The following is a 57,671-nucleotide window of genomic DNA, read 5'->3' on the forward strand; positions in this document are numbered from 1 at the left end:
TCGATTATCACTGCCATTTGAGCCCGAAGGAGATTCTGGAGAACAAAAGCTTTAAAAACCTGACCGAAGCCTGGCTGTACGGAGATCACTACAAATGGAGAATGATGCGAGCGTACGGGGTGGAGGAGAGGTTCATTACGGGGGACGCGGATGATTACGATAAATTTCTGGCCTGGGCGCGGACGGTTCCCTGTATGATCGGTAACCCCCTGTATGCCTGGACTCATCTGGAACTGCAGCGGTTCTTCGGTGTCCATGAACTGCTGAATGAGGAATCCGCTCCTGCGATTTGGGAAAAGGTCAACCGCCAGCTGCAAGGGGAAGGCTTCGGCGCGCGCGATCTGATCACCAAGTCCAAAGTGGAAGTTGTATGCACGACCGACGATCCTTGCGACTCTCTGGAATACCACTTGGCTATTCAGGAGCTTCAGGGTTTCCAGACAAAGGTGCTGCCAAGCTTTCGGCCGGATAAAGGGCTTGAGATCGGCAGAAGCACCTTTGTTCCCTGGGTGCGGAAGTTGGGTGAGGTGTCCGAGCTGGCCATTTCCGATTACGGACAATTTTTGAAAGCGCTTGAGAAGCGGGCCCGCTATTTCCACGATACCGGCTGCCGCGTTTCTGACCATGCGCTGGATACGGTTGTATTTGCAGAGACGACGCTGGAAGAAGTCTCCGGCATTTTTGCAAAAGCGATATCTGGTGAAAAAGTGACGGAGGATGAGGAGGCAAAGTACAAAACCTACACGCTGGTGTTCCTGGGCAAGCTGTATGCCGAGCTGGATTGGGCGATGCAGCATCATATTCACGCCCTCCGCAACAACAATACGGCCGCCTTCCGCAAGCTGGGGCCGGATACGGGATACGATGCGGTGAATGACGGGCCGATCGCCAATGCTCTTGTGGGGCTGCTTGACTCCATTGAACAGGAGGGCGGGCTGCCGCGAACCATTTTATACTCACTGAATCCGAATGATTATCATGTGCTTGCAAGTCTTGCAGGCAGCTTCCAGTCCGGCGGGGTACGGGGCAAAATCCAGTTCGGCACCGCCTGGTGGTTCAATGATCATAAGGAAGGCATACTGGAGCAGATGAAGGTGCTTTCCAATTTGGGGATGCTGTCATGCTTTATTGGGATGCTCACCGATTCCCGCAGCTTTTTGTCTTATACAAGACATGAATATTTCCGCAGACTGCTGTGTGATCTGGTGGGTACCTGGGTGGAAGAAGGGGAAGCGCCCATGGATGAAGCACTGCTGGGTCGTCTGATCCAGGGTATCTGTTACGACAACGCTGCCGCATATTTTAAATTTCCCGCAACGGCAGTGCTGAAGCGCTAAGACCTGACTGGAGGGGAACGATGAGCATTTTAAACAGACAGGGAAGGCAGGAAAGAACGAATTATCCGGTAAAGATCGTCCAGTTTGGAGATGGGAACTTCATGCGGGCGTTTGCGGATTGGCAGATTCATTTGATGAACAGCAAGCTGGGCTGGAATACAGGGGTGGCGGTGCTGCAGAATCGGCCGGGGGGCGTCTCGGCAGAGCAACTGCATAACCAGAACGGGCTGTTCACTGTCTGTGTGGAAGGCTTCCGGGACGGTCAGGCGGTAAGGGAGTACACCCTTGTGGAGTCGGTAGTTCAGGGGATTAATCCTTATACAAACTATGAGGCCTATGCCGAACTGGCGCTTCTTCCTGATCTGCGGTTTATTTTGTCCAATACGACGGAAGCAGGCATTATGTACGCGGAGGAAGACAGGCTGGAGGACCAGCCGCAGGGCAGCTTTCCCGGGAAATTAACAGCACTGCTGTACCGGAGATATCAGCATTTCAACGGAGATCCGGCGAAGGGACTCATTATCTTACCTTGTGAGCTGATTGAACGCAATGGAGAGACGCTGAGGGACATTGTACTGCGGCATGCTGAAAAGTGGGGGCTGGAGCAGCAATTTATACAGTGGCTTCTTGAACATAATTTATTTTGCAGCAGTCTTGTCGATCGGATTGTGTCAGGCTATCCCGAAGGGCGGGCGGCTGCAATGGAAGCTGAGCTGGGTTATCATGACCCTTTTCTTACGGTGGCGGAGCCTTATCATTTATGGGTTATCGAAGGGCCGGATTGGCTGCGTGCCGAGTTTCCGGCTTATGAGGCAGGGCTCAATGTGATCATAACCGATGACTTAAGCCCTTATCGGACCCGGAAGGTGCGCATTCTGAACGGCGCCCACACAGCGCTGACGCCGGTTGCCTATTTGATCGGACTGAATACGGTTGAGGAAGCCGTAACTCATGAAATAAGCGGCGCATTTGTGGAAGTGCTGGTCCGCGGGGAGATCATACCGGTTCTGGACATCGACGAGCAGGAACTGCAGCATTATGCGGATTCGGTGCTGGAGCGGTTCAGGAATCCTTACCTCCGGCATCAGCTGCTGAGCATTGCGCTGAACTCGTGGTCCAAGTTCGATGCCAGACTGAAGCCGACCTTGTTGAGCTTTGTACAGCAGCAGGAACGGCTGCCGGACAGAATGGTGTTCGCGCTCGCTGCGCTGATCGTTATGTATAAGGGAGTTCGCGGCTCGGAACGGATTGATCTGTCCGATGAACCCGCCATTCTTGAGCTTTTCCGGCAGGAGTGGGCGCAGTATGATGGAACGCGCGCAGCGGCTGGCCGTCTCGTGAGCCGTATTCTGCAGGATACCCGGGTATGCGGCGGTGAGCTGGGGATGGTGGCAGGGCTTGCGGAGCGGACGGCAGAGTATGTCCATGAGATTGAAAGCTCCGGCATGTTCCAGGCTGTGGTCAAATTTTTCGGGCTCTCGGACCGTCTAATCTCCACACAGGAAGGAGAATGATGAAATGCTGGAAGTGATTCGTATCAATGAACGAGATAATGTGGCGGTGGCCTTGCGTGATTTCAGCCGGGATGAATCCGTTCGGATTGCGGAAAAGGAAATCAAGCTTGCGGATGATATCCCGCGCGGGCACAAAATTGCGCTATCTGCCATTCAGGCAGGGGAGAATGTGCTTAAATACGGTTATCCGATCGGCCATGCCATAGAGGAGATTGCCCCCGGCTGTCATGTGCATACCCATAATACAAAAACCAATTTGACGGGTATGGAGCAGTACCGTTATGAACCGAAGCCTGTGGAGAATGATTACAAGAATGAGCATTTGACCTTCGAGGGTTATGTCCGGAAAAATGGCAGCGTTGGTATCCGGAATGAATTGTGGATCGTGCCGACGGTAGGCTGTGTAAACGGAGTGGCTGAGATGATCATGAACCGCTTCAAGGAAGAAGCGGGGTCCATTGCGCCTTTTGAACAGACGCTTGTACTCAAGCATAACTACGGCTGCTCCCAACTAGGTGACGATCATGTCATGACACGTACGATCCTGGCGGATGCCGTCAAGCATCCGAACGCCGGCGGAGTGCTGGTGCTGGGACTTGGCTGCGAGAATAACAGCATGAATGAATTTCGGGAAGCCATCGGGGATTATGACGAGCAGCGGGTAAAATTTCTGCTGTCCCAGGAAGTAGGAGACGAAGTGGAGGCCGGTGTAAAGCTGCTGCATGAGATTCACCGCAATGCCCAGGGGGACCGCAGGGAGACGGTTCCGCTGTCCGAACTGAGCATCGGCTTGAAATGCGGGGGCTCTGACGGTCTGTCGGGCATTACAGCCAATCCGCTGGTAGGCAGGCTGTCCGACTTTATGGCGGCCCAGGGCGGAACGACCGTGCTGACAGAGGTGCCGGAAATGTTCGGTGCTGAACGGATATTGATGGAACGGGCTGCGGATGAGCAGGTATTTGAAAAGATCGTAGACCTCATTAATAATTTCAAACAGTATTTTCTCGACTATAATCAGCCTGTGTACGAAAATCCCTCACCCGGTAACAAGGCCGGAGGTATTACCACACTGGAGGATAAGTCGCTCGGCTGTACGCAGAAATCCGGCATTTCTATGGTGAATGATGTGATTCATTACGGAGAAAGGCTGCAGACGAAAGGACTCAATCTGCTGAGCGCGCCAGGCAATGATCTGGTGGCCTCCTCGGCACTGGCGGCAGCAGGCTGTCAGCTTGTTATTTTCACGACAGGGCGCGGGACTCCGTTCGGTTCCTTCGTGCCGACGATGAAGGTATCCACCAATAGCCCGCTGCATCAGGCAAAGCCGCATTGGATTGATTTTAACGCAGGCGTGCTGCTGGAGGGAACAAGCATGGAAGAGACTGTGCGCGCTCTGATCCGTTATATCATCGAGGTGGCAAGCGGCAAGCTTGTCAACAATGAAAAGAACCAGTTCAGGGAGCTGGCGATCTTTAAAAATGGAGTAACCTTATAAGCAAGTGATACCCAATTGATCATAAAACGGCTTGCGGTCTAACCTACCGGAGTCGATAGGACAGACGCACTCAATTTTTCCTTGATTGCGTCTGTTTTTTTGTTGATTGCAGCCTGTATTTGTAACAGTGTGCGTATATTAAATGAACTGTATTATTTTCATGATATATATCACATGCAATTGGTGTTAAAGCAATTACAATGTAAAATGTTCACGTTAACAAAAATATGTGAAATACACGGAAAGGGATGAACAGGAAATGGTCAAACCGTTTTTGGACGAAAATTTTTTGCTTGGCAATGACACGGCGGTGAAGCTCTATCATCAGTATGCGAAGGACATGCCGATCATGGATTATCACTGCCACTTGAGCCCCAAGGAGATTTATGAGAATAAGACGTTCAGCAACATTACGGAGGCATGGCTGTACGGGGACCACTACAAGTGGAGGCTGATGCGCGCGGGCGGAGTGGACGAAGAGCTGATCACCGGCGGAGCCAGCGATTATGATAAATTTCTGGCTTGGGCACGGACAGTTCCCACGCTGATCGGCAACCCGCTGTACCACTGGACACACTTGGAGCTGCAGCGCTTCTTCGGCGTTTACGAACTGCTGAATGAGAAGAATGCGCCCGCGATTTGGGAGAAGGTCAACAGTCTGCTGCAGGGAAGCGGCTTTGGAGCACGCGATCTGATTGCCAGGTTCGACGTAAAAGTGGTATGCACAACGGACGATCCGACCGATGATTTGCTTTACCATGCCAAGATTGCGGAGCTTCAGAATTTCAGTACGGCTGTACTTCCCAGCTTCCGGCCAGACAAAGGGATTGAAATCAACCGTGATACGTTCCGGCCATGGGTTAAGAAGCTGGGGGAAGTAAGCGGACAAAATACAGCGACATATGAGGGTTTTCTGAAAGCGCTTGAAAGTCGTGTGGAGTATTTCCATTCCGTTGGCGGCCGGGTATCTGATCATGCGCTTGATACGGTGATGTATGCCCAAACGACGCTTGAAGAGGCGGCGGAAATTTACGAAAAGGCTTTAGAGCAGGGGCAGGTCGCCAGGCACGAAGAAGCCAAATTCAAAACCTATACGCTGGTATTTCTGGGCAAGCTGTATGCGGAGCGCGGCTGGGCGATGCAGTACCATATTCATGCCTTGCGCAACAACAACAGCGCTATGTTCCGTCTGCTCGGCCCAGATACAGGGTACGATGCGGTCAATGAAGGGGAGATTGCCCGTCCGCTGCAAGGACTGTTGGATGATCTGGAAATGGCAGGGACATTGCCGCGAACCGTTCTATATTCCCTGAATCCCAATGACTATCCTGTACTTGCCACACTTGCGGGTAGCTTCCAGGGTAAAGGTATACCCGGTAAAATTCAATTTGGCACCTCCTGGTGGTTCAACGACCATATTGACGGCATTCTGGAGCAGATGAAGATGCTGGCAAATGTTGGCGTACTGTCGCGCTTTATCGGCATGCTGACCGATTCCCGCAGCTTCCTGTCCTATACAAGACATGAGTATTTCCGCCGTATTTTATGCAATCTGATCGGGACCTGGGCGGAAAACGGGGAAGCTCCGCACGATCTGGAGCTGCTTGGCGGCATTGTGCAGGATATTTGTTATAACAATGCGGAACAATATTTCGCTTTTCCAATGGGAGATTGATGTTTAATTTGTGAAAATAATCACTAAAAGAAAATATCGAACAAAGTCAGTGATGAAAGACATTTGAGCAATTAAGGGGTGGGTTGCATGGGAGCGCCAACGCTGAACAGCACGATCAGCACCGTTAGCGGCACAAGCCAGCGTATTCAGTTAAAAGAGAAAATTTCGTATGGATTAGGGGATTTCGGGAACGGATTTATGTTTGATTTGGGGCAGCTCTATCTGCTCAAGTTTTTTACGGATGTGGCGGGCATTTCCGCCGCGGCGGCAGCCGGTATATTCCTGGTCAGCAAATTGTTTGCGGCGGTATGCGATCCGATTGTCGGCTCGTCGATTGACTACCGCAAAAATATCGGCAAGCGGGGGAAATTCAGGCCATATTTGATTTACGGCAGCATTGTGCTGGCCATTTTGACCGTGTTTACGTTTATATCGCCCAATCTTTCGCCGTCCGCCAAGCTGATCTACGCTTATGCCTCTTATATGATTTGGGGGATCGGTTATTCCTTCGTCAACATTCCTTACGGTTCGCTTGGCGCAGCCATCACGCAGGATACGGTTGAACGCGCTTCCCTGTCCTCGTTCCGGCAGGCAGGCTCGCTTGGCGCCTTGTTCGTTACGAGTGTTGTCGTGATGCCGCTCATACTTCTCTTCCCGAACAGCCATGTGGGCTATCCGGTGGTGATGGGCATCATGTCACTGATCGGTGTCATCTCCTTTATTTTCTGCTATCGCGGCACCACGGAACGAATCATCAACCAATCGGGTCCCAAAGAGAAGCTGTCGGTCGGGGTCGTCGTCAAAACGTTTCTCGGCAACAAACCGCTGCTTGTACTGGTATTGATGACGATTTTCACGATTTCAGCTTACAACATTAAGTCAGCCATGCTGGTTTATTTTGCCGAATACAATCTGGGGCATGTTGAATTGATGGCATACATGAACTTTATCATTATCGGTTCTTCTTTTTTCGGCGTGCTGTTCCTGCCCAAGCTGGTTAAAACCTTCGGCAAACGGAATACGGCGCTGCTGGGCATGCTGGTGAGCGTCATTGCGGACACGCTTAACTTCCTGCTGCCGTCCAATGTGGTTCTGTTCACGATACTGGCCAGCGTGTCATTTATCGGCATCAGCATTCCGAACGGAGTCACCTGGGCTTTCGTATCCGATATCATCGATTTTGGCGAATGGAAATCCGGCGAACGCAAGGAAGGCACGACCTATTCGCTGTTTAATTTCTCCCGCAAACTGGCGCAATCACTATCCGGCTTCCTGTCCGGGATCGGTTTGGCGCTGGTCGGATATCAACCGAATGTTGCGCAGACGCACGGCACCCTGATTGGCATTAAAGCCTTGTTGTGCTTGTATCCTGCCGTTGCGCTGGCCATCGCCATGCTGGTGATCGGACTGATGTATAAGCTGACGGACAGCAAGCACGAGGAGATTGTGCAGGAGCTGCAGGCACGCAATTCATAAGCAATGATATGTGATCTTTATCATGTATGTTAACGTGTGCATTAAGTTAAAATCACAGCGAAAAGAAAATAAGGGAGGACACCCCTTTATGAAAAGGTTAAACAGGGATATTTATAAAACGGAAGCTTATACCGAAAAAGTGCTGCAATTCGGCGAAGGAAATTTTCTGCGCGCTTTTATGGATTGGCAAATTGACGTTATGAACAAAAAAGCAGGTTGGGACGCCGGAGTTGTCGTTGTGCAGCCGCTTCCGCAAGGAATGGCCGGCATGCTGAACGAGCAGGACGGGTTGTATACGGTGTACCTTGAAGGGATTAAGCATGGAGAGGCGCGAAAAGAGCACACGGTTGTCGAATGTGTGACGCGTGTCATTAACCCGTATGAAAGCTACAGCGAATACGAGGCCCTTGTCCGGCAGCCGGAACTGCGCTTCATCGTATCCAACACGACGGAGGCCGGCATTGCCTTTGTGCCGGAGGACCGGCTGGAGGATGCGCCGCAGAGCAGCTTTCCCGGCAAGCTGACTGCGTTTCTGTACCGCCGTTATCAGTATTTCAAGGGCGATCCGGGGAAAGGATTCATCATCATCCCCTGTGAGCTGATTGACCGCAATGGCGAGGAATTGAAAAAAATCGTCCTGCAATATACGAAGCTGTGGAATCTGGAAAGCGGTTTTTCCGTCTGGCTGGAGGAGGCCAACACCTTCTGCTGCAGCCTGGTGGACCGGATTGTGCCGGGATATCCGCGAGACCGGATGGAGGAAATTACAGCGGAGCTTGGTTACGAGGACCGTTTGGTTGTGGTGGGCGAGCAGTTTCATTTATGGGTCATCGAAGGTCCCCAATCCGTCAAGGATGAGCTGCCTGTAGAGCAGGCTGGTTTGAATGTGCTTGTCGTTGACGACATGACCCCTTACCGGACGAGAAAAGTAAGAATTTTGAATGGGGCGCATACCGCCCTGACCCCGGTAGCCTATATGTATGGTCTGGAGACGGTGAAGGAGGCGGTCGAGCATAAAACCGTGGGCCTTTTCGTGGATGCTCTGATTCGGGAGGAAATCATTCCCACGCTGGATTTGCCTGAATCTGATCTCCATTCATTCGCTGCAGCGGTGATGGAACGGTTCAAAAATCCGTTTGTGCGGCATTACGTGATGAGCATCGCCCTGAACTCGGTTTCCAAATTTAAAACGAGAGATTTGCCTACACTGCTGCGTTATGCTGATCAACAAGGCAAGCTTCCGGAAAAAATGGTGTTTTCGCTGGCGGCGCTGATTTCTTTCTACAAAGGAAAAAGAGGCGCAGAAACCATTATGCTGGCCGATGACGCTGACGTGCTCGACTGGTTCCGGGAGCAATGGGCGGTGTGCGATGGCACGGAAGCAGGTGTTCGCCGGCTGGTGGAACAAGTGCTTGGCAACACAGCGTTCTGGGGCAAGGATCTGAACGGTGTGTCCGGATTGACGGACCTGACGGCAGGTTTTGTTGGGCAGATTGAGAAAGAAGGCATGAAGGAAGCATTGGACCGCTTGATAAGCAACAGCGTGCGGGCCAGTTAAATGTCGGAGGTAACGAAGATGATCGAAAGCATCAGAATCAATGAGCAAGATAATGTGGCAGTGGCTTTACGTGATTATAAAAAAGATGAGACGCTCCGCATCGGGGACTGCGAGATTGTGCTGCGTGAGGACGTGGCAAGAGGCCATAAAATCGCGCTGTTCGATATTGCCGCAGGCGGCAATGTGCTGAAATACGGTTATCCGATTGGCCATGCGATCAAGCCCATTCAAGCGGGTGAACATGTGCATACGCATAATGTGAAGACGAATTTGACGGGAGTGGAAGAGTATCGTTATAAGCCGCGTTTGCTTCCGAATCCTTACAGGCAAGAGAACCGAACCTTCAAGGGTTTCAGAAGAAAGGACGGCAGTGTCGGCATTCGCAATGAGCTGTGGATTGTGCCGACGGTTGGCTGTGTCAACGGCATTGCAGAAATGATCCTGAATCGTTATCAAAAGGAAGTCAGCGGCATGGGGCCGTTTGAGAACACTCTGGTGTTGAAGCATAATTACGGATGCTCGCAGCTGGGAGGCGATCATGCGAATACAAGGGTGATTTTGGCCGACGCAGTGAAGCATCCAAACGCCGGCGGCGTACTGGTGCTGGGGCTGGGGTGCGAGAACAACACCATGAATGAATTTAAGGAGGCGCTCGGCGATTATGATACCAACAGGGTGAAATTTCTGGTATCACAGGAAGTATCCGATGAAGTGGAAGAAGGCGTGCGCCTGTTGAAGGAGCTGCATGCTACGGCGCAGGAAGACCGCCGGGAAAACGTACCGCTGTCGGAACTGAAGATCGGCCTGAAATGCGGCGGTTCGGACGGTTTGTCAGGCATTACGGCCAACCCGCTGCTGGGGCGGCTGTCCGATTATATGGCTGCACAGGGCGGAACCACCGTGCTGACAGAGGTGCCGGAAATGTTCGGCGCGGAAACGATTCTGATGGAACGTGCGGCCAATGAAGAGGTGTTTGCAAAAATTGTACGTCTCATCAACGATTTCAAGCAGTATTTTCTCGACTACAAGCAGCCGGTGTATGAAAATCCTTCGCCAGGCAATAAAGCAGGAGGCATTACGACCCTGGAGGACAAATCACTGGGCTGTACACAGAAATCGGGTCTGTCGCCCGTCAATGGCGTGCTGCAATACGGTGAGCGTCTGCAAACAAACGGCCTTAATTTGCTAAGCGCGCCCGGCAATGATCTCGTTGCCTCTTCGGCGCTGGCCGCGACGGGCTGCCAGCTTGTCATATTTACGACAGGCAGGGGGACACCGTTCGGCTCCTTTGTACCGACCATGAAAGTCTCCACTAATACGCCGCTTTACCGATCGAAGCCGCACTGGATTGATTACAATGCAGGCTCGCTTGTGGAGGACGTCACTCCCGAAGAAGGACTGCAGAATTTTATCCAATATATTATCGAAGTGGCAAACGGCAAATGGGTTAATAACGAAAAAAACAATTTCCGGGAGCTTGCCATCTTCAAAAACGGTGTGACTTTGTGACAAGAACCCCGTGACTTTGCAGCTTTATCCCCTGAAAACGCAATGGGTTAGTCAGCTATATCCAGCGAGTTTTCAGGGGATTATGTTTCTATTCCCCTCGAAATGCTTTTTCCAATTCCGCAAGGTTAAACTTTTTCATTTTCAGGAACGCCTGCGTGACACGCTCGCGCTGCTCTGGCGTACCCTTGGTCATCATTTCGTCCAGCAGAGCCGGGGAGATTTGCCAAGAGAGACCGTATTGGTCTTTGAGCCAGCCGCATTGCTCCGCTTCAGGGACGGCAGAAAGCTTGTCCCAGTAGTAGTCAATCTCCTCCTGTGTCTCGCAATTGATCAGCAGGGAAATCGCCTCGTTGAAGCTGAACGGGTGTTCCAGAGCGCTATCCATTGCCGTAAACCAGGTGTTTGCCAGCATAAAATCACTAAACATCACAGTTCCTTCCCGGTTCGGCTCCTGACCGGGGCCATACCGAACGAGCGCGCCCGGTGTAGCATTTGGGAAAACGGAAAGATAGAACTCACGCGCCTCTTCCGCCCTGCCGCAATTTTCACCCACAAACAATAAAGAGGGGATGATCTCCGGACGCGGCTCTCCATCCGGATTCGTCAGCATGAGCTGCCATGTGACGCCATACTTGTCCTGAACCCAGCCATACCATTCACTGAACGGGTACTTGTCCAAGGGCATCAACGCGGTGCCGCCATCGGATAATTTGCTCCATGCCTCGTCAAGCATTTGGCGAGCGTTCTCCTCGCGGGACGGATCAAAATTGACCATAAACGAAATGGATGGATTGAACTTAAAGTGCGGTCCGGCAGAGATGGCCATAAACGGATGTCCCCAGACGGTAAAAGAAACGAGGTCGCTATCACCCGAAGGCGTATCGTGTAGAGTCACCGCGCTCGTTATTTTGGAGTCCGGGAAAACAGAGCAATAGAACTCCGCTGCTTCCTTCGCTTCTTTATCGAACCATAGGTGCGGCGTGATAGGGGAGTGAGACGAAACGTTTTTGGCTTCACTCACGACATCTTCCTCCTTTGATGTTTAGATTAAACTTCAAGCCCATTAAAATTTTCTGAGATACTTGGTCAATGCTCTCTTCTCTGATAGTATAAACTGATTACGCCGTTACTGAATGTTTTACTGCTTGTTAATTCAAGAGGTGATGTTTGGATAGGAGAGTCAAATAGTTTTTCTCCTTGGGAAGCGATTACAGGATGAACAAAAATCCAAAGATCGTCGTAAAGTCCATACTGAATAAAAAACTGCCACATCCTTAATCCGCTTTCGACCGAAATTGTTCCAACGGTATTCTTCAGCTTTTGCATTTCCAGGACGAACGATTCCTGATCCTTGACCGTGACTTGCTCCGAATTTCTCCAAACGAGCTCTCTTGCAGCGCGGGAAATCACGATTTTCGGGATATCGTTAATTTTCTTTGCGATTGAGCGCTCGATTGCCGAGGAAGACGATTGCTCCGCATTTTGCCAGTACTCGGCCAACTGCGAATATGTATTTCCGCCAACGACGATCCGCTCTATCCCGTTATAATAATCCAGATACTCTTCAAGCATTTCATCGCTCATCGTGAACCATTGATCTTCATTGGTGACAATGCCGTCCAGAGACATGTGCATGGTCAACACCGCTTTTCCCATTGTGCCGCCTCCCATTTCATTATTTTAATTAGAAATTCGAGGATAATATATCATGCTGTACTTCGGTAATCAAACTCGTGAATACATCAATCAATACGTTTATCTTAAACAGGGAGTGTAGACATGGAATGTATCATTTTTGTCGGGATTCAAGCAGCGGGAAAATCGACTTTTTATAAAGAGAAGTTTTTCCAAACACATATGCGAATCAATCTGGATATGCTCAGAACAAGGAACAGGGAGAAGATTTATCTGGAGGCGTCTTGCATTGCTAAGCAGCCATTTGTGGTTGATAATACAAATCCGACGGCTGAAGACCGGAGAAAGTATATTGAGCTGGCCCAAAAATATCATTTCAAAGTGGTCGGTTATTACTTCGAGCCGGATTATGAGTTGTCCCATGCAAGAAATGAGAAGCGGGAGGGAAAGGAGAAGGTTCGGGAGGTCGGGATATTAAGCACCTTGAAAAAGCTGGAACGCCCTTCATACGCTGAGGGCTTTGACGAGTTATACATCGTTAAATCGACAGACGGGGAATTTACGGTTAAAGAAATGGAGGGATAGATCCTATTGATAAATAAGAAGCTTGACGGAGGCTATCCTCGATGAAGATGGCGAGCCATATTTCATGCTGATTCATCAGGCTCGTACGGCAGACGGCGTGCCCGAGAAGGTTAAAGAGCTGCTGGAGAAATACTCCATGGAGATTTTCGTCGAGCAAATGCGTCCTTTATTCATAGAGGGGCAGCGTGCTGGCGAGATTGCGGCAGACGACCCTGACGAGCTGATCGCCTGTTATTTGTCGGTTCTTAACGGCCTCATGATCTTGAATGTGCAGGAGCTTGGAGGTTATCAGGTTCCCCAGGTTGCTCCCAATATGCCTCGAAATGCCCCCCACCTGAAAAATGAGCACCGAATCAAAAATTTGAACCCTAGGATTTGAAGAAAGCAGCACTTAAAATAGAAATGTAAGTGCTTACAAATAGAGAAGGGAGGTCATGACACATGGGTCCCGAATTTAAGGCTGCAGGTACGGCACAGGACGGTACTGCAGAGCCGGGAGCACTCGTTCAGCGAAAGAGGGGAGCGGCCTTCCTGTTTCGGAAGCTGTATGAACAGAGATATCTGCAGGTGATGGCGCTGCTGGGGCTGATCTGGATGATCATTTTCAACTATTTTCCCATGTACGGAATTGTGATCGCTTTCAAGGATTTCGATATTATCAGCACGATTCAGGATGCGCCCTGGGCGGGTCTGGAGCATTTCAAGGCCTTTCTGGAGGACGATAATTTCTGGAATGTCGTAAACAACACGCTCGGCATCAGTCTGCTCAAGCTGATCATCGGATTTCCGCTGCCGATCCTGTTCGCCCTCTTCCTGAATGAAGTCCGTTCCATGCGCTTTAAGAAGTCCATCCAGACGATCTCGTACCTGCCGCACTTTCTGTCATGGGTCATCCTTGGCGGCATTCTCGCCACCTGGCTGTCGGAAACCGGACTTGTGAACGAGCTGCTGCTTGGCCTGGGGTGGATCGACAAACCGATCACTTATCTGGCAGAGCCTGACTACTTCTGGGGAATTGTCATTGCTTCGGATATCTGGAAGGAGCTCGGGTGGTCGGCCATTATTTATCTGGCTGCCATGGCGGGAGTTTCTCCGGATCTGTATGAGGCCTCGACGATAGACGGTGCAGGGCGGTTTCAGAAAATGTGGTATGTTACGCTGCCGTCCATTAAAGGCACGATCTCCATCCTGTTCATCCTTGCGGTCAGCGGCATTTTAAACTCGAATTTTGACCAGATCCTCGTACTGCGCAATTCACTGAATGAGAGCGCGAGCAGTGTAATCGACGTGTATGTGTATCAGGTCGGCATTCAGCAGGGCCGGTTCTCCTACTCGACTGCTGTAGGCTTGCTCAAGGCGGTTGTTGCACTCATTCTGCTGCTGCTGGCCAACAGCGTTACCAAACGGCTCAACAATACATCGCTGTTCTGAAAGGGGGGAGAATACATGTCGTTTCTGCGGCGCAAGACGGCGGGAGAGGCCGTATTTGATGCAGTTAACAATGTGATGATGCTGATCATCTGTTTTGTAACCCTGTACCCGATCTGGTACGTGCTGGTGCACTCCTTTAATGACGGGGCGGATGCCATGCAGGGGGGCATTTTCTGGGTGCCGAGAGTGTTCAGTCTGGACAACTACCGGGCGGTATTTGCCAGCAGCGGCATTATGACCGCTATGGGGGTTACGGTGGCAAAGACGCTGGTCGGCACGGTGGTGCATGTCTTTTTTACGGCTATGGTGGCTTATGCCTACTCCCGGCGCGAGTTGATTGGGCGCAAGTTTTACATGATTGTGGGGACCATTACGCTGTTTTTTGGCGGCGGGCTCATTCCGACGTACCTGCTGATCAGGGACCTCGGGCTGCTGGACAGCTTCTGGGTGTATATCATTCCGGCGATGTTCAGCTTTTTTGACCTGATTATTTTTGTCTCCTTCTTTCGCGAGCTGCCTGACGCCTTGGAGGAGGCGGCAAAGATGGACGGGGCCAATGATTTCAAAATTTTTTACAGCATTGTGCTGCCCTGCTCCATGCCGGTGGTGGCCACCATTGCTCTGTTTCATGGTGTGTATCAATGGAATGATTATTTTACAGGCATGATTTATGTCAACGATACGAATCTTCAGCCAATTCAGACGTTTCTGTACCGGGTTGTGGCCCAATCCAGCTCCAACCAGATGATGGCGGCGGCTCCCGGCGTTACGGCACAGACGGTGACTTCACAGTCAATTAAGCTGGCGACCATGGTCGTGACAACACTGCCGATCGTGCTGGCGTATCCTTTTTTGCAGAAGTATTTCGTGAAAGGCCTGATGATCGGTTCGATCAAAGGATAAGCAGATCAAAAGGGGGAATTCGATGTTCACACGCAAATGGCAGGCAGGCATTCTGGCATTAATCACGGTGTTCATGTTAACAGCATGTACATCCAGAGGAGGGGGCAGTTCCGCACCGGCAGCGCTGGATGAACCCAAAACACCGGCGACGGCCGACGAGCCGGGCTGGAAGGCGGATAAGGAGCCGATTACATTCGACTGGTATTTGAACTTCTCCTGGTTTCCCAATAAGTGGGGAGTGGATGCCACCTCCCAGTACGTGACGAAGAAAACGGGGGTCAACATTAATTTCATCGTGCCGGCCGGCAACGAAAACGAGAAGCTCAACACCATGATTGCCTCCGGTAAATTGCCGGACTTTATCACTCTCGGCTGGACCGAGGATGCGGTCAAAAAAATGATAGAAGGTAAAATGGTGCTGCCGCTTAATGAGCTGGCGGAAAAATACGACCCGTATTTCATGAAGGTGGCGGACCCGGCCAAGGTTTCATGGTACCAGCAGCCGGACGGCAACATTTACGGTTATCCAAATGCATCATCCTCACCGCAGGATTATAAAAAGTATGGCCAGAACTTTGTATCCAACCAAACGTTTATGGTGCGTAAGGACATCTATGAAGCCCTTGGCAAGCCGGATATGAGAACGCCGGAGGGTTTTCTGAAAGCGCTTCAGGACGCAAAGCAGAAGTTTCCTGAGGTCAACGGGCAGCCGCTGATTCCGCTTGGACTCCATGAATTCACGGATGTTGGCAACTACTCCCTTAAAGAATACCTGCAGAATTTTCTTGCAGTCCCTTATGAAAAGGACGGCCAGCTCTATGACAGGATGACCGATCCGGAGTATGTCGGATGGTTGAAAACGCTGCGCAAGGCCAACGAAATGGGCTTGCTGGCCAAAGACGTCTTTATCGACAAGCGTCCGCAGATGGAGGAGAAAATCGCTCAAGGCCGTTATTTCGCCATGCTGTATCAGCGCTCCGATATGGGTAACCAGCAGATCACCCGCTACGTCAATGACCCGGATTCCGTATATATTGCGGTGGACGGACCGGCCAACAGCAAGCTTGACCCTCCGACGCTGGCAGGTCCAGGCATTTCGGGCTGGACACTGACGCTCATCTCCAAAGATGTGAAGGGCAAGGAGCGGGCAATCGAATTCCTTACGTATCTGATCAGCGAGGAGGGCAACAAGGATCTGTATATGGGCGAAGAAGGCGTAACCTGGGACATGGTGGATGGCAAGGAAACGTTCAAGCCTGAGGTGCTGGACCTGCTGAACAAGGACCGGACGGCATTTGATAAAAAATACGGCGCTTCCTTTACCTTCTGGATGCTGATGGATACGAATATGAATTTGAAGTGGGCACCGCCGAGCGCCGAGCCCGCGAAACAGCCGGAGGATTGGACAAAAGGCAAAACGTACGGCTTCTCGCAGTATGATAATACCATTCCTACCGGAACTTCCGCAGAAGGCATCGCCAACAGCAAAATCAACCAGGCCTGGGGCAGAACATTGCCGAAGCTGCTGCTGGCTGCATCAGACAGCGAGTTTGATCAATTGTTTGAGAAGTTTCTGAAGGACCGCGACGAGGCGGGCTACGATAAAGTGAAAGCCTATCAGGAAAAGGCCTTCGCGGAAAATCAGAAAAAGATCGAGGCTTTTGCGCAATAATCGCATAAATGAGGACGTGCAGCCTGTTGTTTCATATAGAGCCGTGCACCTTTTCGAAAAATCCCGCAAACTGCCGGGATTTTTCGAGTTGGTATGAGAGGGATACGCCTGCTCCTGCTCTGCCTGGGCTATTTCATAATTAAATGCCGGAAGTGATGTCATGCGTGCTGTCATACGGAAATGGATTGGAAAACTTATCATGAGCGCGGGCGGATTGCCGTTGCAGATCAAGCTGATCGCTGCATATATCGGTGTCATACTGGTTCCCGTCGTGCTTTTCTCCATATACACCTTTCAGCAGCTGTATGATAATACGCTGCTGGATATGACGAGAAAGAACGAGTTTGCGCTGGACAGCGAGCTGAAGGATATGAGGAACAACATGGAGATTATGGAGCGGACGGCGCAGCTTGCCGTCTCGGACCGCGCGGTACTCAATTATTTAACGAGCAGCAGGGAGCCGGAGACGGAAGAATTGGTTAATTTTAATATGAATGTTTTTCCCAATTTGCAGCATTTGCTGTACAGCAACCCGAAAGTGACAAATATCCGGCTGTTCACGGACAATCCTCATGCCAAGGAAATATGGCCGGTGATTTTCCGGGAGAGCCGAATCTATGACAAGGATTGGCTGCCCAAGGTCCGTGCGCGGAACGGAATGACATGGTGGGAGATATACAAGGGCCCTGAGGATATTTTGCGGACCGGGGAGACCGGCAGTCTGGTTCAGACAGCTTATATTTCTTTGTTCAGAGAAATACAGGCCGCGGAAGGAGTGAAGGGCGGTATCGTGCAGATCGATATGGAGCTGGAGGATTTTCTGCCCAAAACCTTCGGCAGCCTGCAGGATGGGGACTCCCAAATGCTGCTCTTCAGCCGCGATGGGGAGGCCTACTTCCGTTCGGACAGCAGGCTGCCCGGCAGCATCACGACAGCGGCGATCAGGGAACAGCTGCGGATGCACGGAAAGGATGAGCAGGGAAGCATTCGCTTTTCCATCAAGGGCGAGCCGTATCTCGGATTGTACAGAACGGTCGACGGGCCAGATGCTTATCTGGTCAATGTCGTGTCACTGGAGCCGGTCTTGTCCGACATTCGCGGCAGGCGCAATCAGCTCGTCGTTATCGTTGTTGTGCTGATTGCCTTCATGTCGCTGATTTCATACGGTCTGCATGCGCTTATTTTAAGGCAGCTCACCACGCTTCGCGATTCCATGAAGCAGGTGCATGAAGGAAATTTTGCGGTGCGTATTCCGGTCTATGGCCAGGGTGAAATCGCCGAGCTGGCGCACCACTTCCGCAGGATGCTGGGCAAGATCAAAGAGCTGATTGCCGAGGCTGTCGAGAAACAGGCGGCAGCCAAAGAAGCTGAGCTCAATTCGCTCAAAAATCAGATCGACTCGCATTTTCTGTATAATACGCTGGAAAATTTGAAGATGATGGCTGAGGTGGAAGGCCAATATCCGCTGTCGGATGCGCTGACCTCCCTGGGCTCCATGATGCGCTACAGCTTTCAATGGACAGCCGATTTCGTCACCCTGGACGATGAAATCCGTCATATCCGCAATTACATGGCACTGATGAACATCCGGTATGATGACAGGTTGAAGCTGGAAGTGAACGTTCATCCTGGGCTGCTTGCCCGCTGCGTGCTCAAGATGTCGCTGCAGCCGATCGTGGAGAATGCGGTCAAGCATGGCTGGCAGCCCGAGCATGCCGGGGAAAAGCAATTTACGGTTCGTATTCAGGCGAGCGAGCGTAACGGGAACCTGCATATTCTGATCTCAGATAACGGGCAGGGGATGCCTGAATGGAAAGTGAATGAAGTGAATGCGGCGCTTCGAATTGGAGAAGAGGAGTGTGAGCGGCCGCTGGACGCTGCCAGCCGATCATCGAATCATGGCATCGGCCTGCAGAATGTGCAGAAAAGAATCCGCATCCACTGCGGGGAAAGCTACGGCATTCATGTTGACAGCGGGCAGGGGAGATCAACCACCGTGCATATGGTGCTCCCTCGGAGCCTGTCCGCCAAGGGAGGTGATCAGGATAATCAGGCTGCTGATTGCGGATGATGAGAAAAATATCAGGCTTGGGTTAAAGGCCATGGTCGAGCGGGAATTCCCCGGGGACTTCGAATGTTATACAGCCGAGGACGGGCGTCAGGCATGGAATCAGGCCAATGCGCAGCGTATGGATATCGTCATTACGGATATCCGGATGCCGCATATGGATGGCATTCAATTGATGCGCCAGCTGCGCGATTTGCGCCCCAGGCCGCTCGTGGCTGTGCTTAGCGGTTATGGCGAATTCCAGTATGCGAAGGAGGCTATCCACTGCGGCGCACAGGAATATTTGCTCAAGCCGGTCGTCCGGGAGGACCTGTTCTCCATGCTGAAGGAGATGGAGAACACGATTCTTGAAAGGCCGCTGCCGGGCAGGGAACGGGAAGCGCCGCAGGCTGCGGTCAGGCAGGGAAAAGAAGGCGGCCCGGGGAGGTCGTATGAGCTGGACCGGGCTGTCGAATATATTCATAAGCACTACAAGGAAGATTTGAATATGGCGGTCGTGTCCAACCTTGTATCGTTAAATTACACGTATTTCAGCCATGCCTTTAAATCCTATACCGGGGTAAGCTTTGTGCAATATTTGAGGAATGTGCGTATTCACAAATCCAAAGAGCTGCTGGAGCGCACGGAGCTCAGGATTTATGAGGTCGCGGCAGCCGTCGGGTTTGAGAGCGCCAAGCATTTTAACAAGGTCTTCAGAGAGAAGGAGGGCATTACTCCGCAGGAATACCGGGTCAGGCAGCATGCTTTGCGCAGGAGCGGGGATAGGTTCAATTTTGGGGGTTTGCCCGAAGGCTAGCATATAGTGGCATTTGGTCGCAAGCCATTGTTATAATGAAAGAGACAAAGCGAGAAAGACATCATGACAGGGGGTGCTGATTATGATTGTATTCGAAACGGAAGACGCATTTGTCATGACTGCACAGCATGACCACGGCCGCATTGCAGGTGAGTTGGCCTCCAACTGGAAGGTGGAGCATCTCGGCTTTCCGGACAACAGGGAGGAGCTGGTGTACGCGGCTTTCCGGCATGACCAGGGCTGGATTCGGCTGGATGCCGCCCCGTTCTGGAACGATCATGCAGCGGCTCCGTATACGTTCAAGGATTTTCCGCTGAGTCCCCGTTTTGTGTTTTATAAATTGGGCATCGATGAAGTGGAGAAGGAGCACCCCTATGCCGCGCTGCTGTGCAGCAGCATGTACAGCGAGCTGGTGGAGCGAAGCCGCGGCGAGCATCAAGAGGATATACGGATCATTCATGAATATCTTGCGGATGAAGAAGAGAGAAGATCTCGTCTCTATCAGTTGCTTGGCGGCATCGATGTCTGGCATGACCGGCTGCAGTCCGATCTGCAAAGACTGATGTTCTGCGATGAGCTGAGCTTGTTCATCTGCATGCAGCCTCCGGGTACGCCGGCTTCCCAGTATGAATGGTTTGCTGGCGGCCTGAGCACGGCAGGCCTCGGGCACGGCGTTATCCGTGCCGAATGGAACTCGGAGAATAGTGTTGGCCTCTCCTTTAATCCGTTTGAGCACAATGCCCGGGTAACGCATGTATACCGTACCGTTCACAAGCGGGACATCCGGGAGCACGGCCTTGCGGAGGCCTATCGCTTAGCACTGGTGCAGCAGCGCACCGTTTCAATTGAGAGATTGGCTGCTGAATTTCTGAGCTCCCATAAGTAATGAAAGTACTCCAATCCGGGTCCGTATCTTCATGCCCGCTTTTTTTCAACAACTCCGCTGCGGCTATATTAAGAAAATGGATAATTTTATCCATTCAACTCTCTTGATATCAAACCGATATTACTCCTGAGAATAAACATTCAAAGGAGACACCATTGTGAAGCTGCTAAAAAATCTTTCCATCACAAAGAAGCTGTTGATTATTATCGTTGTAAGCGCATTGGCGCTCGGCTCGGTAGGGTTTTTGGGATTAAATTATATTATGGCCATGACCAAAAACTCGGAGGCAATGTACGAAGAGAACCTGATTCCTTTAGGGAATATTATGCAAATCAGGGTAAATGCGAGAGCGAGCGATGCATATACTCTTGAGCTGATGATTACAGAGGATGCGGCCAGAAACAAACAGCTGCAGGAAGAGATTTCCTCGGCCTGGGAAGAAGTTGACGCTCTCGTCGCAGAAATGGAAAAAGGCAAATTAACCGGGGAACAGCAGGATTTGCTCAATCAATACAAGGAACAAGTGAAGCTGCTGAGCGAGAGCAGAAATCAGGTTATTGAATTGGCCATCCAAAATAATAATGCAGAAGCCTATCGCGTCTATTTGGAGGGTGTGGAGAAGAACCGTCAGCTGGTTAATGATACGCTGAAAGCCCTCCAGAAATCCAATATTGCTACTGCCGGTTCAATTAACGCCACGAATCAGGAAAGCTCGCGCACCATAACAATTTTCGTGACAGTTCTTATTATTGCGGCTCTTCTGCTGTTAATTCTGCTTAGCACAATGATTGCCCGCATGATTGTCAAACCGGTTAAAGAAGTGGTGGGCTTGCTGCAGCAAGCGGAAAGCGGAGATTTTACCGTCAAAGGCAGCTACCGCTCCAGGGATGAAATCGGCGAGCTGACCGGATCATTCAACAATATGACCTCAAGGCTTCAATCCGTATTTAATACTGTACAGGAGTCTTCATTGCTGGTCGCTTCAGCTTCGGAGGAATTAAGCGCCAATGCCGAAGAAAACAGCAAGGCCAGCGAGCATATTACGACGGTCGCTCAGGAGCTTGCATATGGTTCGGAAAAACAAGTGGATCAAATCGAAGAGAGCTCAAGAGTTATTGGGGCCATAAGCGAGCATACAAGGACGATCGCTGATAATACGGAGAAAATGAAAAGAGATGTGCTGCAGGCCTCACAAATGTCCTCCGAAGGCAATCAGGCGATCGGTGAAGTGCGTCAACAGATGAATTCCATCCATGTGAATGTCAACAGCTTGTCGGAAGCGGTAAAAAATCTGAATGAGCGCTCCAATGAAATTGGCAAAATCACAAGTGTGATTACAGGCATATCGGACCAGACGAATTTATTGGCCTTGAATGCCGCGATTGAAGCGGCCAGGGCGGGCGAGCATGGCAAAGGCTTTGCCGTTGTTGCCGATGAGGTGAGAAAGCTTGCTGAAGAATCCAAGAACTCAACCGAGCAAATTTCCGGGCTGATTAAGCTGATCCAAAGCGAAACGGAGCATACGCTGCGAACTATGGAAAAGGCCTCCGAAGAGGTTTACTCCGGCATGAACGTTGTCCAGCACGCAGGGGACTCTTTCTCCAGCATAGATCAGGCAGTGAACAGAGTGGTTCTACAGATTGAGGAAATTTCAGAAGCGCTGGACCGATTGGCTGACGGTACGGAAAATGTGAATGCCGCCGTAATGGAAGTCAGCTCGGTGGCGAGGGAATCTGCCGGAAATTCGCAAAGCATCTCCGGCGCAACTCAGGAGCAGCTCGCCTCCATGGAGGAAATCACCTCTTCTGCCCAAGCGCTTGCCGGTCTGGCGGATGATCTGCAAAATACAATAAAACAGTTTAAAATCTAGTTGAAATATAGTACTGTAAGCAAAAGTCCCTCTGGCCGGAGCCAAAGGGACTGAGCGGCAGCAATGCCGGAAAACTATTTCGGAATTGTATTCGTACCCGTGCCGCTTACTGCTTTGCCTGAGCCTCTGTTCAGCAACGACTGGAACCCGTTGATCAGTTTTGTGCGTGCATCCTTGTTTCTTATCAGGTAGGTCGCTCCCAAGCCCAGTGCAGCGACCATAAGCTTCTTGTTATCCAATGCCATCGGGAATCCCTCCTCACGAGATTATATATAGCTTTGTCTTCCCTGCTATAATCACTGTTTACCCTTTCACGGAAGCCTGAAACTTATAGAGCTTTATAATAGATCTTCATTCGCGATTACTTCAGATTTTTTACGTTTAATGGATACTGTGTAATCTCTGGCCACATTCACCATGCTTACATACTGCTTCATACGGCTTGTCCATAAAATTCTTCTGATCAGCCAATATCTCCAGCTTATCACCTGAACTTCATCTCCCTAGTATTGATGCCAGACCGGTTGAATATGTTGTTGCATAGATGTTCGTATCCCTAGCTGCAAAATGGTTCGCATTTTCGCACATTGAAGGAGGAATTTTCATGCAGAACAAAGAAGTGCTGGCGATGCTGCTCGCGGGCGGACAGGGCAAACGGTTGAAAGGATTAACGCGAACGCTTGCCAAGCCTGCCGTCTATTTTGGCGGAACGTACAGAATTATCGACTTTCCCCTCAGCAACTGCGCTCATTCCGGTATCGATACGGTTGGAGTGCTGACACAATACGAGCCGCTTGTTCTGCATTCCTATATCGGCGTGGGGAGCGATTGGGATCTGGACCGCAGAAACGGCGGCGTCTATGTGCTGCCACCCCATGAAAGGGAGGACGGCAACAGCTGGTACAGAGGAACGGCGGATGCGATTTTCAGAAATCTCAAATTTATTGAACAGTTTAACCCCGAGCATGTGCTCATTCTTTCCGGCGACCATATCTATAAAATGAATTATGCGACCATGCTGAACTTCCACAAAGAGAAGAACGCCGATTGCACGATTTCCGTTATTGATGTCACCATTGAAGAAGCCAGACGCTTCGGGATATTGAATACGGATGAAAACCTGCAAATTTATGAATTCGAAGAAAAGCCGCAGCAGCCGAAAAGCACCCTCGCGTCCATGGGCATTTATTTGTTTAAATGGAGCGTGCTCAGGGAGTATTTGATCACAGCCTCGCAAAACCTCGACAGCTCGCATGATTTCGGCAAGGATATCATCCCGCTCATGCTCAGTTATGGCAAAACACTGTATGCTTACCCGTTCCAGGGATACTGGAAGGATGTAGGCACCATTCAAAGCCTGTGGGAAGCCAACATGGACCTGCTGGCACCTGATCCTCCCCTGAATCTGAACGACCCGGACTGGCGCATTTTTACAAGAAGCCCGAATCAGCCCGCACAGTATATATCCCCCAATGCGGTTCTCAACAATTGCATCGTGAATGAAGGCTGCGTCGTAAGCGGCAGAGTCGAGCATTCGGTTCTCTTCTATGGGGTAGAGGTCGGAGAGGGCAGCCATGTATCGGATTCCGTCATTATGCCTGGCGTGAAGATCGGACGCCATGTCCGCATCCATCGTGCGATTGTAAGCGAGAACGTCATGATTGAAGATGATGCCGTGATTGGCGGTGATGCGGAGGATATCGTGCTGATTGACCATGACACGGAAGTGAAGGCGGCCCAAAATTATTAAGGAAATGGACGGTGAAAGCATGAACCCACTGATCGGCGTTATTAACCTGGACAATGAACTGGATCATCTGAAGGAGCTGACTTACTTCCGCTGCGGGGCGGCCGTTCCCTTTGCAGGCCGCTACCGGCTCATCGACTTTACACTGTCCAATATGATGTATGCGGGTATTCTGGATACGGCTCTGTTCATCCGCAGGAAGTATCGATCCTTGCTGGATCATTTGGGGGATGGGCGCCCGTGGGACCTGGACCGCAAACGCGGCGGGCTGTTCGTGCTCCCTCCGGACTGGAATGATCCAACGGATACGTCCAAAGGGGATCTGCAGCATGTGCATAATAATCTGGATTTCTTTAAGCGTGCTGCAGGAGAAACCATCGTTCATTCCGGCTCCCGCCATGTCAACAAAGTGGATATCGGGGACGTCTACCGGTTTCACAAAGAGAAGGGAGCTGACGTTACGCTCGTATACCGGCAGGTGGAGCAGCTTAAACCGGAGCATGGGCCCTGCACCCGTCTGGAGGTGAATGAGGACGGACGGGTGACGGGGATTCATCAGGAGCAAGGCCATCATAATATATACATGGAAATATTCATCATGGATAAAAGGCTGTATCTGCAGGAGGCGGAACGCTGCATCGCGCATGGCGACAGCAACTTTTTTCGCGACGCCATCCAGCGCAATCCGGAGCGGCTGCAAATTTATGCCTATCGCTATGACGGCTATCATGCCTTGATCAATTCGGTGGAGAGCTATTTCAAGCACAGTATGGCGCTGCTGGACCAAAAGCAATATCAGGCGTTATTCCAGCACAGGCCAGCCCATACCAAAATCAAATATGAGGCTCCCACAAGATACCTGGACGGGGCTGAGGTCGAAAACTCTTTGGTTGCCAACGGCTGCATCATTGGCGGAAGAGTGGAGAACAGCGTCATTTTCAGAGGGGTACAGATCCATAAGGGGGCGCGGGTCAGCAATTCAATTATTATGCAAAAATGCGTCATCCGTGAAGGAGCTGTCATTGAGAATGTCATTCTCGACAAGGATGTCAGATTATCCGAGGAGACCACCTTGATCGGCAGCGCCAAAAGTCCCTATGTTATCGCCAAAAATACCAAAATGTAATCCATACTCTGGCTGATGTGCTGCAGAAGAATCGGCTAAGGATCAGGAGGTACTCACCTTTGTTCAGCAATAAGGAAGAGTTCAAGGAACAATTTCGGCTGCGCCTTATCGGACGTCTTGGAATTCCCCTGGCGGAAGCCAGGGCCGATGACGTGTACAAAATATTGGGCAGCATGATCAGGGAATATGTCGGCAAAAACTGGGCCAGAACGAATCAGGCATATAAGGAGCGTGGGGAGAAGCAGGTCTATTATTTCTCGCTGGAATTCTTGATGGGCCGGCTGCTCGGGAATAATCTGCTGAATCTGGGTGTCCTGAATATGGTCAGGGAAGGGCTGAGCGAGCTGGGCTGGGGGCTCGAAGCGATCGAAGCGCAGGAATCGGATGCGGGTCTCGGCAACGGCGGTCTTGGCCGGCTGGCCGCCTGCTTTATGGATTCGCTTGCTTCGCTGGGTTATGCGGGACATGGCTGCGGCATCCGTTATAAATACGGTCTTTTCGAGCAGCGGATTGTGGACGGCAATCAGGTGGAACTGCCGGATTATTGGCTGCAGAAGGGCAATGTGTGGGAAGTCCGCCGCCCTGAGAAGAAGGTTGAGGTCTTTTTCTGGGGCAGGGTGGAAAGCCGCGAGGAAAACGGCCGCCTTATTTTCGAAACCAAGGACGCAGAAAAAATCTGGGCCGTTCCGTACGATATTCCGTTGATCGGCTACAGGCGGGGCAACGTCAATACACTGCGGATCTGGAGCGCAGAGTCGGGGTTGGACCTGGCGGCAGGCCATTTTTCGGGCGGAGAGGGCTATTATAAATATCTGGAATACAGCCGATCCATTGAGTCGATCTCGGAGTTCCTGTACCCGGATGATTCGAATGAAGAGGGCAAGCGGCTGCGCTTGAAGCAGCAGTATTTTCTCTGCTCTGCCGGTCTGCAAAGCATTCTGCGCACCTATGACAAACAGCAGCTTTCCTATGATCATCTGCCTGACAAAATCGCCATCCATATCAATGATACACATCCGACGCTCGTTATTCCGGAATTGATGCGTATCCTGATCGATGTGAAAGGCATGGGCTGGGATGAGGCATGGGATATTACAAGCAGAACAGTAGCTTATACAAACCATACGATCCTCAGCGAAGCGCTGGAGAAATGGCCTGTGCCCATGGTCCGCGAACTGCTGCCGCGTGTCTATATGATCATTGAGGAGATCAACAAACGGTTCTGCGCCATGCTGCTGGAGCGGTATCCGGGCGATGAACGGCGGATGTCAGAGATGGCCATCATCTATGGGGACCAGATCCGCATGGCCAATCTGGCTATTGTGGGCAGTTACAGTGTAAACGGCGTGGCTGCGCTTCATACGGAAATATTAAAGCAGCGCGAGATGAGGCCGTTCCACGAGCTGTTCCCGGACCGCTTCAACAACAAGACGAACGGCATTACGCACAGGCGGTGGCTGATGCATGCCAATCCGGAGCTGGCGGAGCTTTATAAAGAAACGCTTGGTGAAGCTTGGGTCCACGATCCACGCGGATTAACCGGATTGCTGCAGTATACCGGGAATTCATCCTTCCAGCAGCGGGTGCAGGACATCAAGCAGAACAACAAGCGGAGGCTGGCAGGATATATTCTGAGCAGACAGGGGATATCTGTCGATCCTTTATCCATTTTTGACGTGCAGGTCAAGCGGCTTCATGGCTATAAACGGCAGCTGCTGAACATTATGCATATCATGCACTTGTACAATGAACTTAAAGAAAATTCGGCCAGGGACATGACTCCGCGCACCTTCATATTTGGGGCCAAAGCCGCTCCGGGTTATTATTTGGCGAAGCAGATCATCAAGCTGATTAACAATGTGGCTGACACGGTCAATCATGACCCGCAGGCAAGAGATCGGATAAAGGTTGTTTTTCTGGAAAACTACTCTGTATCTCTCGCTGAGCTCATTATCCCGGCCGCGGACGTGAGCGAGCAAATTTCCACTGCCGGCAAGGAGGCTTCCGGTACGGGGAATATGAAATTTATGATGAACGGGGCCTTAACGATCGGCACGATGGATGGCGCCAATGTTGAAATGCATGAAATGGTGGGAGACCGGGATATGTTTATCTTCGGTCTCCGTGCGGAGCAGGTGCTCGAATATTATCGTACAGGAGGATATTCCGCGCGCCGCAAGAGCGAGGAGGATGAACGGCTGCGCAGACTGCTGGGGCAGATGATCCAGACAGGTCCTTTCACGAGCCATGAGTGGGAGTTTGAAGCGGTTTACCGGTCATTGATCGACCATAATGATGAATATTTTGTGCTGGAGGATTTTGCGGCATATGTGGACACACAGGCCCAAATCGACCAGATATACCGCGATCCGTCGGATTGGACGGGGCGGGCGATCGCGAACATGGCGCATGCAGGGAAGTTTGCAAGCGACTGCACCATCCGGCAGTATGCGGACGATATCTGGCAAATCCGTCCTCTGGACGAGGATATTTCGAGCAGGAAGGTGTATTAACGTTCACACGTTTTTACAATTCAGGATTAAATCAACCTTCAGCATCTCATTGGCTATGGTCACAAAATCCTCCCGACTGATTTCTAATTGCCCGAAGCGGAATGAGTAACCCCAGTTGCGTCTTTCTCTGGTGAAGGTCAGCTTGTCCAACAGATTGGCGATTTTAACGGCCCGGCAAGGCAGATAATGCATATTGCGGCGATATGGAATAAAATCTTCACTCATTTTATAGGGATAGACGACATCGTCTGCGACCCGGCCAATTGCTGTAAATGCCTGCAGGGCCTCTCCTGCCTTCAAGTCTGTGCGAGGAGAGTAGTAGATAAACCAATCCCCTGATCGCATTCTCCCGAGCGGCCCCGCTTTCCCGTGACAGGTCTGCGCGACCCCTTCTTCCACCGCACGGCTAACGTGGGATGCAGAGACTACACCGAGCCAAAAACGGTTATTTTCATCAATCACGATATCATGTATTTTATCGGTCATCTTCGTATGCCTTCCTTTCGTTTGAACTATCTCAACTATACAAAAACGCTGCTGACAGCATTATGTCAGCAGCGTTTCATCTTTTTTAACTGGGTCGAAACAAGTTCACTTAATTAACGGTAAAAAAATCTCATCCACAATTTCAGCAATGGTGTCCTGTGACACAGGTTCATAGGTAATTAACACCTCATGTCTAACAAGATCAACAGGCAGACTTGTAATCCGTGGAGTAATCTTCTCACCCCTAATTTCTCCTCGCTCTACTGCCCGTTTCAGAATGGTTTGCATGGTATGGGTTCTTCGGAAATTGATCAATTCAGATAAGGGGATCCCTGTTAGAACAGACATTAATCCATGAATCGTTTCTGGCCCAATTTGACGTAGGATTTCATTCAATCGATTCAGTGCGATGATAACATCGCTTCGCAGGTCGCCAGTATTAGGGATTTCATCTTTTATCAGGTTTATCATGGAATGTGGGAAGTCTCATTGTTTTTAGGGTGATTCAAGGATTGGGTGGTGGTTTGATGATACCAATCATGCAGACCATGATTGGCCGGGCAGCTGGGGGAGAGAAACTAGGTAAATTAATGGCTATTGTTGGTTACCTGTACTTATTGGGCCTATTCTTGGACCTGTATTAGGTGGGGTTATTATTAATTATCTTAACTGGCGTTGGATTTTTTATGTCAATCTTCCTGTTTGTTTAATCGCTTTAATCCTGGACGCAAGGGGATTACCCAAGGATGATGTCACAAATCAGCTTCAAAAACTAGATACCCTTGGTTTATCCTTGTTATCACCCAGTATCGTGTTGATTATTTATGGACTTACCAACGTCAGTTCAGATCATGGCTTTTTTCAAAGTTCAGTCATCATCCCTATTGTCATTGGGCTTTTATTTCTAATGGTCTTCTGCCTTTATGTTTTAAGAAAATCTAACAATCCAGTAATTGATATACGTTTATTTAAAAGCAAGCCCTTTACCGCATCCTCCTGTCTTTTATTTTTATCAGGTCTATCGTCTTATGGAGGTATGTTATTACTTCCACTCTATTTTGAAGCCTCTCATGGCTAAAGCCACGAGATTCCTGGGTAATCCATTCTACTGAACAGAATTAGCATGTGATATGCCGCCAGGCTATCCCCGCAGTCCCTGCGGTTCTTGCAACTATTCATTCAGAAGTCTTTTGCCTTCGGCAAGAATGTTTCTGCTTGCATTGACATCCCGGTCATGGTGGCTGTGGCATGCTGGACATTCCCACTCCCGTAGACGAAGATCCTTGACCTCTTTATGTTGGTAGCCGCAACACGAACAGATTTGAGACGAGGCGAAGGTTTTACCTACGGCTACAAACCTGCGTCCGTACCATTTAGCCTTATATTCAAGCATTTTCCCAAATCGCTTCCAAGATACTTCGCTAATGGCTTTGGCCAGCTTGTGATTTTTCATCAGGTTAGCTACCTGCAAATCTTCAATCGCAATCAGGTCGTGGTTTTTGACGATATGCGTTGAAATCTTTTGCAGGTAGTCTGTTCGGGCATTGGTAATACGTTCATGAATGCGTGCCACCTTCACCCGTTGTTTATTCCAGTTGGCGGAACCTCCCACCCGTCTGGAAAGAATGCGTTGTTCACGAATGAGTTTTTGCTCCATCTTCCGTAGAAATTTCGGATTCTCAAACACTTCACCGTTAGATAGAACTGCGAAATCTTTAAGCCCCACGTCAATCCCGACTTCCCGGTTTGTTTTTCGCAGGGGCTCTATATCGGTTTCCACTAACAGCGAAACAAAGTATTTTCCTGAAGGATTGCGCCTAATCGTTGCACTGATGATGCGACCCTCTACTTCTCTGGACTTCGCAAATTTCACGAGCCCTAATTTGGGTAGTTTCACTTTATTACCTGTGATCGAAATATTGCCATTGGTGTAGTTAGTTTGATACGACTGTACCGGATTCTTTTTGCTCTTAAATCTCGGTGCATCATTCTGTTTTCTGAAAAATTTCTCAAAGGAATCGGCCAGATGTTGCAGAGCATTTTGCAAAGAGAATTTATCCGGTTCTTTGAGCCATACGAGTTTTTGCTTCAATTTGGTTAATTTAGCAGAGCATTTGGTATACGACAATCCTTTGCCTGTACTGTGGTATGTTTCATTCCATAGTCCCAGAAAATGATTAAAGACAAAACGGGAACAGCCGAGCGTCTTGTTAATGAGAACGATCTGATCCTGGTTGGGATAGATACGAAACCTGTAGGCTTTATGGACAAGCATATTCTCACTTCACTTTCTGATCTTGAATATACTTCCGGATTTGTTCTTCGGTATGCTCGCTGACGGTCGCCACAAAGTAAGAGGGATTCCACAAGTGACCTCCCCACAGCTTTTTCTTGAGCTGCGGAAATTCTTTAAACAGAAGTCTTGCAGAAATTCCTTTTAACACTTTGACCATATTGGGTATGGAATGTTGTGGCGTGCATTCGACCAGAACATGGATATGGTCTTGATCTGTTTCCATTTCGGAGATGGTAAAGTTGTAGTCGGACGCGACTTGCAGGAGAATTTCCTTGAGTCTAGCGTCCACTTCATCCGTGAGGACTCGGTGTCGGTATTTCACGCACCATACGATATGGTATTCGAGAGCGTAAACATACCCTCTGCCACGCCTAGTTTCTACCATCATTTATCACCAAGATTATTTTACCATACGTCATAGAAAAACACATCGGAAATATTGATAAAATGTAGATTATATTTAAAATAATGTATACCATATGTCGGTTCATTGACATGTTAAATGACATGCCTGAACCGAAGCTTTCTTACTCATGACTAAAGTCGCGAGTTTGCGAAAACTCCTTATCAACAAGTTCGCGGGGAGAGCGTTCTCGTTTCAGGGTTATTATTGATTCCTCAAGGGGTAGGGATGTTATTGACGCGTTCATTAGCAGGTAAACTTACAGGTACAATCGGCTCTCGATGGATCGTGTTCTGCGGTACCCTTCTGACAATACTCGGAACCATCCCCTTTGCCTTTTGCCAAGTTAATACCAGCGAACTTCTGCTTGCCATCGCCCTCGTTGTCCGTGGCGGAGGACTTGGAGGGATTATGCTACCTGTTATGGCAACAGCTTATGAAGGATTAAGTAAAGAACAGGTTCCGCATGCCAGCAGTGCCACTCGGATTCTACAGCAAATCGGAGGAGCTTTTGGCGCTTCAGTGCTTGCAGTCATCTTACAAAATCAAATGACATCTCAATCTGTTATGAATATAACGACGCTGAACACAGCTTTTAATCATACATTTATGTGGACGGTCGGCTTCACTTTATTTTCACTCATTTTTATAGCCTTCTTACCTAATAAAATATCTGGCAAGAGTTAAGTCAATTACTTTCACCTATAAAAGAGATCAACCTATTCCGATTGATCTCGTTTCACAGAAATTTTTGCAACACTCAGGTATATAAACCAAAAACCAATGATGAGAAGAAGGACAGGAATTACAAACCACCAAAGATCAATATTAAAAATGCTATATCGAAATGCCCCGCTATTGATGTCGGCAGAACGATCCACAGACTTAAGCGCAGAGATTAGGAACCCGGTACATAGAATGATTACAGAAGATAAGATAGATGTGCATCCGAGAAACAATTTGATCATATGGATCCTCCTCGATTTCTTTTGGGTTCCATTGTAGTATTTGATGTCTAATATCCCTGAAATATCTCATCGATTTCTGAATAACATGGTGCAGCTTATTTTGATAAAAAAATGTGACTTAATTGCGATATTTCAGGGAAATTTTTATCTCAAAAACGCTAGAAAAATATATACATACATACCATAAAGTAGTATAATGATGCCAACAGGAATAATATTCTAGCTTTGTTTAAGATTTCAGAAAGTATAAACTTCCTAACCGTAGCTTCCTGAAATCTCAAGAAAAACTGCTGCCAAATGCGGTCTGTCTTCTATGAAAGCACATCGAAACAACGTTTTTCTTACAACAGGGTTCCTGGGTTATTGGAATGACATCAAGATATTGCGAAGAATGTCAACCTATTGTGGGGTGGTTAAATTGGACAAGACAACCACGATACGCTCAGAAGTCGAGAAGTTTATGGAACACGAAGGGCTGACACTCAGTGATTTGGGGCGCAAGACCGGGATCAATGTGGGAAGTCTTAGCTCGATCATCACTGGCGGGAGGATGATGGCGGTGAACCAGCTTGACCGGATCACCGAGATGATGGGATTCCCGGAAGGCCATTTTTACAACCTGTACATACAAGATAATAGGGCCGCGACTCAGCCGAATTGGAGACGGCTCAGACCTTTTATTCTCAGATGCGCCGATTTGAACAAGCTGGATTGCATTCAAGAGGTCACCAGTTGGCTGTTGGACAACATCGTGTACTGTCCCGTGCTGTTTGAAGCGGCGGAGGAGCTGCTGCAGGCGGGAAAAAAGGAGGCCGCCGCCATTTTATATGAAGGTGTGGCCGTAACGGAGCATTCCCAGCACTCCGAGCGTCTCGCTCTTTGCCAGTATCGTTTGTTTTTGATCAGATTAGGTGATGATCAGGCGCAAAACCTGGAGGTGGCAGCCCAATTCGAGCCGTACGTGGAACGATTGGATGAGGTGCTGCAGCTGGATGCGCTTAAGGATCTGGCGAATGTCTACCGTTCCCTTCGTAAATGGGACAAGGTGGACAAGTTTGCCGAAATGATGGGGACTAGGGCAAGAAGGCATTACTTTGCAGAGCACCGGCAGAAGCGCAGTGGGGAAGACCCGTATTCTAAACTGAGCAGACCGCTATTTGTCTATGTTGCTTATAGTGATTTGCTTCGGGGCACTGTTTCTGAAGAACGAGGGAGATATGAGCAAGCCTTGGAGTTTGCTTCAAGATATGCTGATTTAAGCTGGGTTAAGGAGCGCGACGAAGACACCAATCATTGGAAGGGATTATTTCAAGGGTGGGCAAAAGCAAATTTCTTTGTAGCTAAATTATTTTCGGGAGATCTTAGTGTACTTAATGATTATGTAAATTACTTTGAAAGAAATAAGGATGAGATTCTTTTAGCATTATTGAATATTGTCGAGGTAGCTAACACTTATAAAGCGAATGTTGATGGTATCCTTTCTCGCTTTGATTCAGAAATCAAGTTTCTGGGCGAACAATTAGAAGGGACAATAATCTACGATAAGAGATTCAAAGCAGAACGCTATTCACGTTTACTGAATGAATTGTCAGAATATTACTTGCAAAAAGGCGAGAATGGAGTTGGGTTTAATTATTTATTAGATAGTTTACAAAGGTCGTTTATCATTAATAACGAGTCTATTATTATAAAAAGTGTTAGTCTGTTTGAAAGCTTTAGAGAGTATGCAGCTTCCGAAACACAGGCGGCATACCAAATCCTTTTTAGTGAGGTGTACCAAAATGAAAAAAATAATCGCCTTGTTTCTAGTAGTCGTTAGTATTATATTGGTTTATGAGGTACCAAGTTTGGGATCGATTTACAAACCTTTTGAAAGTCACGGGGGAGCATAAAAAAGCCTACATAAGTACATCAGAAAGGCCAGTTTCTATAGCTGGCCTTTTTTTAATGGTGAAATTTACACCTCCTAAATATATACATTAAGTAGCATACTATTTTTAATGGAATAAAATTTTAGAGTTTGTTTACGAAAGGGCACCTAATCATTTGCTGACATCAATAGATTAAGCGGTATGTCAACTTATGAAGGAGTGGTTCATTTGGATAAGACAACCACGATACGCTCAGAAGTCGAGAAGTTTATGGGACGCGAAAAGCTTACACTTAGTGATTTGGGACGAAAGACAGGCCTCAATGTGGGAAGTCTTAGCTCGATCATCACTGGGAGAAGGACCATGTCGGTGAATCAGCTAGACAGGATTACCAAGCTGATGGAGCTCCCGGAAGGACATTTTTACGATCTGTACATACAAGATAATATGGCTACAACTCAACCGAATTGGAGGCGGCTTAAGCCGTTTATACTCAGATGTGCTGATTTGGACAAGCTGGATTGTATTTATCAGGTCGTCAGTTGGCTGCTGGATAATCTGGTGTACTGTCCCGTACTTTTTGATGCAGCGGAAGAGCTGCTGCAAGCTGGAAAAAAGGAGGCAGCAGCCGTTTTATATGAGGAAGTAGCCAAAACAGAGCATTCTCAGCATTCCGAGCGTCTCGCTCTCTGCCAATATCGTTTGTTTAAGATCAGGCTGGGTGACGATCAGTCGTTAAATTTACAGGCAGCGGCCCAGTTTGAGCCATATGCAGAACGATTGGATGAGGTACTGCAGTTGGATGCGTTGAAAGATTTGGCGAACGTCTATCGTTCACTGCGCAAGTGGGACAAGGTGGACAAGTTTGCCGAAATGATGGGGGTCAGGGCAAGAAGGCATTATTTTACTAAGCATCGGCAAAAGCGAAATGGGACGAACCCGTATTCTAGACTGAGCAGGCCGTTGTTTGTATATGTTGCTTACAGTGATTTGCTTCGGGGTGAGGCATATCATGAGTGGGGAGATTATGATCAAGCTCTAGAATTTGTTTCAAGATATGCTGATTTGAATTGGGTAAAAGAGAATGATGAAGAGAACCACCATTGGAAGGAACTATTTGCGGGATGGGCAAAAGCTAATCGTTATATTACAAAATTGTTTTCAGGAGATTTCAGTGTCCTTTACAAGTATGTAGAATATATTGAAACGAATAAAGAAGATCTTCTATTATCATTACTAAATATTGTCGAAGCCGCCAACAGTTTTAATGTAAATATTGATGATATCCTTTTGCACTTTGATTCGGAAATCAAGCCTCTGGGTGAGCAGATGGAGGGAACAAGAGTATATGATAAGAGATTCAAAGCGCAGCGCTATACACGTTTGCTGAATGAATTGTCTAATTACTACTTACAAAAAGGCGAGTTTGAGGTTGGCTATACGTACTTATTAGAGAGCTTAACAAAGTCAGCCACTTTAATCATTGATAACAATATCGTAGATAGTGTTAGGCTATTGAAGACACCGAAAAACAAAACCTTTGTTGAAGGCTGACCGGTTCAAAACCGAAATCGGTGCTAGAACGGAGAATAGGAGCCAGTGCGTTGAAAAGCTCGAAAGTTCTAGCGGTTGTGAGCGACGATATTTGGGTAAAAACGGGGGATTACAAGATGTAAAGGTTGCCCGCGAGCTTAATTCCCGTTTTTTCGCAGATAAAGGGGCTGTTTCTCCTAAATAAGCGCACATACAACTGTTAGAATAGAAAATCTTCGTTTCCCGGCCGAATAGGCGCTATGGCGCCCGCTAGCAAAAAAAGTACCGGATAGATCGATCATTCGAGGCAAACCCATTGGCAAGCACCGATTCATCCTTTTTTCCGGGTGCAGGGACCGAACGTTTAACTCTGTTCAGCCCCACCCCATTATAATTTTATTCGTTTAATCCACGACTTGAAACCAGCCCGGTGTATTGGTGATCATTCCCCAAAAAACATTCGGAATCATCAGCTCTTTTTGCGCGGAACGGGAAAGCGTGGTTTTAATCTCCTGTTCACGGCCGCTTTGTACCAAGGCAACCCATTCCGGATTCATAACCATCGCATGGCCAAGCGAGATTAAAGGAACGCCGGTTTCCAGGGCTTGAACGACATCATTCGGAGTCAACAATCCCCCGACACCGATCACGGGAACGCGGTCGCCCACTCGTTCCTGTATCATGATGATTCTTGATTTTTTAATGCTGTCGTCCCGTCTCGGGCCAGCCCAGAAACGATCCACGGAAATATGAATGTAGTCCAGGTTCTGTTCAGCCAGCACATCAACGAAATGAAGTGTATCCGTCATAGTGATTCCAGGAGTCTCGTTTTCCTCGGGAGAGATTCGGTATCCGACGGCAAATGGCGACGTGGCATGCGCTGCAACCGTTTCTTTTACACGTCTTACAACTTCCAGAGGCAAGGTCATGCGTTTTTCCAACGTTCCGCCCCATTTGTCCTCTCTTCGGTTGGAGTGGGGGGAGAAGAATTGCTGCATCAGGAATCCGTTGGCACCGTGAATTTCAACGCCGTCAAAACCGGCCTCAATCGCCCTGCGCGTCGCCTGAGCGTACTCTTCAATCACGGTTTCAATTTCCGCATCGGTCATTGCTTTTGGAACGGCTGCACCTTCACGTTCTACCGCAACCGGACTTGCGCTCAGCACATGACCGCCTGGGATAAGGGACGGATTGCTCAAGCGTCCGCCGTGATAAAGCTGAACAATCGCTTTGGCTCCATTTTCCTGTATAGCAGCCGTCAGCTTTTGCAACCCAGGCAGCAGCGTATCGTTATCGATATCAATACCGTTTTCAATCAGCTTCCCGTTTGGCGACACCAGTGCGCCGGTCACTACAGCCCCAACTCCCTGAGCGCGTGCTTTATAAAAAGCTAACTCAACATCCGTCAATTCTCCATTTGCACCGGATGCTGTCATGCTCATGGGTGCCATAAGCACCCGGTTCTTCAATTGCACACCTGAAGGCAGAGTAAACGATTTGAAAAGGGGTTCATACTTTTGATTCATATTTCATTCCTCATTTCTGTATATATTCTTATTAAGGACCTATCGGTCCGTAATAGACAAAAAAACAGGGCGATATAGATGTTGCGAACCGATCGGTCCGAAACGATGGAAAAGAAAGCGAGAAGTTCGCTTCGGTTATTTCAACTTTTCCAAAATCACCGAAATCGAATCCTCGATTCTTTCCCGTCTGGATTGTGCTCGCACCATGACGTTAATTCCTTGCAAAGAAACAGTGAGGAAGCGGGCAAGTTTTAACGATTCGATGTCAGTAGGGAGGGAACCATTGCTTTTCCCTCTTTCAATGGCATCCAGATAAGCCTGCTCGACATCGTCAAAATCGCTTTCGACCATCTTGCGAAACTGCTCGTCATGGGGAGCCAATTCAATCGCTTCATTGGAAGTCATGCAGCCCAACCGACTGCTCTCACCGTCAAGGAGCCCATAAAAGGAGGCTTCAATCCCCCGGTACACATTCTCGTCGCTCAAGCAATCGATTAAACCAGCCATGCGTTTAGTCCGGTACAATGCAAATGCTCGAATAAAGAGATCGTGTTTGCTGCCAAATGTCTCGTAAAGACTGCTTTTGCTAAGCCCTGTTGCATGCAGCAAATCACTCAAGGACGTAGCCTCATAGCCCTTGGCCCGAAAGAGTGTCATCGCTTCCCTTAATACATTGGCTTCATCGAAGTTACGTGGGCGGACCATTCGTATACACCTCCCGAACGTAGTATACACCGTTCCGAACCGATAAGTCCAGAACGAAATATAAATTCCCCGATTTTGCAAACAAGCAGTTCATTGAAATATCGGTAGCCCGTTTCAATGTGCCAGCGTGTCCTATATTACCCTAGTATAGTGACAATATCCATTTGGTGTTGTGTGATAACTACATTTTACCAAAGGAACGGTTTTTTTCTGCCATTTGGATGACAATTTCCTCGGTTATATTAAGAGTTTATATAGTTTCTCAAGGTGCGAAAGTTGAGTAAATCGATATCTTGATATCAGAAATATATGCACGTCGATTGGTCTTTACCGCAGAAAATTAGGTTTCACTGTACACAATGAACACCCTTCATCATCCTTTCGGAAATAGAGAGGTGTTCATTGTGTATTTAGAAATATTTTTAATTTAATTGTCAATAGTATTATTTTATCATTTAATATAGATACTTTTTATCAAAATTCCATCAATTGAAAATATATGGTTGATAATACCATATCATTTTGTTAGTATAATTTTGGAAGTAATAATATAACAGAAAGGAGGAGGCAAAATTACATACAGCTTAGACCGGGCATAGCGAATATTGATGGGTAATATCTAATTTACCCCGAAAATCTAGCGTTTACGAGAATAATTGAAAAGGAGATGAAATTTTGAAGAAGAAAAGCTTTTTTACTGGATTATTGTCGTTATTTATGTTGTTTGGTTTATTAACGCCAGTGAGTGCTGAGACAAACAGTGAAGTAGAAGAAGGGTTAATCCCTGCTTTGCCGGATGCTTTTATATCTAGTGAAAGTGTGCTAGATGCACACTTGCAAGAAATGGGATTTAGCACGACTGATCTTTCAAATATGCCCATTGACATGAAGAAAGAAATCTCTTCTAAAGACGGTAAGAAGGTTGCAGCACAAGAGTTAGATACTGTTGTTACAGTTACAGACGAAGAAGGGAATACAGTAACGGATATATCAGTTACTGCTGCTGATGCTACACCTACCCTTTCTGGTTATGCTGTTTACTCGGGTACATCTAACAATGGAAGAGAACTCATCTATCAAGTTTACGCTACCTATAATTGGAATAGCAGCCCTTTTAATTTTTACACTGATAATTTAGCAATGGCTTGGCAGGCTAATGCTACTCCTACAGGTACCCCTGGTGGTCAACATTCTGTAGATGGTGGTAGCGGTATATCAACTTACGTTAATCACGTAGATAAAGAAGAAGTTGCTGGTACATCTTATAAAGTAGATATGAAAGCTGGAGGAACTTATACGAAACAGTACGGTTGGGGGCGTCAAGAATTACGATATCCGGCAACTGCTGATGGAACTAGTACCGCAATTGCTGTAGGTTATTCACATAGAATTCTTCCGGGCTTCACCACAGGGATTAGTTTAAGCTTTGGATATGTTGGGTTTAGTGGTAACGGAAAAGTCGATTATACTGGTCGATTCACATTCGTTATCTAATAATTAAATTAATCCAAATCCTCCGATCAATTTAAAATGGTTGGAGGATTTATCTTTATATGTTAGACTTATCAATAAACTGGGTTATAAACGAAAAAGAGATGTTCTAAAATTGAAGTATACGCAATATCTATAATTAAGCGTCTGTAACTTTTAAGAAACAATAAACTGAAGGAGAATAGCTAATGGTCATAATCTATATTATTGGCACCTTCATTGCTGTAATGATATTATCTTGGATTTTCGGCTTAATGGGTATTAATATTTCTGAAGGACCCAATGCTGGTATGTTTTACTTCTATGGATCAATAATCATAGGTATCTTACTTGATATAAATAGTAAATTATCAAAAAAAGGAAAATAGTAACCTTGACTCAATTGACCGTCTGAAAAGGCGGTTTTTCTTATTTAATTTAAAGGAAATTAGTAACTCAACTTTGCACACTGAATTTGATAAATAAGGTCCCTCAGTCTTGCGAGATTCCAGTTCAAGCAGGATGTAGCGGGAAAAGACGATACTGGTAGGGCTTGTTATTTAAACAGCCTCAGTCCAGGTGAATTCTGGACCAAGGCCGCTTTATTCTACTTCTCCCTGACTGGAGCGGTACATTTACAGAAATATCAGTAACATGCTATCTCAATATCGTAGTCGCCCGGTTCCCGGCATAGTCCTCAATGACAAGCTTCAGGGAACTGGTCGCCGATGCTGGCTTGAAGGTTAGCTCGCTGAGTTTGGTTCTGCCCCGTACAATATACGGAAACTTCTTGCTGGTATAGGTGACTTCGAATTCCAACGGCACGTCATTCTCATACACATACAGACGATGCCAATCTGCCAGAGTAGGAAGGGCCAGCGTATAGGTGCCGCCCGTTACGGTGACCAGTTCCTTGGCATAAGGTGTGATTTCAAGGTCTGCCAGCTGTCCTGTTACGGTGACCGGAGCTTGGCCGTCGATGGAGATGTTCAGAACATAATGCTCGCCGTTCTTCGGAAGGCCGGTGATCACGGCCTGCTTCTCACCAGCATCTGCTTGCACACTGGTGCTGAACGGCTCGTTCGTATACTCGGTCTCCAGTGTCAGATCGACTGGTTCGGCTGCTCCGTCTGGATTCTTCCAGGTGATGGACGCATCTCCGTGGTCATCGAATGTGACCTTCACGTCCCGCACCCCGGTTGTCAGATCGTAAGGCAGCGTGGCGGGCTCGCTTTCGGAGCCATCTGCCCCCACGGCAGTTATGCTCAGTTCCCCGCGCTTGTGCTTCAGGGATTTGATGTAGAACGTGGAATCGTAAATCCCACCAACGTAGGAGCCGTTTTCATACAGATTATATTGCTTCACTTTGTCATAATCCTCGATATCCCAAGCGACCACCATTTCACCGGTGTTCGTCAGGGCTTTATCGATTCGGAAGCCTGAAGGAGCTTCAGGTTTGGCTGCGGAGCCGTCCGTGATGCGCAGCTCGCCGATATTCATCTGGTACTTATTGATAGTGCTATTGTGGTTATCAAATGACAGACCCAGCGCAGCGATGTTTTTGCCTGCATAAGGGCTGAGGTCCAGTGACACAGTCTTCCAGCCGTCCGTCCGCTGACCGGAATCCGGTACCTCCACCTTGACGACTTCATCCGCCGCATCCGCAAAGATCAGCCCCAGGCTCAGGGAAGATGAGTCCCCAACTGTAGGTTTATTGTAAGTCAGAGTGGCCTTAGAATGCTCATTGACCGTTAAATCCGTCTTGAACAGACGAAGGAAGTTCTCGGCATCCAGCTTCCCGTTCACTACAAGAGAGCTGCCGCCGTTATATGCACCGATGGACTTGTAATCATAACGCGGGCCTTTCTCGTACTTCGGACCATAGTCGAAATCCACGTCAAGCCGCTCCCCTGCAGTATCGATCCACCACTGCCAGGTCACGGGAATGTCCTGAATGTTGATATTGGACCATTCCTGATCACTGGACACGACGCCGTTCTTCACATAGTCCAGGCCGTGCCCGGTGTTAAAGCTTGTGAAGAAGCTGCCGCCCCGAATGACTGAGCGTTCGGCAATGTAGGCTGCAATGCCGTCCCAATTCGCGCCGGATGCGTATACATCGGACAGGCTGGCATTTGTGTTCCGGCGTGCATCCGTCGGGTCCTGATTCGGTCCAGACCACCATGCCCGGTCACGAACGAAGGTCATCCACTGATACTCGCTGTCCGCGCGGTGATTTGCATTCGGATTGCCCATATCTTCGTCCAGGCCGTTGTGGGTGAAGTCGGCGCCAAGTGTGGCGATGCTGTTCATGGGCTGGCTGTTCTCATCCAGATTCCAGCGCAGATCGTATTTCTGCTTCCAGCGGCCGAAGCTGTCATTCCCGCCTTCCACGCCGGCGAAGACGCTCTCCAGCGGGTCAAGTCCCAGACTTTCGGCATGAGACCGGGATTTGGCCAGCATATCATGGTTCCACCAGTAGTTCAGGAAAATAGAATCCGATACGCGGCCCAATTGTGCATCCTTTACAAACGGGCTATTAGCGGAGTTGAACTCATTCTGATAATCAATCTTTCCGGTCCCATCAATCGTAGAATCATACCATTGCACGTACATTCCCTGATCCCTCAGGTATTTCATGAACTTCTTGTAGGCGGGAATATCCTCTGGTGTTACGCCTTTGGCGACCTCTTCCTGATTAAAAAAGTATCCGTCATAGCCATAATACTCGGCCATTTCCACCAGCTTCCTGGCAACAGGGAACTCCCCGTTCTCGTCCTGTACGAGCATCTGCTTGTATGTCTGCGGTCCGCGGTCATTGTCCGAGAAAAAGATGTTGGCGATGGAGAGCACGCCGTTTTTGTGGGCGGCGTTCGTGTAAGCCGGATTAGGAATGTTCAGGATACCGAATTCGAAGTAGCGCTCGGTCCAATCCTTTTTCGGATCATACAGCTCCTCCGGCACCCCTGCGGATGCCATTCCGTGCCAATAGCCGTAATAGTCGGTATACTGCCAATAATTATACAGGTACTGGCCGAATTTATTGGTGTACGGCGTACTGTCGAAAAATGCGTTGCCATAATCCCCGCTCATGGTGAACATCTGGGTATCCGGGCTCAGCTCGGGGTTGGCCTGGGTAGAGGCGAATGGAGCATTGCGCGGCTGCAGCGGCACACGTGCCCGCAGCAAATCCCCATAGATATCGCTTTCCGGGGTCCAGTCCATGATTTGGGCACTGGTATAACCATGCTGATAGGGCTGGTTCTCTCCCTTGGCGCTGATGCCCTCATACGGCAGTGTATCTCCGGCAAGAGCCGGTGCGGCCGAGAGCTGGCCCAGCAGCGCAGCCGACAGTGCCAGGGCAGTCATTTTGGGTATGCGCTTAGTGGACAACTTTTTGCGTGTCATGTGGTTCCTCCTTCATAATGGAATGGCATATATGTATTCGCTTTCAATTTACAAAAGCTTATGGATAACCTTAATGGAAGAAAGCCATTTCAAATAGGGCCAAATTAAAGATTTCAGGTGCAAACTAAAGAAAATATGGAAGTGGAAGGTTCATGTGAGTGGCAGGATGCTATACTTTTGAGTGATACAATAACGAGGCAGAACAAAGTCGCATGAGCAAGAAGAAGAACGTCAAGAGGAAGGCCTTTAAGTGGAAGGCACTCAGAGAGCTCGTGAGACCGGGAGGTAGAGTTGTATTTTTAAAATTGTGAGCGCTTGCATCAACTACATTAAAAATAATATGTTCATGAGGATGCTGTTCATTTTTTCTTTCATCTCCATCATCACCATTATTACGTTGTCCTATATCGTATTCAGATCCATTGCCGATGCAACGATTCGCCGGGAGCTGGAGGTGCAGAAAGCAGCCATGGAGAGCGTGGACCGCTATATCCGCCAGCAGTATGAAACGGTACAGGATATGGTGAGGGACCTGCACCGGAATGAGGCGCTGTCGGCGAATACCTCCTATTTCATGGAGCATCCCTATGCCGATTATATGCAGCATCTGACGGAAGGCTTCTACACGAACAGGGATGATTATTCAACGGATGCACTGACTCATTTTCAGGACCTGGTGGATGAAAATGCTAACATTCGTCATGTGCTGCTGTACAGCACGGAGCAGCAGTATCTGTCGAACTTCAGCCGGAATATGGAGTTCAAGCAGCGGGACGTGAACGCTGCCCATTCATTTGTGCCTGATGTGATGGCGATGGAGACGCCAAATATCAGCGCGCCGAACGATTGGGTTCGTAAAACCATTGAAGAGCGGGACCCTGCGCTCTATGCGATTCGTGTGCCGATCAACAATAAGCAGACGCTCAAGAATATGGGGCAGCTTCTGGTGCTCTTCAATTCGGAGTCCGTTGCCCAAGCGATTGCAAACTACACGAACAGCCTCAAGGGGGATATTGTCGTGGTATCTGCGGAAGGGACGGTACTCTTCGACTCCAGCGGGCAGTACTACGGGCGCAGCTACCCTTATGTGAATGTAGAGAAGGCCTTGTTTGACAGCACAGGGCCAGGCGCCGATAACAAGGTACAAGAACGGTATGTGAATCAGCTAATCTCTGCTGATAGAGGCTATGTTGTGATTGGGTCTGTCCCGAAAAGTGATATCGCCGAGGCTTATGCGGGTATCCGCAATACAATTCTGCTGCTCAGTCTTCTGTGCCTTTTATTTGCTGTCCTGGTGCCGGCGTTCTATATTATGAATTTTGCCAAACGAACACGCAGGATCATCCAGTTTATGCATAAAGTGAAGGAAGGCGACCTGACAGCCCGTATTCATGATCCGCGTGAGGACGAGCTGGGGCAGATTGCAAGCAGTTTTAACGATATGCTCATGGAGATGAATCAATATATAGATCGTGTGTACAAGGCGGAAATCCGGCAGAAGGAAACGGAACTGGTTGCTTTGCAGGCGCGGATCAATCCCCATTTTCTGTACAATACGCTGGAGGTGATCCGCATGAGGGCCGTGTCGCAGGGAGCCAGGGACGCCGGGGATATGATCTATAGTCTGTCCGTCCTGTTCAAGAGCCAGGTGCAGCAGAAGAGGAACCATACCTTGAAGGATGAGCTGGAGGCCTGCCGTCTCTATCTGGAGCTGTTTCGCATTCGCTATAAAGATATTTTTATTTATAAGATCAAGGTGGATTCCACGCTTTATGACCACCCGGCCGTCAAGCTGTCGCTGCAGCCGCTTGTTGAAAATTATGTCATCCACGGTATCCGCACCGAGCTTGCGAACAACAGGCTGGACATTGAGGTGGAGGAGGAGAATGGAATACTGATGATCGAAGTCCGTGATAATGGCAGGGGAATTGCGGCTGATCGTCTGGCTGAAATCCGTCAGGAGCTGGAACGCCATGAGGAATCGGGGCGCATGTTCGGATTGCGCAGCGTGCACAGCCGGCTGCGGTTCCTGTATGGGCCGGACTACGGCATCACCATTGAGAGCAAGCCGGATGAAGGAACAACCATTCAGGTGCGTTATCCTGTTGCAGAAAGGACAGATGCTTAGCATGTATAAAGTGTTCATTGTAGATGACGAGCCATTCATCATTGAAGGACTGTACGATATCGTGGACTGGGCTGCCTTCGGGCTGGAAATTGTGGGCCACGCGGGCAACGGGCAGCTTGCGCTGGAACGTCTGTCGTCCCAGCCTGTGGATATCCTGATTACCGACATCTCCATGCCGGTGCTGAACGGTCTGCAATTAATACGTGAGATGAGACGAAGACAGCAAGACTTGAAGGTCATCATTCTTAGTGGTTTCAATGATTTTGATTATCTGAAAGAAGGCATGCAGCTTGGGATCGACAATTATCTGCTGAAGCCGATTAATATTGCGGAGCTGGAGGCCACGCTGCGCAATATCGTCACCAATCTGGACAAGACGAGGCCGAATGATGCGTACGGCATTCAGATTTTGAAGGATAATACGCTGCATCGGCTGTTAACGGGGCAGATTGCATGCAGAGAGTTCGAGGAGCGTGCCGAGTTTATGGGCATCACCCTGGATGGCGATTATATCGGAGTAGCCTCTGTACGTGCGGATTCAGGCCATTCGTCCTTGCTCGCAGCTGTGGAGCAGCGGGCGCATGAGGCGGCTTACACGGTTCTTTTTCACGATGTGGACGGGGATACTGTGATTATTGCCAATCTGCCGAGCAGAGAGGAGAGCGTTCAGGCCTTCAAAGACTGGCTTGCAGACCTGGCTGCGGAGCTAGCGGCGTCGTATCCGTCACTGCTGATCGGCATTGGCGGAATTGCCCGCGGACTGGAACATGCTCCGGCAAGCTATCGTGAAGCAAAGAAGGCCATGGAGTATGTCATGGTCTATCCCGAGCTGAAGATCTTTGATTACGAACAGATCGGAGCCGGTCACTTTACGTCTGCAGCTTTCACGGTATCGTGGAGTGATTATGCAAAACTTATGATGGCCAGGAATCAGGATGGGATAGCCGACCGGATTCGGACGGATTTTGAGCAGCACAGTGACGGAATTACCCCCGCCGAGCTTCAGCATGCCGCTCTGGAACTGGTTATCCGCTTCAAAATGGAGCTGGAGCGGATCAAGCATACGGATGAATCGGCCATCTTCCGGACCGGGCTTCGACAGGTACTGTCCAGTACGACATTGGAGGAGCTTGTGCTGGCTTTGCAGGAAGTGGGCGCGGCGACGGTGCAGTCCCTGCTGCAGGATATGAAGAACCCGACGGTCAGTCAGGTGCTGAACCATATTCATGCGCACTACGCGGACGAGCTGTCCCTCAAGCTGCTGGGCGCGCAGTATCATCTGCATCCGGTATACCTGGGGCAATTGTTCCAAAAGGAAACGGGAGAGACCTTTGCGGAATATATCAATAAATACCGAATTGAGCGGGCCAAGGAGCAGCTGAAGAATACCAGTCTCAAGGTTCATGAGATCGCCCGCAATGTGGGTTATTGGGAGACAGGTTATTTTTACAAGCAATTCCGCAAGTATGTGGGGATATCGCCTACCGATTATAAAACGCTGGGTTAGCTCCGTGTCAGAAATCCGGATGTTCTCTTTAATTTGTACCCGGATTTATTAAGTTTGTATTCTTTATGAAACGGCTTTCATTCGTTAGAGTTAAAGAAGCAAACGTTGGAGTTAAGGCATTTTGCAAAAGGGAGGATCACAGTTCAATGAAAAAGAAAAAAAGACGATTGACGACCGTTCTGGCGTCACTGATGTCGCTCATGCTTGTCCTGAGTGCCTGCGGCGGCGGAGGAAGCGGAAGCGGCGCCGATGGCTCCGGTGAAGGAAAGCCTGTCGAGCTGATCTGGTACACCATTGGTACACCGCAAAAAGACGTGGACAAAGTTATGGAGGAAGTCAGCAAATATACACAGGAGAAAATCAATGCTACCGTCACCATGAAAATGATAGATTGGGGCGACTATGCGCAAAAGATGCAGGTCAATGTAGCCTCCGGTGAGCCGATGGATATTCTCTTTACTTCTTCCGGCGGATTTGATTATGTGCAGAATGCCCGCAAGGGGGCTTTTCTGGAGCTGGATGAGCTGCTCGAACAGCACGGCAAGGAGCTGACACAGGCCATTGATCCGGCGTTCCTGAGCGGTTCCAAGGTCGACGGGCATAATTATGGCATCCCGGCCAATAAGGAGCTGCCGCAGCAGGAGGTATGGCGCTTCAACAAAACGCTGCTGGACAAGTACAACCTGGATATCTCGAATGCCCGCTCACTGGACAGCCTGGAACCGCTCTTGAAGACGATCAAGGAGAAGGAGCCTACCGTCACGGCGTTTGCCATGGATAAGCAGTATGTGCCATATGTACCGTATGACTATATTATCCAGAATCTGCCGATGGCCGTGAAGCTGGATACCAAGGATTACAAGATCGTCAACATTCTCGAAACAGACGAAATGAAGGCAGCGCTCAAGACGATGCACAAATACTACAAAGCAGGTTATGTATCGCCGGAAGCGGCCACGACAGGGTCGACCAACGATCTGACCACCTCGGGCAACTGGTTCCTGGACCGTGCACAGACACAACCCCTGGCGGAAAATCTGTGGTCTGCAAGCTATGGCTATCCTGTCGTAACTACACCGGCGAGCGATGCGATCATTACCAATATGTCCGTTCAAGGCTCCATTATGGCCATCTCGGCTAATTCGGAATATCCGGAGAAGGCGATGGAGTTCCTGAATCTGTTGAACACCGATCCTGTATTGCGCAATATGGTGGATTCCGGTATTGAAGGAGTCCATTACAAGAGGGTTGATGACAAGCATATGGAAAACCTGCCGGAGTCCAAGAGCTACGATATGCCTTCGTATTCACTCGGCAACAATATGCTGCTCTACCTGAATCCCAATGACCCTGACAACAAATGGGATGAATTTAAGAAGTTCAATGCAGAAGGCGTCAGTTCCCCGATCCTGGGCTTCAACTTTGATGCCAGCAAGGTGTCCACAGAGCTCGCAGCCGTGCAAAATGTGAAGGAGCAGTTCTGGGCTGCCTTGATGACCGGCACATTGGATCCCGAGCAGAATCTGGATCAGGTGATTGAAAAATTTAACGAGGCGGGTCTGCCGAAAGTGATGGCCGAAGCCCAATCCCAGCTTGATGCCTGGAGAGCGGAAAATAAGTAAGGTTATATTCAAGGATCGGGCGGTCGCAAGTGCGCCCGGTCCATTTAAGATTCTAGAAAGTATAAATTTATTGGAATAATATTCCTTAAAATTTATAACTCAACTTTCACAGAGGACAAATCCAATTAAACCTTTGTAGCTATGGGGTTTTGAGAAATCCGAATCCCCTCCTTGCAAGTTTGCCGATTTCATGCTGCGAAAGTTAAGGCTTGACAGTCAAGACGCCTGTCGACCGTGGCAAGGCATGTGAACTCGCTGTCCGGGAGCTTTGCACCATTATCCCATTGGATCAGGTGAAGAAAAACAGAAAACCGGGAACCGAAAATATCTTTAGGCACGTTGAAGAAAATAACGGATCAAGCGAGGCATGAAAATGTCTGTTGTTACGCTATTCAGAACAATCGAACGAGTCTATTATTTTTTTGATCGTGCCTTATGAAGAAGCAGATCGGTTCGAGATGAGACGATTTTAGGAGAAAGCAGAGCGTTTGGGTGATGTGAAACTGACTGAGGGTCTGAGTAAAAGGGATAATCATGCAAAGCTGTATGGAGAGACAACAAGCAACAGGCATTAGGCATCGGGGGGAGTCCCCTTCTTTCAAGAAAGCCAGTTACATCAAGGCCTGTTTGCTGATTTCATGCTGCGAAAATTGAGTTATAAGTTTTCAGCGGAGCTGAACAATTCTATCATCGCAAGAAAAACTTCCGCTAAATACGTTGATCAATTCCATTACAGGAGGGATAGGGGAATGGCCGCATTTTTCAAGAACATACTCAAAAATAAAATCATGCTGCTCATGGTGCTGCCCGGCGCCGTCTGGTTTTTCTTTTTCTCATATCTGCCCCTTGTAGGAACCGTCGCTGCCTTCAAAGAGTACAGGTTCAGCCGCGAGGGCTTTTGGGCAAGCCTGGCCAAGAGTGAATGGGTGGGCTGGGACAACTTCAAATTCATTTTCAGTAACAATGACGCACTTCAGATTACGCGTAACACACTGCTGTACAATCTGGCGATTATTTTTCTGGGCCTCATATTTGCCGTGGGTCTGGCCATTCTGCTCTCCGAGCTGATCAACAAGCGGCTGGCCAAAATCTATCAGACAGGCATGTTCCTTCCCTACTTTCTGTCCTGGGTCATTGTCGGTTATTTTGTATTCAGCTTCCTGAGCTTTGATCGGGGGATGCTGAATCAAATCATTGGCTGGTTCGGCTTGCAGCCCATCCAATGGTACTCGGAGCCGAAATATTGGCCGTACATCCTCGTTTTCGTAGCACTCTGGAAGACCATCGGGTACAACAGCATTGTCTATCTGGCCTCCATTCTGGGCATCGACAAGTCCTTGTATGAAGCGGCCATGATCGACGGAGCCAGCAAGTGGCAGCAGATCCGCAATATTACGATTCCTATGCTCTCGCCCATCATTATCATTATGACCCTGCTGGCCGTGGGCCGGATTTTCTATGCCGATTTTGGCCTCTTTTATCAGGTTCCGCGCGATTCAGGCACGCTGTATGCGGCCACCAACGTGATTGACACTTATGTCTACCGCGGCTTGAAGACGACAGGCGAGATCGGGATGAGCACTGCAGCGGGGCTGTATCAGTCCGTGGTCGGCTTTGTGCTTGTCATCATTTCCAACTATGTCGTCCGCAGAATTGATAAAGACAGCAGTCTGTTCTAAAAGTTCGAGTTCAAAAAATCAGGTTTTCAGCACCGAAAAATGAGGGGGAGTGATCCGGGATGGCGCAGGCTGCAGCTAAAAAAAGAGATTTTCATAACATATCCCGCGGATGGAACATCATCCTGAATATCATTGCAGGTTTGTTTGCCTTTATGTGTGTGTTTCCTTTTTTGTTCGTGGTCATTATTTCCTTGACGGATGAGAAGGTATTGGCGCGGGACGGCTATCGGCTGATTCCGGCTGAATGGAGCTTCGCCGCTTATCAATTTGTATGGCAGAGCGGAGATACACTGCTGCGCGCCTACGGGGTAACCATATTGGTTACCGTACTGGGAACGATCATCAGCCTGATTCTGATGTCGCTCTACGCTTATGCGATTTCACGCAAGAGCTTCCGTTACAGAAGATTTTTCTCCGTCTTTGCTATTTTAACGATGCTGTTTAATGGCGGGATGATTCCTACGTATATGGTCGTGTCACAGCTGCTCGGATTGAAGGATACGCTATTGGCGCTGATTCTTCCCTTGGCCATGAATGCTTTTTATATCATGATTCTGCGGACCTTCTATTCGACGAGCGTGCCGGATGCCCTGATCGAGTCCGGGAAAATTGACGGGGCCGGGGAGTTCTATATCTTTCTGAAAATAGTTGTTCCGCTGTCGCTGCCGGGTCTGGCTACCATTGGCTTGTTCAGCACACTGGGCTACTGGAATGATTGGTTCAACGCACTGCTGTATATTGAAAATCCAAAGCTGGTGCCGCTGCAATCCATGCTGATGCGGATTGAGTCCAGCATCCAGTTCCTGCGGCAGAATTCGGCGAGCAGCGCCATGAGCATGCAGGCCCTGCAGTCCATCCCGCAGGATACGTCACGCATGGCGATGGTTGTGCTGGCAACGCTGCCGATTATTTTTGCGTATCCGTTCTTCCAGCGTTATTTTGTGCAGGGACTTACCGTCGGAGCTGTCAAGGAATAGGGAGATCATGAAGCAGGATTGGAGAGATCGAACGATGACTTACAAGGACAAGACGAAATCCATTGTCGAGCGGACAGAGCACCTGTTAAGCCTGATGACGCCGGAAGAGAAGGTCGGCCAGCTGGTACAGCCCTTCGGCTGGCAGGTCTATGAGCATCATGACGGACGTATTATTCTAACGGAAGATTTCAAAGAAAAGGTCAGGCAGGGAGGCATCGGTTCGCTTTATGGCGTTCTGCGCGCCGATCCCTGGACAGGGGTTACGCTGGACAACGGCCTGTCCACCAGGCAAGGGGCCGAGGCGGTCAACAAAATTCAGCGTTATGCGGTCGAGCATTCGCGGCTGGGGATTCCCATCCTGATTGGCGAGGAATGCTCGCACGGGCATATGGCGATTGATGGAACTGTATTTCCGGTGCCGCTCTCACTGGGAAGCACCTGGAACGTGGATTTGTATTATGAGATGTGCCGGGCGGTGGCACGTGAGACTCGTGCTCAGGGCGGAGCAGTGACCTATTCACCTGTGCTTGATGTGGTGCGGGACCCCCGGTGGGGACGGACGGAGGAGTGCTTTGGCGAGGACCCTTATCTGATCGGGGAATTTACGGTGGCTTCCGTGCAGGGGCTTCAGGGCGAGCGGCTGGATCAGGAAGACAGCGTAGCGGCTACGTTGAAGCATTTTGTAGGCTACGGCAGCTCCGAAGGCGGACGCAATGCGGGTCCAGTGCATATGGGCTGGCGGGAGCTGCGAGAGGTCGATCTCTATCCGTTCAGGAAGGGAATCGAGGCAGGCGCCCGTTCGATCATGCCTGCCTATAACGAGATTGACGGTATCCCCTGCACGGTGAATACGGAGCTGCTGGAGGGTGTGCTGCGCGGGGAATGGGGCTTTGACGGGATGGTCATTACCGACTGTGGGGCCATTGATATGCTTGCCGGCGGGCATGATGTGGCGGAGGACGGGGTCGACGCTTCTGTGCAGGCGCTGATGGCCGGTATTGATATGGAGATGTCGGGCGAAATGTTCGGCCGGTACCTGCTCCAGGCTCTGGCTGAGGGCAAGCTTGCGCCAGCCGTACTGGATAATGCTGTGCGGCGCGTGCTGAGCCTGAAATTCGAGCTCGGGCTGTTCGACCATCCATATGTCGACCCCGATCGGGCGGAGAAGGTCATCGCGGCGGAGGAGCATATTCACTTGGCACGTCAGCTTGCGGCAGAAGGTACGGTGCTGCTGAAGAACGAGGGAGGCGCACTGCCCTTGTCCGCCTCCAACGGGCGGATTGCCGTGATTGGACCCAATGCCGATCAGGCGTATAACCAGTTGGGAGACTATACTTCTCCGCAGCCCCGCTCCAAGGTAGCGACGGTGTTGGACGGAATCCGCCGTAAGCTGGCGGCTGAGCCAGACAGGGTGCTCTATGCCCCGGGCTGCCGGATCAAGGGGGACGACCGTTCCGGATTCGAGCATGCTTTGACCGTTGCTGCACAGGCCGATACCGTAGTGATGGTGATGGGCGGCTCCAGCGCACGGGACTTCGGAGAGGGTACTATCGATTTGCGGACAGGAGCATCCAACGTATCGGACAATACCTGGAATGATATGGATTGCGGTGAAGGCATCGACCGGATGACATTGGGGCTTGCCGGTGTTCAGCTGGAGCTGATCCAGGAGGTACACAAGCTGGGCAAAAAGCTGATAGTGGTCTATATTCACGGGCGTCCCATTGCCGAGCCATGGGTGGATGAGCACGCGGATGCTATTCTGGAGGCATGGTACCCCGGTCAGGAAGGCGGACACGCCATCGCGGACATTCTCTTTGGAGACGTGAATCCCTCCGGGCGCCTGACCATCTCCATTCCAAAGCATGTCGGGCAGCTTCCAGTCTACTATAACGGCAAACGTTCTCGAGGCAAGCGATATCTGGAAGAGGATCTGCAGCCGCAATACCCGTTCGGCTACGGTCTCAGCTATACCAGCTTTCATTACAGCAAGCCGAAGTTGAGTGCTGCTTCCATGACCGTAGGGGACGCGGTCACACTAACAGTCGATGTTACCAATACGGGACAACGTGAGGGAGCGGAGGTCGTGCAGTTCTATGTATCCGATATGGTCAGCTCCGTAGCACGCCCGGCGAAGGAACTGAAAGGCTTCCACAAGATTATTCTTAAACCGGGAGAGACAAGAACGATTGCATTTACCGTTGGCGCTGAACAGCTGCAATATATCGGGCGTGATTTGACACCTGTCGTGGAGCCGGGGCAATTCAAGCTGCATGTAGGCAGACATGTGAACGATACGCAGGCTGTCGATTTATGGGTACGGGAGGTTTGACTTATGGAACGAATAAAAAGATTCATCCGCGAGCTGTCCGAACGGCAGTGGCTGGAACAGCAAGAGCTGCGCGGCTGGGACATTACGCGGGCTTACTATAACGTACCGGGCGACTACAGGGATATGGAGCCTTATCCGCAGGGACAAGGCCTGAACCCTTATCCGAGCGAGCAGGGGACGACTTATTTCTTCAGGATGCGCCTGGAGGTCCCTCACGCATGGCAAGCCTCTCCATTTGGGCTTGTCTTTGAGTCGTGCGGGGAAGGGCTGCTGCGTGTGAATAGGCATTCCTATCAGGGGCTGGACCGCAATCATACATATGTGAGGCTTGATCCGGCCAGAGTGGGGATGTCGCCTGAGCTTGAAATTGAATTATTCGATCCGGTGCCTGAGCCAGTCGACCCCCTGAATCAACAGGCGGTCATACAGCCGCCCATTACTTCCATCCGCAGCCTCCTGGTCAGACCGAATGCGGCGGTGCAAAGCCTGATGTATACCGTGACGGTCATAAGAGATTCTGCTGTACTGCTGTCTGAAGCGGACCTGCGGCGCGTGAGGCTGCTTGAAGCCTTGTATGCCGCCATGGATGTGTTCGTCAACCTGGACGAGCAGGCTATCCGTGCAGGTGAAAGCATACTCCTTATTGAAGACAAGCTCATGCAGGCTGTCCGTTCCATCGGAGGCAACGCCGAAGGGCTGGAGCATATGGTCGGCCAATCCCATATTGATATTGCATGGCTGTGGCCAGTCCGGGAGACGGTGCGCAAGACGAGCCGCACGTTCTCAACCGTGGACGCGCTAATGAATGAGTATCCCGATTACAAGTATGCACAGAGTCAGCCTCTGTTGTATGCCTTTCTCAAGGAGCATGATCCCGAGCTGTATTCGCGGGTGAAGCAGAGAATTGCAGAGGGGCGGTGGGAACTGGTCGGAGGCATGTGGATAGAGCCTGACTTGAATATTCCGAGCGGCGAATCTCTTATGCGTCAAATGCTGTACGGTCAGCGCTTTTATCAGAAGGAATTCGGCATGACCTCCCGCATCGAGTGGCTGCCGGATACGTTCGGTTATTGCGCTTCACTGCCGCAGATTCTGAAGCACGGCAAGGTGCAGTATTTTATGACCACCAAGCTGGGCTGGAATGATACCAATATGTTCCCGTATGATCTGTTCCATTGGGTGGGCATTGACGGCACGCCGATGCTGTCTTACCTCAATCATGGAGTGAACGAGCATACACATCCGAAGGACATTCATGATCACTGGCAATCCTATCGTCAAAAAGCCGTACATCCCGAGCAAATGCTGCTCTATGGGCATGGTGACGGCGGCGGCGGGGTTACGCGCGAGATGCTCGAATATATCGACCGCGCCGAGCTGATGGTTGGACAGCCGGCCAGCCGATACAGCACGGCTGCGGAGTTTTTTGCAGGTATAGAGCGGGAGCAGCCAAGCATTCCCGAGTGGCACGGCGATCTGTATCTGGAGCTGCATCGGGGCACCTACACGACACATGGACGCAACAAGCGAAACAACCGCAAGGCAGAGGTGCTGTACCGGGAAGCGGAGTTGTGGAATACGATCGCCTGGCCAGGCATGGGGCAGGAGCAGCAGGGAGAAGTCAATTCCATGCTGCACGAGGGCTGGAAGCTGATCCTGCTCAATCAGTTTCACGACATTATACCGGGCTCGGCTATTACCGAATCCTACGTGACCTCGGATAAGGAATATGAGCGGGTGTTCAAGCTGGGACAGCAGGCTTTGCAGGAAGGGCTCAATGCTTTAGCTCCATCCATTCGTGTAGAAGGGCCGGTAGAGGGGCCAGTAGAGGGGCCAGCGAATTTAGCGCCGTATGTGGTCTTCAACAGTCTGGGCTGGAGCCGGAGCATGGTTATTCATATTCCGGTTGACGTAACGGGTGGTGTGGAGGCAGTGGGTCCGGAAGTTGCAGATGCAGAAGGCAATCGCTTGAAGACGGATTTGGAGGAAGGCGGCATCTCTGTGCTTGTGCCGGATATTCCCGCGTTCGGCTATAAGACAATCTGGCTGCAGATGGTGACTGCGGCTCCGGCTTCGGAGCATGATGCGCATGTGTCCGTGCCGCTACCGAAACAAAGTATCATCCATTCATGGGAGACGGGATGGTACGATGTGAGCTTTAATGAACGTGGGGAAATAACGCGCCTGTTCGATAAAGCCGCCGAACGTGAGGTGCTGAAGCCGGGCGAGCGGGCGAATCGCTTTCATTTCTTTCATGACCGCCCGACCCTCTGGGACGCCTGGGACATCGACCCACGCTATGAAGAGCAGCCTGCGGGTGAAGCTGAATTGCTGGAATCCCGGCTGCTGCTATCCGGTGCAACAAAGGATGTGCTGCGCTTCCGCTGGCGGCTGCATCAGTCTGAAATAACACAGGACATCATCTTCTATCATCATAATCGCCGTATTGATTTCAAGACACATGTGAGCTGGAATGAGAATCATAAGCTGCTGAAGGTTGGCTTCCCTATCGATGTAAGGACGGAGAAAGCGACCTATGAAATTCCTTTTGGCACGCTGGAGCGGCCGACACACCGCAATACCAGCTGGGAGCAGGCCCAGTTTGAAGTATGCGGGCACCGCTTTGTGGATGTATCCGAGTACGGCTATGGCGTCAGTCTGCTGAATGATTGCAAGTACGGCTACGATGTGCAGGGAAGCACGATTCGCCTCTCCCTGCTGCGTGCGCCCAAATGGCCGGACAAGACGGCAGACCTGGGTGAGCATGACTTTACCTATTCCTTGTATCCGCATGAGGGGGATTGGCGCAGTGCCCATACCGTACGTCAGGCTGCGGAGTTGAATCATGAAGCGCCCGTGTTCGCCCTGGAGGGACAGGAATCTGTTCATGCCGGTGAAGCACCTGCCCGTACTGCAAATATCGTGTCCTTGAGTGCGGAAGCAAGGGCAAGCACAGGCACAAGTACAGGTACAAGTACAGCTACAGGCACAGGCTCATGGCTTACCTTCAACGGTGAGCATGTCGTCCTCGATACGGTCAAGACTGCCGAAGAAGGGGAAGGCACGATCCTCCGCTTTTATGAATCCTCCGGGAAGCGTGAGCGCATTTCGCTGCAATGGCCGCACCCCTGTGAGCAGGCATGGCTCTCCAATGCGCTGGAAGAGCCGGGTGAGCCGCTTTCTGTGCAGGACGGCCGAATCGAACTGAGCTTTGCCCCATACGAGATCAAGACGGTACTTATCCGATGAAGGATCCTGTCTAAACAAATGAACGAAAAGGAGTGCGAAACCTTTATATATGGAACAGTTCCGACTACCCCAGATCCCCATGCCAACACTTGAGCTGCCCCGCGCGGTTCAGCAGGTGCTGGAAGAAGCTGAACAGAAGCTGAAGCACAGACCGAAGCTGCTGCAATTATTCAAGAATTGTTTTCCGAATACGCTGGAGACGACCACCAAGCTGATGGAGGACGGGACAACCTTCGTCATTACTGGAGATATCCCGGCCTCCTGGTTAAGGGATTCTGTGGAGCAGGTAATTCATTATATACCGCTGGCCAAGGACGACAAGGATCTGCAGCGCATCATCGGCGGTCTGATCAAACGGCATATTCAATATCTTCATATTGATCCTTATGCCAATGCTTTTAACGAGACGGCAAATGACTGGCACTGGAATACAACGGATGAGACGGACATGTCTCCGTGGGTATGGGAGCGCAAATTCGAAATTGACTCGCCATGCTTTGTCATTCGTTTAGCCTATTTATATTGGAAGGAAACCGGATTAACAGACATTTTCGATGCCAGCTTCAAGGGAGCTCTGCGCAAGATTGTGGACCTGTTCAAGACCGAGCAGCATCATGCGGAGTTATCTCCTTACCGCTTCACACGCAATAACGGCATCCCGACGGACTCTCTGCGCAACAAGGGACTGGGCATGCCGGTAAATTATACGGGTATGATCTGGTCCGGCTTCCGTTCCAGTGATGATGCCTGTGATTTTCACTACAATATTCCGGGCAATATGTTTGCGGTCGTGGCTCTGCGGCAGATGCAGGAGTTTGCGGAATGGGTGTTCCGGGATCTCGATTTGCTGCAGGAGCTCAAGGCTCTGGAGGAAGAGGTGGTTCATGGGATTCAGCTTTACGGGATCTACCGTCATCCGGAATTTGGACCGATTTACGCTTATGAGACGGATGGCTTCGGCAACTACTGCCTGATGGATGATGCGGGCACCCCCGGGCTGATATCCATTCCTTATCTGGGTTATACGTCAGCGGATGATCCGGTTTATCAGAACACCAGACGTTTTGCGCTCAGCAAGGAAAATCCTTTTTATTATGAGGGCAAGGCGGCCAAGGGTATTGGCAGCCCTCATACACCGCCGGATTACATTTGGCATATGGCTTTGTCCATGCAGGGCCTGACAGCACAATCCGCTGATGAGAAACTGGAGATGATTCGTCTTTTGGAAGCGACGGATGGCGGCACAGGCTTTATGCATGAAGGCTTTCACGCTGACGATCCGTCCGTTTTTACCCGAAAATGGTTCGCCTGGTCCAACAGTCTGTTTTCGCAGCTGGTTTATAAGGCGATGAAGGAAGGTCTGTTATGAGTCAGACCGGCGCTATGAATGGGCGCACTCTTATATTCTGTGATGAGGAATTTCCGGTGCTGTCCGCGCTGCCCGAGGCAGGCATATGGGGAGAACATGGCGTTGGTCATGTCCGGGTAGTTGGAGCGGAAGAGCTGACAGAGGCACTGGATGGCATGTCGGCAGGAGACTGCTTTGTCAATCTGCATGCACCGTATTTTCCCAAACCGGCCTGGACGGCAATTTTAGCTTATCTGAAAAGGGGAGGAAGTCTGCTGAGTGGCGGCGGTGCGCCTTTCAAACGGCCGGTGCGCCGCCAGGAACAGCAATGGGTGGTCGAGGCCGAGCAAACCGCCTATCATCAGGA

The 57,671-nt window shown here is 49.7% G+C and carries 41 protein-coding genes and 2 pseudogenes (2 of these 43 cut by a window edge); 33 read left to right on the forward strand and 10 right to left on the reverse strand.

Annotated features, from left to right (window positions below; genetic code table 11):
- The 7 genes from uxaC (ACE5KN_RS02725) to ACE5KN_RS02755 all read left to right on the forward strand — a co-directional run.
- Positions 1-1,337, forward strand: the 3' portion of a protein-coding gene (uxaC, locus tag ACE5KN_RS02725; RefSeq protein ID WP_375526982.1) for a glucuronate isomerase. The gene continues 91 nt to the left of window position 1, outside the view; 1,337 of the gene's 1,428 nt are visible here — the last part of the coding sequence; its start codon lies beyond the left edge, outside the window; its stop codon occupies positions 1,335-1,337.
- A 20-nt stretch (positions 1,338-1,357) separates the two neighbouring features.
- Positions 1,358-2,851 (forward strand): tagaturonate reductase, encoded by a 1,494-nt coding sequence (locus ACE5KN_RS02730; RefSeq protein WP_375526983.1) that lies wholly within the window; start codon positions 1,358-1,360, stop codon positions 2,849-2,851.
- A gap of 4 nt (positions 2,852-2,855) precedes the next feature.
- Positions 2,856-4,346 (forward strand): UxaA family hydrolase, encoded by a 1,491-nt coding sequence (locus tag ACE5KN_RS02735; protein ID WP_375526984.1) that lies wholly within the window; start codon positions 2,856-2,858, stop codon positions 4,344-4,346.
- A 259-nt stretch (positions 4,347-4,605) separates the two neighbouring features.
- Positions 4,606-6,021, forward strand: coding sequence for a glucuronate isomerase (gene uxaC, locus ACE5KN_RS02740; protein WP_375526985.1), 1,416 nt, complete (start codon positions 4,606-4,608; stop codon positions 6,019-6,021).
- A gap of 87 nt (positions 6,022-6,108) precedes the next feature.
- Entirely contained in the window at positions 6,109-7,497 is a 1,389-nt protein-coding gene (locus tag ACE5KN_RS02745) for a glycoside-pentoside-hexuronide (GPH):cation symporter (RefSeq protein ID WP_375526986.1), read from the forward strand.
- An 88-nt stretch (positions 7,498-7,585) separates the two neighbouring features.
- Entirely contained in the window at positions 7,586-9,055 is a 1,470-nt protein-coding gene (locus ACE5KN_RS02750; RefSeq protein ID WP_375526987.1) for a tagaturonate reductase, read from the forward strand.
- A gap of 18 nt (positions 9,056-9,073) precedes the next feature.
- On the forward strand, positions 9,074-10,564 hold the full coding sequence (locus tag ACE5KN_RS02755) for a UxaA family hydrolase (protein ID WP_375526988.1): 1,491 nt from the start codon (positions 9,074-9,076) through the stop codon (positions 10,562-10,564).
- An 88-nt stretch (positions 10,565-10,652) separates the two neighbouring features.
- Here the strand turns inward: ACE5KN_RS02755 and ACE5KN_RS02760 are convergent, their stop codons facing one another.
- On the reverse strand, positions 10,653-11,585 hold the full coding sequence (locus ACE5KN_RS02760) for a VOC family protein (RefSeq protein WP_375526989.1): 933 nt from the start codon (positions 11,583-11,585) through the stop codon (positions 10,653-10,655).
- Between the two features lie 65 nt (positions 11,586-11,650).
- The gene (locus ACE5KN_RS02765) at positions 11,651-12,220 is read right to left on the reverse strand and encodes a dihydrofolate reductase family protein (RefSeq protein WP_375526990.1); all 570 of its coding nucleotides are present in this window, start codon (positions 12,218-12,220) and stop codon (positions 11,651-11,653) included.
- A gap of 123 nt (positions 12,221-12,343) precedes the next feature.
- Here ACE5KN_RS02765 and ACE5KN_RS02770 point away from each other — a divergent pair, with 123 nt between their 5' ends.
- The 9 genes from ACE5KN_RS02770 (at position 12,344) to ACE5KN_RS02810 (ending at position 22,410) form a co-directional block, all read left to right on the forward strand.
- Positions 12,344-12,784, forward strand: coding sequence for an AAA family ATPase (locus ACE5KN_RS02770; RefSeq protein WP_375526991.1), 441 nt, complete (start codon positions 12,344-12,346; stop codon positions 12,782-12,784).
- A gap of 22 nt (positions 12,785-12,806) precedes the next feature.
- Entirely contained in the window at positions 12,807-13,163 is a 357-nt protein-coding gene (locus ACE5KN_RS02775; RefSeq protein ID WP_375526992.1) for a hypothetical protein, read from the forward strand.
- A 62-nt stretch (positions 13,164-13,225) separates the two neighbouring features.
- Positions 13,226-14,215 (forward strand): ABC transporter permease, encoded by a 990-nt coding sequence (locus tag ACE5KN_RS02780; RefSeq protein WP_375526993.1) that lies wholly within the window; start codon positions 13,226-13,228, stop codon positions 14,213-14,215.
- Between the two features lie 15 nt (positions 14,216-14,230).
- Entirely contained in the window at positions 14,231-15,118 is an 888-nt protein-coding gene (locus tag ACE5KN_RS02785) for a carbohydrate ABC transporter permease (protein ID WP_375526994.1), read from the forward strand.
- A gap of 22 nt (positions 15,119-15,140) precedes the next feature.
- Entirely contained in the window at positions 15,141-16,790 is a 1,650-nt protein-coding gene (locus tag ACE5KN_RS02790) for a type 2 periplasmic-binding domain-containing protein (RefSeq protein WP_375526995.1), read from the forward strand.
- A 160-nt stretch (positions 16,791-16,950) separates the two neighbouring features.
- On the forward strand, positions 16,951-18,861 hold the full coding sequence (locus ACE5KN_RS02795; protein ID WP_375526996.1) for a cache domain-containing sensor histidine kinase: 1,911 nt from the start codon (positions 16,951-16,953) through the stop codon (positions 18,859-18,861).
- Complete coding sequence (locus ACE5KN_RS02800; protein ID WP_375526997.1) at positions 18,827-19,654, forward strand: response regulator transcription factor; 828 nt, start codon at positions 18,827-18,829, stop codon at positions 19,652-19,654. Before ACE5KN_RS02795 ends, ACE5KN_RS02800 begins: the two co-directional genes overlap by 35 nt.
- Before the next feature lie 82 nt (positions 19,655-19,736).
- Positions 19,737-20,540 carry a DUF3891 family protein gene (locus ACE5KN_RS02805; RefSeq protein WP_375526998.1) on the forward strand — a complete coding sequence of 268 codons (804 nt, stop codon included), beginning with the start codon at positions 19,737-19,739 and terminating at the stop codon, positions 20,538-20,540.
- Positions 20,541-20,697: 157 nt separating this feature from the next.
- Entirely contained in the window at positions 20,698-22,410 is a 1,713-nt protein-coding gene (locus ACE5KN_RS02810) for a methyl-accepting chemotaxis protein (RefSeq protein WP_375526999.1), read from the forward strand.
- A 74-nt stretch (positions 22,411-22,484) separates the two neighbouring features.
- Here ACE5KN_RS02810 and ACE5KN_RS02815 read toward each other — a convergent pair whose 3' ends face one another.
- Positions 22,485-22,655, reverse strand: a complete 171-nt coding sequence (locus tag ACE5KN_RS02815) for a hypothetical protein (protein ID WP_375527000.1) — start codon at positions 22,653-22,655, stop codon at positions 22,485-22,487.
- A gap of 359 nt (positions 22,656-23,014) precedes the next feature.
- Here ACE5KN_RS02815 and ACE5KN_RS02820 point away from each other — a divergent pair, with 359 nt between their 5' ends.
- Genes ACE5KN_RS02820 through ACE5KN_RS02830 form a run of 3 tightly spaced genes read left to right on the forward strand, consistent with a single transcriptional unit; the run spans position 23,015 to position 27,796 of the window.
- Positions 23,015-24,160, forward strand: coding sequence for a glucose-1-phosphate adenylyltransferase (locus ACE5KN_RS02820; RefSeq protein WP_375527001.1), 1,146 nt, complete (start codon positions 23,015-23,017; stop codon positions 24,158-24,160).
- Positions 24,161-24,179: 19 nt separating this feature from the next.
- Positions 24,180-25,283 (forward strand): glucose-1-phosphate adenylyltransferase subunit GlgD, encoded by a 1,104-nt coding sequence (glgD, locus tag ACE5KN_RS02825; protein ID WP_375527007.1) that lies wholly within the window; start codon positions 24,180-24,182, stop codon positions 25,281-25,283.
- 59 nt (positions 25,284-25,342) lie between these two features.
- Complete coding sequence (locus ACE5KN_RS02830; RefSeq protein WP_375527002.1) at positions 25,343-27,796, forward strand: glycogen/starch/alpha-glucan phosphorylase; 2,454 nt, start codon at positions 25,343-25,345, stop codon at positions 27,794-27,796.
- A gap of 3 nt (positions 27,797-27,799) precedes the next feature.
- On the opposite strand, the gene ACE5KN_RS02835 is transcribed toward ACE5KN_RS02830, so the two are convergent.
- Positions 27,800-28,282: an EVE domain-containing protein gene (locus ACE5KN_RS02835; protein WP_375527003.1), complete on the reverse strand. Its 483-nt coding sequence runs from the start codon at positions 28,280-28,282 to the stop codon at positions 27,800-27,802.
- Positions 28,283-28,387: 105 nt separating this feature from the next.
- Positions 28,388-28,753, reverse strand: a complete 366-nt coding sequence (locus tag ACE5KN_RS02840; RefSeq protein ID WP_375527004.1) for a TetR-like C-terminal domain-containing protein — start codon at positions 28,751-28,753, stop codon at positions 28,388-28,390.
- 56 nt (positions 28,754-28,809) lie between these two features.
- Here ACE5KN_RS02840 and ACE5KN_RS02845 point away from each other — a divergent pair.
- Positions 28,810-29,360, forward strand: a pseudogene (locus ACE5KN_RS02845) (MFS transporter).
- A gap of 93 nt (positions 29,361-29,453) precedes the next feature.
- Here the strand turns inward: ACE5KN_RS02845 and tnpB are convergent.
- On the reverse strand, positions 29,454-30,557 hold the full coding sequence (gene tnpB / locus ACE5KN_RS02850) for an IS200/IS605 family element RNA-guided endonuclease TnpB (RefSeq protein WP_375533027.1): 1,104 nt from the start codon (positions 30,555-30,557) through the stop codon (positions 29,454-29,456).
- 4 nt (positions 30,558-30,561) lie between these two features.
- Complete coding sequence (tnpA, locus tag ACE5KN_RS02855) at positions 30,562-30,963, reverse strand: IS200/IS605 family transposase (protein WP_375527716.1); 402 nt, start codon at positions 30,961-30,963, stop codon at positions 30,562-30,564.
- Positions 30,964-31,152: 189 nt separating this feature from the next.
- On the opposite strand from tnpA, the pseudogene ACE5KN_RS02860 reads away from it, so the two are divergent.
- The 3 genes and pseudogenes from ACE5KN_RS02860 to ACE5KN_RS02870 form a co-directional block, all read left to right on the forward strand.
- A pseudogene (locus ACE5KN_RS02860) lies at positions 31,153-31,668 on the forward strand (MFS transporter); the annotation flags it as partial.
- A 594-nt stretch (positions 31,669-32,262) separates the two neighbouring features.
- Positions 32,263-33,768: a helix-turn-helix domain-containing protein gene (locus tag ACE5KN_RS02865; protein WP_375533028.1), complete on the forward strand. Its 1,506-nt coding sequence runs from the start codon at positions 32,263-32,265 to the stop codon at positions 33,766-33,768.
- Positions 33,769-34,048: 280 nt separating this feature from the next.
- Positions 34,049-35,374, forward strand: a complete 1,326-nt coding sequence (locus tag ACE5KN_RS02870; protein WP_375527715.1) for a helix-turn-helix domain-containing protein — start codon at positions 34,049-34,051, stop codon at positions 35,372-35,374.
- A gap of 383 nt (positions 35,375-35,757) precedes the next feature.
- Here ACE5KN_RS02870 and ACE5KN_RS02875 read toward each other — a convergent pair whose 3' ends face one another.
- A complete protein-coding gene (locus ACE5KN_RS02875) occupies positions 35,758-36,879 on the reverse strand; it encodes an NADH-dependent flavin oxidoreductase (RefSeq protein ID WP_375527714.1) in 1,122 nt (373 codons plus the stop codon).
- A gap of 135 nt (positions 36,880-37,014) precedes the next feature.
- Positions 37,015-37,584, reverse strand: coding sequence for a TetR/AcrR family transcriptional regulator (locus ACE5KN_RS02880; protein ID WP_375527713.1), 570 nt, complete (start codon positions 37,582-37,584; stop codon positions 37,015-37,017).
- Positions 37,585-38,259: 675 nt separating this feature from the next.
- Between ACE5KN_RS02880 and ACE5KN_RS02885 the strand changes: the two genes are divergently transcribed.
- Positions 38,260-39,078 carry a hypothetical protein gene (locus tag ACE5KN_RS02885; RefSeq protein ID WP_375527712.1) on the forward strand — a complete coding sequence of 273 codons (819 nt, stop codon included), beginning with the start codon at positions 38,260-38,262 and terminating at the stop codon, positions 39,076-39,078.
- Between the two features lie 633 nt (positions 39,079-39,711).
- Here ACE5KN_RS02885 and ACE5KN_RS02890 read toward each other — a convergent pair.
- Entirely contained in the window at positions 39,712-42,462 is a 2,751-nt protein-coding gene (locus ACE5KN_RS02890; RefSeq protein WP_375527711.1) for an endo-beta-N-acetylglucosaminidase, read from the reverse strand.
- 340 nt (positions 42,463-42,802) lie between these two features.
- Here ACE5KN_RS02890 and ACE5KN_RS02895 point away from each other — a divergent pair, with 340 nt between their 5' ends.
- The 9 genes from ACE5KN_RS02895 to ACE5KN_RS02935 form a co-directional block, all read left to right on the forward strand.
- A complete protein-coding gene (locus tag ACE5KN_RS02895; RefSeq protein ID WP_375527722.1) occupies positions 42,803-44,590 on the forward strand; it encodes a sensor histidine kinase in 1,788 nt (595 codons plus the stop codon).
- 1 nt (position 44,591) lies between these two features.
- On the forward strand, positions 44,592-46,097 hold the full coding sequence (locus ACE5KN_RS02900) for a response regulator (protein ID WP_375527721.1): 1,506 nt from the start codon (positions 44,592-44,594) through the stop codon (positions 46,095-46,097).
- A gap of 146 nt (positions 46,098-46,243) precedes the next feature.
- The gene (locus ACE5KN_RS02905; protein ID WP_375527710.1) at positions 46,244-47,719 is read left to right on the forward strand and encodes an ABC transporter substrate-binding protein; all 1,476 of its coding nucleotides are present in this window, start codon (positions 46,244-46,246) and stop codon (positions 47,717-47,719) included.
- A 749-nt stretch (positions 47,720-48,468) separates the two neighbouring features.
- Positions 48,469-49,398, forward strand: coding sequence for an ABC transporter permease (locus ACE5KN_RS02910; protein WP_375527709.1), 930 nt, complete (start codon positions 48,469-48,471; stop codon positions 49,396-49,398).
- A gap of 59 nt (positions 49,399-49,457) precedes the next feature.
- A complete protein-coding gene (locus ACE5KN_RS02915; RefSeq protein WP_375527708.1) occupies positions 49,458-50,375 on the forward strand; it encodes a carbohydrate ABC transporter permease in 918 nt (305 codons plus the stop codon).
- Positions 50,376-50,409: 34 nt separating this feature from the next.
- On the forward strand, positions 50,410-52,707 hold the full coding sequence (locus tag ACE5KN_RS02920; protein ID WP_375527720.1) for a glycoside hydrolase family 3 N-terminal domain-containing protein: 2,298 nt from the start codon (positions 50,410-50,412) through the stop codon (positions 52,705-52,707).
- A gap of 3 nt (positions 52,708-52,710) precedes the next feature.
- Positions 52,711-55,956, forward strand: a complete 3,246-nt coding sequence (locus ACE5KN_RS02925; protein ID WP_375527707.1) for an alpha-mannosidase — start codon at positions 52,711-52,713, stop codon at positions 55,954-55,956.
- Between the two features lie 49 nt (positions 55,957-56,005).
- A complete protein-coding gene (locus tag ACE5KN_RS02930) occupies positions 56,006-57,325 on the forward strand; it encodes a glycoside hydrolase family 125 protein (RefSeq protein WP_375527706.1) in 1,320 nt (439 codons plus the stop codon).
- Positions 57,322-57,671, forward strand: partial view of a beta-galactosidase gene (locus tag ACE5KN_RS02935; protein WP_375527705.1) — the beginning only. The gene runs 2,827 nt beyond the window's last position; 350 of the gene's 3,177 nt are visible here — the first part of the coding sequence; the start codon lies at positions 57,322-57,324; its stop codon lies off the right edge, out of view. Before ACE5KN_RS02930 ends, ACE5KN_RS02935 begins: the two co-directional genes overlap by 4 nt.

The organism is Paenibacillus terreus, from assembly GCF_042138595.1.
GTDB classification, from domain to species: Bacteria; Bacillota; Bacilli; order Paenibacillales; family Paenibacillaceae; genus Paenibacillus; species Paenibacillus terreus.

Excerpts from the sequence above, each read along its gene's own strand:
- ACE5KN_RS02890 (WP_375527711.1), bottom strand. The coding sequence starts at position 42,462 with ATGACACGCAAAAAGTTGTCCACTAAGCGCATACCCAAAATGACTGCC.
- tnpB (WP_375533027.1), bottom strand. The coding sequence starts at position 30,557 with ATGCTTGTCCATAAAGCCTACAGGTTTCGTATCTATCCCAACCAGGAT.
- ACE5KN_RS02915 (WP_375527708.1), top strand. The coding sequence starts at position 49,458 with ATGGCGCAGGCTGCAGCTAAAAAAAGAGATTTTCATAACATATCCCGC.
- ACE5KN_RS02910 (WP_375527709.1), top strand. The coding sequence starts at position 48,469 with ATGGCCGCATTTTTCAAGAACATACTCAAAAATAAAATCATGCTGCTC.
- ACE5KN_RS02780 (WP_375526993.1), top strand. The coding sequence starts at position 13,226 with ATGGGTCCCGAATTTAAGGCTGCAGGTACGGCACAGGACGGTACTGCA.
- ACE5KN_RS02905 (WP_375527710.1), top strand. The coding sequence starts at position 46,244 with ATGAAAAAGAAAAAAAGACGATTGACGACCGTTCTGGCGTCACTGATG.
- ACE5KN_RS02820 (WP_375527001.1), top strand. The coding sequence starts at position 23,015 with ATGCAGAACAAAGAAGTGCTGGCGATGCTGCTCGCGGGCGGACAGGGC.
- ACE5KN_RS02835 (WP_375527003.1), bottom strand. The coding sequence starts at position 28,282 with ATGACCGATAAAATACATGATATCGTGATTGATGAAAATAACCGTTTT.
- uxaC (WP_375526985.1), top strand. The coding sequence starts at position 4,606 with ATGGTCAAACCGTTTTTGGACGAAAATTTTTTGCTTGGCAATGACACG.
- ACE5KN_RS02805 (WP_375526998.1), top strand. The coding sequence starts at position 19,737 with ATGATTGTATTCGAAACGGAAGACGCATTTGTCATGACTGCACAGCAT.
- ACE5KN_RS02925 (WP_375527707.1), top strand. The coding sequence starts at position 52,711 with ATGGAACGAATAAAAAGATTCATCCGCGAGCTGTCCGAACGGCAGTGG.
- ACE5KN_RS02765 (WP_375526990.1), bottom strand. The coding sequence starts at position 12,220 with ATGGGAAAAGCGGTGTTGACCATGCACATGTCTCTGGACGGCATTGTC.
- ACE5KN_RS02895 (WP_375527722.1), top strand. The coding sequence starts at position 42,803 with ATGTTCATGAGGATGCTGTTCATTTTTTCTTTCATCTCCATCATCACC.
- ACE5KN_RS02750 (WP_375526987.1), top strand. The coding sequence starts at position 7,586 with ATGAAAAGGTTAAACAGGGATATTTATAAAACGGAAGCTTATACCGAA.
- ACE5KN_RS02875 (WP_375527714.1), bottom strand. The coding sequence starts at position 36,879 with ATGAATCAAAAGTATGAACCCCTTTTCAAATCGTTTACTCTGCCTTCA.
- ACE5KN_RS02730 (WP_375526983.1), top strand. The coding sequence starts at position 1,358 with ATGAGCATTTTAAACAGACAGGGAAGGCAGGAAAGAACGAATTATCCG.
- ACE5KN_RS02790 (WP_375526995.1), top strand. The coding sequence starts at position 15,141 with ATGTTCACACGCAAATGGCAGGCAGGCATTCTGGCATTAATCACGGTG.
- ACE5KN_RS02755 (WP_375526988.1), top strand. The coding sequence starts at position 9,074 with ATGATCGAAAGCATCAGAATCAATGAGCAAGATAATGTGGCAGTGGCT.
- ACE5KN_RS02785 (WP_375526994.1), top strand. The coding sequence starts at position 14,231 with ATGTCGTTTCTGCGGCGCAAGACGGCGGGAGAGGCCGTATTTGATGCA.
- ACE5KN_RS02880 (WP_375527713.1), bottom strand. The coding sequence starts at position 37,584 with ATGGTCCGCCCACGTAACTTCGATGAAGCCAATGTATTAAGGGAAGCG.
- ACE5KN_RS02770 (WP_375526991.1), top strand. The coding sequence starts at position 12,344 with ATGGAATGTATCATTTTTGTCGGGATTCAAGCAGCGGGAAAATCGACT.
- ACE5KN_RS02735 (WP_375526984.1), top strand. The coding sequence starts at position 2,856 with ATGCTGGAAGTGATTCGTATCAATGAACGAGATAATGTGGCGGTGGCC.
- tnpA (WP_375527716.1), bottom strand. The coding sequence starts at position 30,963 with ATGGTAGAAACTAGGCGTGGCAGAGGGTATGTTTACGCTCTCGAATAC.
- ACE5KN_RS02815 (WP_375527000.1), bottom strand. The coding sequence starts at position 22,655 with ATGGCATTGGATAACAAGAAGCTTATGGTCGCTGCACTGGGCTTGGGA.
- ACE5KN_RS02920 (WP_375527720.1), top strand. The coding sequence starts at position 50,410 with ATGACTTACAAGGACAAGACGAAATCCATTGTCGAGCGGACAGAGCAC.
- ACE5KN_RS02865 (WP_375533028.1), top strand. The coding sequence starts at position 32,263 with ATGAAAGCACATCGAAACAACGTTTTTCTTACAACAGGGTTCCTGGGT.
- ACE5KN_RS02795 (WP_375526996.1), top strand. The coding sequence starts at position 16,951 with ATGCGTGCTGTCATACGGAAATGGATTGGAAAACTTATCATGAGCGCG.
- ACE5KN_RS02840 (WP_375527004.1), bottom strand. The coding sequence starts at position 28,753 with ATGATAAACCTGATAAAAGATGAAATCCCTAATACTGGCGACCTGCGA.
- ACE5KN_RS02900 (WP_375527721.1), top strand. The coding sequence starts at position 44,592 with ATGTATAAAGTGTTCATTGTAGATGACGAGCCATTCATCATTGAAGGA.
- ACE5KN_RS02930 (WP_375527706.1), top strand. The coding sequence starts at position 56,006 with ATGGAACAGTTCCGACTACCCCAGATCCCCATGCCAACACTTGAGCTG.
- ACE5KN_RS02745 (WP_375526986.1), top strand. The coding sequence starts at position 6,109 with ATGGGAGCGCCAACGCTGAACAGCACGATCAGCACCGTTAGCGGCACA.
- glgD (WP_375527007.1), top strand. The coding sequence starts at position 24,180 with ATGAACCCACTGATCGGCGTTATTAACCTGGACAATGAACTGGATCAT.